43 protein-coding genes (1 of these 43 only partly in view) are annotated in these 41,281 nt (G+C 68.4%); 16 read left to right on the forward strand and 27 right to left on the reverse strand.

The genetic code is table 11. The features are described 5' to 3' along the window. The 3 genes from AC1DJH_RS21530 to AC1DJH_RS21540 form a co-directional block, all read left to right on the forward strand. Positions 1-83: the 3' end of an amino acid ABC transporter substrate-binding protein gene (locus AC1DJH_RS21530; protein ID WP_478187088.1), read on the forward strand. It extends 814 nt beyond the left edge of the window; only the last 83 of its 897 coding nucleotides appear in the window; the start codon falls outside the window, past its left edge; the stop codon is at positions 81-83. Positions 84-86: 3 nt separating this feature from the next. After that, positions 87-1,385 carry an aminotransferase class V-fold PLP-dependent enzyme gene (locus tag AC1DJH_RS21535; RefSeq protein ID WP_478187089.1) on the forward strand — a complete coding sequence of 433 codons (1,299 nt, stop codon included), beginning with the start codon at positions 87-89 and terminating at the stop codon, positions 1,383-1,385. Positions 1,386-1,512: 127 nt separating this feature from the next. Further along, positions 1,513-2,367 carry a hypothetical protein gene (locus tag AC1DJH_RS21540; protein WP_478187090.1) on the forward strand — a complete coding sequence of 285 codons (855 nt, stop codon included), beginning with the start codon at positions 1,513-1,515 and terminating at the stop codon, positions 2,365-2,367. 22 nt (positions 2,368-2,389) lie between these two features. On the opposite strand, the gene AC1DJH_RS21545 is transcribed toward AC1DJH_RS21540, so the two are convergent. Together AC1DJH_RS21545 and AC1DJH_RS21550 are read right to left on the reverse strand one after the other, a co-directional pair. Next, the gene (locus tag AC1DJH_RS21545) at positions 2,390-4,048 is read right to left on the reverse strand and encodes a SulP family inorganic anion transporter (protein ID WP_478187091.1); all 1,659 of its coding nucleotides are present in this window, start codon (positions 4,046-4,048) and stop codon (positions 2,390-2,392) included. Positions 4,049-4,078: 30 nt separating this feature from the next. Beyond that, entirely contained in the window at positions 4,079-5,020 is a 942-nt protein-coding gene (locus tag AC1DJH_RS21550; protein ID WP_478187092.1) for a class I SAM-dependent methyltransferase, read from the reverse strand. 300 nt (positions 5,021-5,320) lie between these two features. On the opposite strand from AC1DJH_RS21550, the gene AC1DJH_RS21555 reads away from it, so the two are divergent. The 3 genes from AC1DJH_RS21555 to AC1DJH_RS21565 all read left to right on the forward strand — a co-directional run bounded on the left by AC1DJH_RS21555 (position 5,321) and on the right by AC1DJH_RS21565 (position 7,214). After that, positions 5,321-6,046, forward strand: coding sequence for a hypothetical protein (locus AC1DJH_RS21555; protein ID WP_478187093.1), 726 nt, complete (start codon positions 5,321-5,323; stop codon positions 6,044-6,046). A 67-nt stretch (positions 6,047-6,113) separates the two neighbouring features. Further along, entirely contained in the window at positions 6,114-6,587 is a 474-nt protein-coding gene (locus AC1DJH_RS21560) for a hypothetical protein (protein WP_435482874.1), read from the forward strand. A gap of 18 nt (positions 6,588-6,605) precedes the next feature. Next, a complete protein-coding gene (locus AC1DJH_RS21565; RefSeq protein ID WP_478187094.1) occupies positions 6,606-7,214 on the forward strand; it encodes a flavin reductase family protein in 609 nt (202 codons plus the stop codon). An 18-nt stretch (positions 7,215-7,232) separates the two neighbouring features. Here AC1DJH_RS21565 and AC1DJH_RS21570 read toward each other — a convergent pair whose 3' ends face one another. From AC1DJH_RS21570 to AC1DJH_RS21665, 20 genes are all read right to left on the reverse strand, one after another. Continuing rightward, on the reverse strand, positions 7,233-8,036 hold the full coding sequence (locus tag AC1DJH_RS21570; RefSeq protein ID WP_478187095.1) for a lysostaphin resistance A-like protein: 804 nt from the start codon (positions 8,034-8,036) through the stop codon (positions 7,233-7,235). Positions 8,037-8,101: 65 nt separating this feature from the next. Further along, entirely contained in the window at positions 8,102-8,977 is an 876-nt protein-coding gene (locus AC1DJH_RS21575) for a ChbG/HpnK family deacetylase (RefSeq protein ID WP_478187096.1), read from the reverse strand. Then, complete coding sequence (locus AC1DJH_RS21580; protein ID WP_478187097.1) at positions 8,970-10,553, reverse strand: ArnT family glycosyltransferase; 1,584 nt, start codon at positions 10,551-10,553, stop codon at positions 8,970-8,972. Before AC1DJH_RS21580 ends, AC1DJH_RS21575 begins: the two co-directional genes overlap by 8 nt. Beyond that, on the reverse strand, positions 10,550-11,617 hold the full coding sequence (locus AC1DJH_RS21585; RefSeq protein ID WP_478187098.1) for a glycosyltransferase family 2 protein: 1,068 nt from the start codon (positions 11,615-11,617) through the stop codon (positions 10,550-10,552). The genes AC1DJH_RS21580 and AC1DJH_RS21585 overlap by 4 nt, the downstream gene beginning before the upstream one ends. Beyond that, positions 11,614-12,210 carry a phosphatase PAP2 family protein gene (locus tag AC1DJH_RS21590; RefSeq protein WP_472116961.1) on the reverse strand — a complete coding sequence of 199 codons (597 nt, stop codon included), beginning with the start codon at positions 12,208-12,210 and terminating at the stop codon, positions 11,614-11,616. Before AC1DJH_RS21590 ends, AC1DJH_RS21585 begins: the two co-directional genes overlap by 4 nt. A gap of 185 nt (positions 12,211-12,395) precedes the next feature. Continuing rightward, complete coding sequence (locus AC1DJH_RS21595; protein WP_478187099.1) at positions 12,396-12,845, reverse strand: hypothetical protein; 450 nt, start codon at positions 12,843-12,845, stop codon at positions 12,396-12,398. 101 nt (positions 12,846-12,946) lie between these two features. Then, positions 12,947-13,507 carry a methyltransferase family protein gene (locus AC1DJH_RS21600; protein WP_472116955.1) on the reverse strand — a complete coding sequence of 187 codons (561 nt, stop codon included), beginning with the start codon at positions 13,505-13,507 and terminating at the stop codon, positions 12,947-12,949. Positions 13,508-13,547: 40 nt separating this feature from the next. Next, on the reverse strand, positions 13,548-15,608 hold the full coding sequence (gene paaZ, locus AC1DJH_RS21605) for a phenylacetic acid degradation bifunctional protein PaaZ (protein ID WP_478187100.1): 2,061 nt from the start codon (positions 15,606-15,608) through the stop codon (positions 13,548-13,550). 153 nt (positions 15,609-15,761) lie between these two features. Next, positions 15,762-16,493: an ABC transporter ATP-binding protein gene (locus AC1DJH_RS21610; protein ID WP_478187101.1), complete on the reverse strand. Its 732-nt coding sequence runs from the start codon at positions 16,491-16,493 to the stop codon at positions 15,762-15,764. After that, entirely contained in the window at positions 16,490-18,403 is a 1,914-nt protein-coding gene (locus tag AC1DJH_RS21615) for a branched-chain amino acid ABC transporter ATP-binding protein/permease (RefSeq protein WP_478187102.1), read from the reverse strand. The genes AC1DJH_RS21610 and AC1DJH_RS21615 overlap by 4 nt, the downstream gene beginning before the upstream one ends. Beyond that, positions 18,400-19,428: a branched-chain amino acid ABC transporter permease gene (locus tag AC1DJH_RS21620; protein WP_478187103.1), complete on the reverse strand. Its 1,029-nt coding sequence runs from the start codon at positions 19,426-19,428 to the stop codon at positions 18,400-18,402. Before AC1DJH_RS21620 ends, AC1DJH_RS21615 begins: the two co-directional genes overlap by 4 nt. 201 nt (positions 19,429-19,629) lie before the next feature. Next, positions 19,630-20,775 carry an ABC transporter substrate-binding protein gene (locus AC1DJH_RS21625; protein WP_472116945.1) on the reverse strand — a complete coding sequence of 382 codons (1,146 nt, stop codon included), beginning with the start codon at positions 20,773-20,775 and terminating at the stop codon, positions 19,630-19,632. Positions 20,776-20,821: 46 nt separating this feature from the next. After that, a complete protein-coding gene (gene paaE, locus AC1DJH_RS21630) occupies positions 20,822-21,916 on the reverse strand; it encodes a 1,2-phenylacetyl-CoA epoxidase subunit PaaE (RefSeq protein WP_478187104.1) in 1,095 nt (364 codons plus the stop codon). A gap of 16 nt (positions 21,917-21,932) precedes the next feature. Beyond that, complete coding sequence (gene paaD / locus AC1DJH_RS21635) at positions 21,933-22,451, reverse strand: 1,2-phenylacetyl-CoA epoxidase subunit PaaD (protein ID WP_478187105.1); 519 nt, start codon at positions 22,449-22,451, stop codon at positions 21,933-21,935. Positions 22,452-22,471: 20 nt separating this feature from the next. Beyond that, entirely contained in the window at positions 22,472-23,263 is a 792-nt protein-coding gene (gene paaC / locus AC1DJH_RS21640; protein WP_435482888.1) for a 1,2-phenylacetyl-CoA epoxidase subunit PaaC, read from the reverse strand. 17 nt (positions 23,264-23,280) lie between these two features. Further along, positions 23,281-23,577, reverse strand: coding sequence for a 1,2-phenylacetyl-CoA epoxidase subunit PaaB (gene paaB / locus AC1DJH_RS21645; RefSeq protein WP_478187106.1), 297 nt, complete (start codon positions 23,575-23,577; stop codon positions 23,281-23,283). Further along, positions 23,574-24,584: a 1,2-phenylacetyl-CoA epoxidase subunit PaaA gene (paaA, locus tag AC1DJH_RS21650; RefSeq protein WP_472116937.1), complete on the reverse strand. Its 1,011-nt coding sequence runs from the start codon at positions 24,582-24,584 to the stop codon at positions 23,574-23,576. Before paaA ends, paaB begins: the two co-directional genes overlap by 4 nt. A 34-nt stretch (positions 24,585-24,618) precedes the next feature. Then, entirely contained in the window at positions 24,619-25,929 is a 1,311-nt protein-coding gene (gene paaK, locus AC1DJH_RS21655) for a phenylacetate--CoA ligase PaaK (protein WP_478187107.1), read from the reverse strand. A 13-nt stretch (positions 25,930-25,942) separates the two neighbouring features. Next, entirely contained in the window at positions 25,943-26,395 is a 453-nt protein-coding gene (paaI, locus tag AC1DJH_RS21660; RefSeq protein ID WP_478187108.1) for a hydroxyphenylacetyl-CoA thioesterase PaaI, read from the reverse strand. Positions 26,396-26,398: 3 nt separating this feature from the next. Continuing rightward, positions 26,399-27,202: an enoyl-CoA hydratase-related protein gene (locus tag AC1DJH_RS21665; RefSeq protein ID WP_478187109.1), complete on the reverse strand. Its 804-nt coding sequence runs from the start codon at positions 27,200-27,202 to the stop codon at positions 26,399-26,401. Between the two features lie 170 nt (positions 27,203-27,372). On the opposite strand from AC1DJH_RS21665, the gene AC1DJH_RS21670 reads away from it, so the two are divergent. Together AC1DJH_RS21670 and AC1DJH_RS21675 are read left to right on the forward strand one after the other, a co-directional pair. Then, a complete protein-coding gene (locus AC1DJH_RS21670; protein ID WP_478187110.1) occupies positions 27,373-27,984 on the forward strand; it encodes a phenylacetic acid degradation protein PaaY in 612 nt (203 codons plus the stop codon). A gap of 65 nt (positions 27,985-28,049) precedes the next feature. Continuing rightward, positions 28,050-28,706: a TetR/AcrR family transcriptional regulator gene (locus tag AC1DJH_RS21675; protein ID WP_478187111.1), complete on the forward strand. Its 657-nt coding sequence runs from the start codon at positions 28,050-28,052 to the stop codon at positions 28,704-28,706. Here the strand turns inward: AC1DJH_RS21675 and AC1DJH_RS21680 are convergent. After that, on the reverse strand, positions 28,688-29,494 hold the full coding sequence (locus tag AC1DJH_RS21680; RefSeq protein WP_478187112.1) for an SDR family NAD(P)-dependent oxidoreductase: 807 nt from the start codon (positions 29,492-29,494) through the stop codon (positions 28,688-28,690). The two genes, AC1DJH_RS21675 and AC1DJH_RS21680, sit on opposite strands and share 19 nt — an antisense overlap. Before the next feature lie 140 nt (positions 29,495-29,634). On the opposite strand from AC1DJH_RS21680, the gene AC1DJH_RS21685 reads away from it, so the two are divergent. Then, positions 29,635-30,210 (forward strand): TetR/AcrR family transcriptional regulator, encoded by a 576-nt coding sequence (locus tag AC1DJH_RS21685; protein ID WP_478187113.1) that lies wholly within the window; start codon positions 29,635-29,637, stop codon positions 30,208-30,210. Between the two features lie 7 nt (positions 30,211-30,217). Here AC1DJH_RS21685 and AC1DJH_RS21690 read toward each other — a convergent pair whose 3' ends face one another. The 4 genes from AC1DJH_RS21690 to AC1DJH_RS21705 form a co-directional block, all read right to left on the reverse strand. After that, the gene (locus tag AC1DJH_RS21690; protein ID WP_435440603.1) at positions 30,218-31,255 is read right to left on the reverse strand and encodes a VWA domain-containing protein; all 1,038 of its coding nucleotides are present in this window, start codon (positions 31,253-31,255) and stop codon (positions 30,218-30,220) included. Then, on the reverse strand, positions 31,252-32,250 hold the full coding sequence (locus AC1DJH_RS21695) for a DUF58 domain-containing protein (RefSeq protein WP_478187114.1): 999 nt from the start codon (positions 32,248-32,250) through the stop codon (positions 31,252-31,254). The genes AC1DJH_RS21690 and AC1DJH_RS21695 overlap by 4 nt, the downstream gene beginning before the upstream one ends. A gap of 110 nt (positions 32,251-32,360) precedes the next feature. Beyond that, the gene (locus AC1DJH_RS21700) at positions 32,361-33,374 is read right to left on the reverse strand and encodes an AAA family ATPase (protein WP_472116913.1); all 1,014 of its coding nucleotides are present in this window, start codon (positions 33,372-33,374) and stop codon (positions 32,361-32,363) included. 40 nt (positions 33,375-33,414) lie between these two features. Then, positions 33,415-34,437, reverse strand: coding sequence for a S1C family serine protease (locus AC1DJH_RS21705; protein WP_478187115.1), 1,023 nt, complete (start codon positions 34,435-34,437; stop codon positions 33,415-33,417). Positions 34,438-34,526: 89 nt separating this feature from the next. Between AC1DJH_RS21705 and AC1DJH_RS21710 the strand changes: the two genes are divergently transcribed. From AC1DJH_RS21710 to AC1DJH_RS21740, 7 genes are all read left to right on the forward strand, one after another. Continuing rightward, positions 34,527-35,387 (forward strand): TatD family hydrolase, encoded by an 861-nt coding sequence (locus tag AC1DJH_RS21710; RefSeq protein WP_478187116.1) that lies wholly within the window; start codon positions 34,527-34,529, stop codon positions 35,385-35,387. Positions 35,388-35,520: 133 nt separating this feature from the next. After that, a complete protein-coding gene (locus tag AC1DJH_RS21715) occupies positions 35,521-35,997 on the forward strand; it encodes a hypothetical protein (protein WP_472116904.1) in 477 nt (158 codons plus the stop codon). A gap of 74 nt (positions 35,998-36,071) precedes the next feature. Then, the gene (locus tag AC1DJH_RS21720) at positions 36,072-36,599 is read left to right on the forward strand and encodes a DNA-deoxyinosine glycosylase (RefSeq protein WP_478187117.1); all 528 of its coding nucleotides are present in this window, start codon (positions 36,072-36,074) and stop codon (positions 36,597-36,599) included. Further along, positions 36,599-37,375, forward strand: a complete 777-nt coding sequence (locus AC1DJH_RS21725) for a class I SAM-dependent methyltransferase (protein ID WP_478187118.1) — start codon at positions 36,599-36,601, stop codon at positions 37,373-37,375. Before AC1DJH_RS21720 ends, AC1DJH_RS21725 begins: the two co-directional genes overlap by 1 nt. 296 nt (positions 37,376-37,671) lie before the next feature. Continuing rightward, entirely contained in the window at positions 37,672-39,468 is a 1,797-nt protein-coding gene (tfpB, locus tag AC1DJH_RS21730) for a type IV pilus assembly ATPase TfpB (protein WP_478187119.1), read from the forward strand. Between the two features lie 148 nt (positions 39,469-39,616). Then, positions 39,617-40,105, forward strand: coding sequence for a tripartite tricarboxylate transporter TctB family protein (locus tag AC1DJH_RS21735; RefSeq protein ID WP_435482903.1), 489 nt, complete (start codon positions 39,617-39,619; stop codon positions 40,103-40,105). 19 nt (positions 40,106-40,124) lie between these two features. Further along, positions 40,125-41,281 (forward strand): tripartite tricarboxylate transporter permease (locus AC1DJH_RS21740; protein WP_478187120.1); only part of this gene is annotated, 1,157 nt, incomplete at its 3' end.

Here is a 41,281-nt window from a genome sequence, read left to right on the forward strand (position 1 = left end):
CGCCGAAGAACGCGAACCTGAACTTCCCCATGTCCGACGCGGTGCGCGAGATCTACAAGAACCCCAACAACAAGGGCGTCTGAACGATGGCTTCCCCGCACGCACAACACCCCCATGGCCTGGCTTTTTCCGATGCGCTGATGCGCGAGGTGCAGCAGCGCTTTCTTGGCGTGGACCATGACCACCACGGCCGCGAGCGCCTGTACTTCGACAACGCCGGCGGATCGTTCCGCCTGAAGGCGGCGGTCGAGCGCTTCGCGCAGGTCGACGCCATTCCCGACAACGCCGAGCGCATCCACGCCACGGCCGTCGAGCTGCAGGACATCCAGGCCCGGGGCAGCGACGACCTGCGCACCATCCTGAATGCGAAGGGCGGCAGCGTGTACGCCTCGCTCACCGCCTCGGGCGCGATGTTCGACATGGTGCGCGCCATTGCCGAGAACGTGCCGGGCACGAACATGGTCACCACCGTGCTCGAGCATCCCTCGGCCTTCGACGCGATGAGTCTCTATGCCCAGCGCCTGGGCCGCGAGCTGCGCGTGGCGCCAAGCAACCCCGTGACCGGCGGCGTCGACGTGGAAGAGATCGTGCGGCTGGTCGACAAGAACACCTGCCTGCTCAACGTGATCTACGCGTCGAACATCTCCGGTGCCAAGCTGGACATGGAGGAGATCGTGCGCCGCGCGCGCGCCATCAAGCCCGACCTGTACATCGTGGTGGACGCCGTGCAGCATGCGCCGCACGGCCTCATCGACCTGCAGAAGACGCCGGTGGACGGCGTCAACATCGCGCCCTACAAGTTCTTCGGCTGCCGGGGCTCGGGCTTGTCATGGATGTCCGAGCGCGCGGCCGTGCTGCCGCACCACAAGCTGGCCGCCAAGAAGCCCGACTACTGGGACCTGGGCAGCTCGGCGCCGTGGCAGTTCGCGGTGCTGACCGAAATCGTCGACTACGTGTGCTGGCTGGGCGGCAAGTTCACCGAGACGAGCGATCGACGCGCGCTGTTCGTGGCCGGCATCACGCACATCGAGCTGCACGAGCGCGCGCTGCTCGCGGTGCTGCTCGACGGCAACGCCAACGCGACCGGCATGCGCGAGATGCGCGGCGTCGAGGTGTTCCTCGACCACGAAGACCTGACCCGGCGCGACCTGATCCTGGGCATCGGCTTCGACCACATCGACTGCACGCAGGCCGTCGTGGAATACGGCAAGCGCGGTGTGACGGTGTACGAGCGCGTGGCCACCAGCCTGTATTCGAAGCGCATGCTCGAATCCTTCGGCCTGGCGGGCACCGTGCGGGTGTCGCCGCTGCATTGCAACTCGGTGGCGGACATGGAGAAGTTCCTGCGCATCACGCAGGAGATCGCGGCTCAGCAGGGGCAGTAGCGCGGTGTTGTCCGCACGGTCATCCAGCGTAGCTCCATGAAGGCGCCCGCGGCCGCAAGACCGCCGAAGCGCCCGTAGCCTTCTTGCGCTGTCGAGCGCGGTGCTGGCGAAGGGCGGTGTGGCATTCTTGGACATGGCCAACCGCGCATACCTGTTCAACACCTCCGTCCCTGTCTGCGATCGCATCCACCTGCATGAGGCATCTGCGCGTGACGGATCGCCTTATGCGGCAGTGGCCGAAGGTGCCAATCAGATCCCGGCGATCTGGTTCTTCTGCTTTCGCAGGGAGGACCTGATTCCCGCAACCCTGACCTTCAGGCATGGGGCCGGCGTCGTGCACCAACAGATTCTTCTGCCATGCGTACCCGTCGAGAACGCGGTGCGCAACCTGGTCGCGGCCCGCGCGTTGCTTGATGCATTCGTCGGAGACCGGTCGCGGGTCGAGGACTATTGGCAAGCCGCCGTCGATGCGTTGCGCGGGCTCTCGCTGCCATATCTCGCCATGGACCCTACGGAAGTTTTTCTGCTCAACGATCCAGAGGAAGAGGCGCTTACTTTCGTGAAAGCCTTTGAAGGTGGCGAAGCAGCATTCGAGGCCGTCAGGTTGCTGTCGTTCTATGAAAGGGACCAGGCACCGTATACGTACAAGGAGTTCATGTCGGGGGTCGTGCTGGACCATGCGGTTCGACGGCGCAACTCCGCAGCGCTCCTCGGGGGCTTCGTCACCGCACCTGAAGCTCCTGTCGATGCTGTGCCGATGCCGATGCCGATGCCGATGCCGATGCCGATGCCGATGCCGATCGTGGCTCGACCCGATTTCACCCGCGCGTCCGTGCCGTCCATCGCGATGACGCATGCGCCTGCATCCGTTTCTTTCGATACGGCCGCCATTGCGGCTTCCGTCCGGCGGGCTTCCAGGCCGCATGGCGCGCACGAGACAAAGGGCGACGCCAAGCCGAAGCCGTGGTGGAAGATCTGGTAAGGGCCGAACCGGGCGTTCTCGCTCACTGCACCGCGTCGTCCACGCTCCACGGCGCATACACGTCCGCATGCAGGTCGGGCGAATTCACCTTGGCCAGCAGGTCGCGCACGTCGTCTTTCACACGCGCCAGCGACAGGCGCGCGCCGCGCACGCGCACGTAGGCCGCGAAGTCGCACAGCGCCTCGATGCTGGTGGCGTCGAGGTCGGGCGACTCCTCCAGGCTCAGCACCATGCGCTGCAGGCCCGGCATCGCATCGACGCGCGCACGGATCGACGCGAACACCGCATCCGCATTGCCGAAGAACAGCGGCACCTCGGGCCGCGCGATCAGCGTGTGCGGCGGCACCACGGCCTCGGGTTGGCGGGCCGTGTCGACGTAGTCGTGGCTCTGGCCCAGCCGGCCGAGCCAGCTCACCGTGGTGCGCGAGAAGCCGCGCAGCAACAGCAACAGGCTCACGCCGATGGCGGCCAGCAGCCCGTCGAGCACGCCCAGCAGCAGCACGGCGGCCACCGCCACGAGTGCCACCAGCCGGTCGCGCCGCCACTGGAAGTAGGGCCGCAGCGCGGCCGGGTTCAGCGTGTGGCTCACCGCATGGATCACGATGGCGGCCAGCAGCGGCTCGGGCGTGTGCGCGATCCACGGCAGCAGCGTGAGTACCGCCACCAGCACCACCAGCCCCGCGACGATGCCCGCCGCGCGGCTCTGCGCCCCGGCCGACTCGTTGGCCGAGGTGGCCGAATAACCCGCGCCCACCGGCATGCCCTGGAACAGCGCCGAGAGCAGGTTGGCGCCGCCCAGCGCCAGCAGGTCGCGGTTGGCCGACACGTTGTCGCCGTGGCGCAGCGCGAAGGTGCGGATCGAGCCGTACGACTCGGCGTACAGGATCAGCGCCATCGCGAAGGCCAGGCCGCCCAGGTTCTGCCACTGCGCTCGGTCGAGCACGGGCACGCGCGGGTGCGAGAAGTCCAGCGAGATGGTTCCCACCGCCGCCACGCCCCAGGCCTGGCACAGCCCGCTCACGTCGAGCGCGATGCCGCCCGCGATCACCAGCAGCGCGGCCGGCACCGCGCGCCAGCGCGCGAGACCCCGCAGCAAGGCGAGCGCGACCAGCGCCATGGCCGCGCCGGCCAGGTTCCAGTGCCGCCACTCGCCCAGCAGCCCGCCGGCGAGCCGGAAGAAGTCGCTGTGCGCCGGCTGCACCGCCAGCACCTTGGGCAATTGCTTCACCACGATGGTCAACGCCAGCCCGAGCGCGAAGCCGCGCAGCACCGGCTTGGCGATGAGGCTGGACACCGCGCCGAGCTTCGCGACACCCGCGACGACGAAGAACAGGCCCGCCAGCAGCACGATGCCCGCGCCCATCGCGAGCCGCGTGACGGCGTCCACGCCCGTGACCGACATCGTGGCCGCGAACAGCACCGCGGCGGACGACGAGGTGGCCGAGACGATCGCGAAGCGGCTGCTGCCGAAGAGGCCGTAGACCAGCAGGCCCGCGAACAGCGCGATCACGCCGGCCTGCGGCGGCAGGCCCGCGATGCTGGCGTACGCCACGGCCTCGGGCAGCAGCAGCCCCGCGATGGACACGCCCGCCACGAGGTCGGCGAAACCGGGGCGGCGGGAGGCGGTGCTCCGCGGCGGGATTGGCGGGATGGGCGTGGCGGGCGGCGTGGCTGCGGTCATGAAGGAGTGGGGTGTTGCCGCCGCAAGCTATCAGGCGCCGGCGGACCGGAAGCTGACGGCATGCGCCATGTGCGCAGCCCCCGCGGACCGCAGGCCGTTGAGCCCCGCGGGGTCGTAGCGCGCAATGCCCTGGTGCCCGTCCAGATCTTCCTTCAGCCGCAGGCCGGTGTCGAGCAGCAATGCCTGCAACGCCGCGGGATCGAAGCCCGACAGGAAGGACTCTCCCGCGGCCGACACATCGCTGCGCAGCTTGCGGAAGGCCTCCGCGCTGGCATGGCCCGGGGCGAGGGCGGCTTCGTCGATGTAGGTGAAGACCAGTTCACTGTGAGCGGACGTGCACGACGCGATGGAGCGCAGCGCTGCCAGGTTCGCCTCGCGCGTGAGGTACACGGTGACCCCCAGCCACGAGAAGAAGGCCGGCCGGGTCGGGTCGAAGCGCGAGCGGGCCAGCGCGGTGCCCAGGTCTTCTGTGGCCAGGTCCGCCTCGATGAAATGCACCGACGGCGACGCGGCCACGCCGCACGCCTGCAGGCGCTGGCGCTTCAGGCGCTGCGTGTCGGGGTGATCGACTTCGTAGATGTCCAGTGCGTGCGCCCATGCGGGCCGGCGGCACACGAAGCTGTCGAAGCCCGCGCCGACGATCACGTACTGCGCCACTCCCTTTGCCACGGCCGCCTGCAGCGCGTCTTCGGTGTAGCGCGAGCGCAGCACCACGTCGGCATACGCCGCGTTCGCGCGCCACACGGCGTCCAGCACGCTGTCGGATGAAGAGGCGGTCTTGGCCTCGGCCTCGGCCTTGCCGGCTGCTGCGTGCCGTGCCATCGCCCGTTCGCGAAAGGCCGCGCGCACGGCCTCCGGCACCAGGCGGTCGCCCCATGGGTCGTCCAGCAGCGGGGCGGGGTCGCAGCGCGAATGCAGTGCGCGCATCAAGGACGTGGCGAGGGCGGTGCGGCTGGCTTTCGAGGGGGTCACTGGGGCGGGCTCCAACGTGGAATGGGTGCGCAGTGTGCTTTGCCGGCGTGCGTGTGTACAGCGCGTCGTTTCAAGCAGGTCCCATGGCATCTCGAAGCTGCAGTGAATGCTTTAGAACGGGTCGCTTGCGATGCGGCGACAAACTTAAATCTTCCAGGCTAAGCCCTTCGTACGAAGTTCGTTTTTCACTCGGAAAATGAGGCCTCGACTGACACGCCAGGCCTCGGGAACGACGCAATGCGCTGGTATGGTGCGCGGGTAGTTTCTTGTTCGCCCGTGTCCTTGCATCGGGCCCGCCACATGCCCATTCGCCACGCCAGAATCTTTCCTCGTTACTCGTTCTATTGCGTCCTCGGCGGTCTCGCCGCCATCTATGTCTTCTGCGCCATGATGCTGGTGCCGATCAAGGTCTACATCCTTCCGTACCTGATCACGCCGGACTTCATCCGCTACAAGGGCGCGATCGTCGTTCTGTTCCTGGCCATTCCCGCGGCGATCTACCTGATCTGCTGGAAGGGCAGCGACTTCTTCGCGTGGTTGCGCACGCCCGAAACGCTGACCGTCGGAGGGCACGGCCTGCAGCTCGGCGAACGCACGCTGGCCTTCGCGGACGTCACGCGCTTTCGCCATCGCCACAACCGCAACCACGTGCTGCTCACCACGCGCGACGGCAAGACGCTGCGCCTGCGGCTCGATCTGTGGGACCAGCCGGACGCGCTGCTCGCCGAAGTGGAAGAGGCCGTCGGCGACACCATGTCGCACGACGTGGAGCGCCGCCTGCATGCAGGCGAGACGGTGAAGTTCGGTGCGCTCGGCCTGCAGGCCGAAGGCCTGGTGCACAAGGGCCAGCTCATTGCGTGGTCGAGCATCGACACCATCCGCACCCAGTCCGACGAGGAAGGCATGGACGTGGACGAACACCTGGTCATCGTCGCCAGCGGCAAGACCCGCAAGATCGATCGCTCGAAGATCGACAACGAACCCGTGCTCATGGCCTGCCTGATGCAACGCCTGCCCGCGCACTGAATCGTCTTCGTCGCCCTTCAGCCCTTTTTTCAACCACTCCAACAGACGCACACAGCGAACACCACAAATGGAAATCTACAGCTCCGCCGCACAGCAAGAAAAGACCCGCCAGGACCGTCCCGTGTTCTATTCCCGCTCGCGCCTCATCGGCGGCACCGTGCTCTGGGGCGTGGTGACCCTGGTGCTGGCCGTGCTGTGCATCCGCGCGCAGGACAAGAACATCGGCATCCTCATCGCGGCCTGCTTCGCGCTGCTTACGGCGTGGCTGACCTTCAAGTGCTTCAACACGCTGCGCAACATCGCGACGCCGGCGTTCGTGGTCGGCCACCAGGGCCTGACCTTCGAGAACGGCATGGTGCTGCCGTGGGGCAACATCGTCGAGAACACATGGGTGAACCAGAGCTACGTCGGCATTCCGATCAGCCGGCAGATCCAGATCAGGACCGACCTGCCCAAGCCCAAAGCACGCGTGCTGCGCCGCGCCACGGCGCTGGAGATTTCGGGCGACGAGTACCTCGCGCTGTGCGATGCCTACCGTTGACGAAGCGCTGACTCCTGCATGAACAACGCGCAGCACCGCCAGAGCGTTCCGCTCGACAAGGCCTACCGCCTGATGAACCACGGCCCCACCGTGCTCGTGAGCGCCGCGCACGGCGGCCAGCGCAACATCATGGCCGCGGCCTGGGCCATGCCGCTGGACTTTGCGCCGCCCAAGGTGGCGGTGGTGCTCGACAAGAGCACCTGGACGCGGGTGCTGCTCGAAGGCGCAGGCACCTTCGCGCTGCATGTGCCCACGCGCGCGCAGCTCGACCTGACCGAGGCGCTGGGCAGCAGCTCGGGCCGCGAGCTCGTCGAGACCTCGGGCCGCGACAAGTTCGCCGCCTACGGCCTGGAGACCTTCGCGGGCAGTGCCACCGGCGCGCCGCTGCTCGAAGGCTGCGCGGCCTGGCTCGAATGCCGGCTGCTGCCGGAGCCGCACATCCAGGATCGCTACGACCTGTTCCTGGGCGAGGTGATCGCCGCGCAGGCCGATGCGCGCGTGTTCGCCAACGGGCGCTGGAACTTCGACGGCCACGACGAACTGCGCACGCTGCACCATGTGGCAGGCGGGCACTTCATCGTCGACGGCGAGGCGGCCGATGCGCGGGCGCTGCCGCCCACGGCCTAGTTCTCAGGGGCGCCCGGCTCAGGCCGAGTTGCTCCGCGCCGCGCGCGGTACCAGCATCGCGCGCAACACCACCACGCCGCACACGGCCGCCGCCAATGCCAGCAACACGGCCCACAGCAGGCGCGAGGGCGATGCGGCCTCCAGCCAGTCGGCCAGCAGCAAGGTGGTGGTGTTGTAGGTGGCGTGCAGCGCAATGCACGGAATGAGCGAGCGCGTGCGTTCGTACAGCCAGGCGAGCACCGTGCCCATCACGAAGCCGACCACGAACTGGTAGATGTTCATGTGCGCCGCGCCGAACAGCAGCGCCGACATGCAGATGGCCTGCCAGCGCGGATAGCGCTGCAGGAAGCCGCGCAGCACGATGCCGCGGAACAGCATTTCCTCCAGCAGCGGCGCCATCACGCACACCGCCAACACGGCCGCCACGCTGCCGTCGGCCATGCGGCTGAAGAACGACTCCTCCCAGCGCGACAGCGGCACGATCGCCATCAGCAACTGCAGCGCGGAGGTGATGGCGAGCAGCAGCGCCGGCACCAGCAGCAGCACCGGCGGCACCACCAGCATCAGCATGGTGCCCGGGGATGAAGGCGAATGATGGAAGAGCTCGCGGTAGGTGAGCTTCTGGAAGTGCATGACCACCGCGAACACGCAGCCGTTGCCCAGCACGGCCGAGAGCACGCCAATCTGCATGAGGTTCAGGCCGAGCCAGCCATTGGCGTCGCGCAGCGCGGCACCCACGACGAACTCGCAGAGGAACAGGGCCACGAACAGCAGGGCGGCTTGCGCGAGCGAAGGGAAGGCCGCGCTTTTCGGGGAGGGCATGAGGGGGTGCGCCGGTGGGCGCCAGGGGGACGGTGGCGCGGATGTTACGCGACTGCCCGGGCGGCTCAGGGGCTCGCCAGTGTCCCGTTGCGCAACAGCTGCGAGAGCGGCGACAGCCAGATGCCGCCCGGTTGGCCGGGCAGCGGCAGCACCAGCTCGCGCAGCACGGCGTACTCGCGCAGCCGCGCCGGTCCGTGCGGGTCGCCGGGCATGATGCCGGCGGCGGGATGGCACATGAGCACGTCGCCGCTGCCGCTGGCCGAGAGCCATTCGGCCAGCCGGCGCGCATAGTCGCCGGCGTCGCCCGAGAAGTCGTACACGCCCAGCAGGTGCCGGCTCGTGGGAATGCCGTGGCGCGCCGCGAGCGCGGCCAGCCGCGCGCCGCCCAGCGCGTGGATGAGCCTGGCCTTCCAGCGGTCGGGCCCCTGCAGCCAGCCCGGTGCGGTGCATCGCAGCCAGGGCGGCGAATCCGCGTAGCGCCGCACGATCTCCTCCACCAGCAGCTCGCGCACCACCGGGAACTGGTGCACGTGGCGGTGCCCGTCGATGAAGGCCGGCGCGCGGCCCATGGCGTCCTCGAAGCGTGTCATCTGGTCGCGGATGTCGGCCTTCAGCCCCGCCGCGAACACCGTGCGCGTGAAGGTCCGCGCGAGCAGGCCGGCCAGGCCGGGCTCGTGCCCGTCGACCTGCGACGGCCGCGTAAGGTCCAGGTGCAGCCCGACATCGAGCCGCGCGGGCGAAATGCGCCGCAGCGCCTTCGCACCGGCCAGCCAGGCACTGCGCCGCACCATGCCGCCGGTGGCGGAGATCTTGCCGCGCTCGGCCAGGTCGACGACGGCCGCGTTCACGCCCATGCTCAGGCCGAAGTCGTCCGCGCACACGCAGAGGCACGCGCAGATGCGGCGCGCCGTGGCGGGGTGCATGCCGGCCTTGTCAGTCATCGCCGCCGGCGCCCGGGGGCGGTGCGCCGGGTGCGGCGTCCAGGCAATGCGGGTCGCTGGTGGCGCTGCCCGCGAAGCGCCACGCGGCCAGGGCATGGTTGACCGCCAGCAGCCGCGCGCGAGCCAGCCAGGGGTTCGCCAGGTGCGCGGTGTTCGCGCCCACGATCCAGGTGGCGCGCGGCACGCAGAGCGTGGAAGCCAGCTGCGTGCGCTCGAGCAGCGTGGCGGCGGCGCGCGCCGGCTCGAAGCGGCCGGCGTCGAAGATCTCCTTGCGCCAGTTGTCGCGGGTGTCGCGGGCCGCCGCCTGCCAGTCGTCCGACACCAGCACCGGCTCGCGCAGGTTCCAGTAGAACGGAATCTCGTAGTCGTAGCTGTCGAGCATCAGCACCCGTTCGCCGGGCGCCACCGACGCGCCGGCCGGCAGGCGCAGGTGCGCGCCCGGTGGCGTCGCATACACCGCTACGGCGACCACGCAGGCCACGCACAGCGCCGCAGACGCCAGCGTGGTGGCGCGCACCTTGGACAACAGCGATTCCGGCGTGCGGCCCGCGAGCACGCGCTGCGCGATCAGGTACGCCAGCGGCGGCAGCGCCGGCAGCACGTAGCCTACGAGCTTGGAGCGCGGCATCGAGAAGAACACCACGATCACCGCGAGCCAGATCCACATGAGCACGTCGATGTCGGCGCGCCTCGGGCGGGTGCCGTCGTCCTTGCCGCGCGGCACCAGCACCCACGCGAACCACGGCAGCGTGAGGGCGGCCAGCACCGGCAGGTAGAACCAGAAGCCGTGTTCGTTGTTGAAGCCCGACGAGGCGAAGCGCCGGAAGTGCTGCGTGACGACGAAGTAGTCGAAGAACCCGGGGTACTTCATCTGCATGGCCACGAACCACGGGCCGGCCACGGCCAGCAGCACGGCCCATCCGGGCAGCCACAGCGCGAGCTTCAGCGCCGCGAGCCTGCGCGTCGCCGCGCACCAGATGGCGATCACCATCGCGGGCAGCACCAGCCCGATGAGCCCCTTGGCCAGCAGCCCGGCCGCGGCGAACAGGTAGGCGCCCGCGAGCAGCGCGCGCCACGGCTCGTCGCGCCCCTTCGCCAGCGACGCGCCTGCCGCCAGCAACACCGTGCACGCGATGCAGCCCGCCACCAGCATGTCGAGGTTGGCGAACTGGGCGCCGAAAAAGAAGAAGGGGGTGGTCACCAGCACCACGGTCGACAGCAGCGCCAGGCGCACGTTCGACCAGCGGCGCAGGAACATGAACAGCCCGGCCGCCGCCGCGCCCGCGCCCAGCACGGACGGCAGCCGCGCCGCCCATTCCACCGGCCCGGCCAGCGCCATCGCGGCCGCGCCGATCCAGTAGAACAGCGGCGGCTTGTGGAAGAAGGGCAGGCCGTCGAGCCGCGGCACCAGCCAGTCGCCCGAGTGCAGCATGGCCAGCGCGATGCCGCCGTAGCGGCCCTCGTCGGGGGCCATCAGGGGACGCACCCATGCCGTGGCCAGCAGCCACGCGAAGAGCGCCGCAATGAGCCACAGGGGCTGGGGCGCGGTCCACCAGCGAGAGCCTGGTTGCCTCATGGGTTCTCGGTCTCCAGGCCGGCGCCGTCCGTTCGGCGCACCACGTACAGCGGCCGGCCCTTGACCTCCTCGTAGATGCGCGCGATGTACTCGCCGACGATGCCGGTGGAGATCATCTGCACGCCGATGAAGAACATCAGGCTCACCACGATGGTGGTCCAGCCGGAGACCGCATTGCCGAACAGCAGGTGGTCGACGGTCACGTAGATGCCGTAGGCAAAGGCCGGTACCGCGAACAGCAGTCCGACCACGCTCACCATGCGCAGCGGCCAGGTGGTGAAGGCGGTGAGGCCGTCCAGCGCCAGGCGCACCAGCCGCCGTGCGTTGAAGCTGCTCACGCCCTCCGCGCGCGGCGCGGGCGTGTACGGCATGGCCACGGCGCGAAAGCCGACCCAGGCGTACAGGCCCTTCATGAAGCGGCTGCGCTCGGGCAGGCTCATGAGCGCGTCGACCACCTTGCGGTCCATCAGGCGGAAGTCGCCCGCGTCCTTGGGCACGGCGAAGCGATCCGACGCGTTGACCAGGCGGTAGAAGAGCTTGCTGCCGAGCTGCTTGAAGCGGCTTTCGTCGCTGCGCTCCTCGCGCACGGCGTACACCACTTCGGCTCCGGCCACCCACTGCGCGATCATCTGGTGGATCAGGTCGGGCGAGTGCTGGAGGTCGCCGTCGAGCAGCACCACGGCGTCGCCGGTGGCCGCCGCCAGGCCCGCGGTGATCGCGGCCTCCTTGCCGAAGTTGCGCGACAGCGAGATGCAGCGAAAGCCCGGGAGCTCGCACCATGCGCGCGCGACGTCGGCGGTGTCGTCGGTGCTGCCGTCGTCCACCACGATGATCTCCCAGCGCAGTTTCGTGGCACAGAGGATGTCTTCGAGCCGCGGCAGCAGGTGGCGCAGGTTGGCGCCCTCGTTGAAGCAGGGGATCACGCAGGAGATGCTGCGCGTGTCGCCGGCCGGCGCACGCGGCACGTCCGTGCGCGAAGCGGGCGTGGGCACCCGCGACAGCGCGGGCGGGGCACCCGCGCCGATACCGGCGCGCGCATGCCGGGCGTTGGCAGAAGAAATCATGGATGCCTCCGGAACGATGCGGCCGCGGTCTTCCTGTCGCGCGCGCGGCCGGCTTGCGACGTCGGAAAAGAAAGGAAGCGGTGTGCCAGCCACTGCGCGCTGCGCAGCGCGCCGGCCACCAGGCCGCCGAGCAGCAGGCCCGCCACAATGTCGAGCGGAAAATGAACGCCCACGTAGATGCGCGCCCACCCGGTGGCCGCCGCCAGCGCCAGCAGCGGCAGGCCCAGCCTGCGCAGGCTGGGACGCAGCATGAAGGCCAGCGCCACCATGAACATCACCGACGCATGCGTGCTGGGCAGCGAGCCACGCCCGGCGTGCGCGATGTACGAGGGCGCCAGGCCCAGCACGAAGGGCCGTGGAACGTCGAGCGACGCGCCGATGGCGTGCGCCAGCAGCGAGGTCAGGCCCGCCGCCGCCGCAACGACGAACAGCCAGGCACGGTCGGTGGGCTGGCGCCACAGCGCCACCGCGACGATGCCGGCGCTCGCCCAGGCGCCCCACAGCGCGAAGCCCGACGCCACGGACAGCACCCACGGCGTGGGCTGGCTGCCGGCGGCCAGCCATTGGAAGAGTGCGATGTTCAGCGCGTTCATGGGGCGACCCCGGACAGGCGAGCGAAGACGACAGGCGCGCGAGGGCGCCCGGTGCGGCGTGCGCACCAGAAGAAACAGGACATGGTCTGGACCTTTTCGATGAGAAAGAGGCCGCGCTGCGCGATGCCGCGTGATGCGACGTGATGCAGCGAGGCGTTGCGGCGCACGCGGCGCCGGATCGCTTCTCAGACCGGGGAAGGTGGGGCGGTGGTGGGCGGCAGGCGCCGCCAGGGCGCCGCGGTGGGCGGCGCGCCGCCGGGCGGCGTTACATGCTCGGGCACCTTGCGCACGATGGGCACGACCAGCCGCGCCATCGCCAGCACCAGCGGCAGCATCGCCAGCACCAGGGCCATCAGGGCGCCGAGTGCGAAGCTGAATGCGTCGGGGTGGTCGATGCTCGCCGGCGCCTGCGCGAACACGGTGGTCTCGCGGTCCGTCGGATGGTCGGCGCGGTCGTCGGCCTCGAACTGGGCGGTGTCGCTCAGGCTGCGCACCCGCAGCATCGGCTCGTCTTCCAGGCCGTCGCAGCGGAAGTGAACCGCGATGAAAGGCTGAAGGAGCACCAGCAGCATGCCGAGCACGCACCACGCCTTGCGGTGGGCTTCGGCAAGACGGCGGACGCATGCGAGGAACATGCGCGGATGCTAGGAGCGCCGTGTGAACGCAACCTGATCGTGCGGGTCAGCGTCCCGCAAGGTTGCCGGCGAGGCGCGGTGCGACGTGCGCGGTGCGCGCGCTACAGCAGGAAGGGAATGAAGCGCCGCGTGCCGCGCATGTACGCGCGGTAGTCGTCGCCGAAGTGCGCAATGCACTCCTGCTCGTCGCGCAGCGCCGTCAGAAACAGCAGCACCGTGGCCGCCAGCACCAGCGCCAGCGTGAGCCAGGTGAACTGCTTCAGAAAGGCGCCCCACGCGAGCAGCAGCAGCGCGGTGTACATCGGATGGCGGATGTAGCGGAAGGCGCCCGTCTTCACGATGGACGAGGTCTTCTCGAAGCCGTAGAGCGCGGGGTCGTCGCTGCGTGCCTCGGTGGGCTTGCCCACGGCCCGCAGCAGCCGCACCGCATGAATGGGCAGCCAGATCGACAGCACGAAGAAGGCTGAGGAGACGATCTGCTTCGGCGAGAACGGATCGTCGTGCCACATGGGCAGGTTCACCACGATCAGCACCAGCATGCATTCCCACGCGAAGAAGCGGTAGAAGCCGTGCGAACCGGGCTGGCTCAGCGGGCCGCGCGACACGTACAGCAGCGCGGCCGTGCCGGCGACGAACAGGAAGAGCTGGAACCAGAAGAGCATGGCGGCCGAATTTACACGGCCTTGCCCGTGCGGTGGCGCTTCAGGCGCCCGGTGCGTCGGGTTTCTTGGACACCAGCGTCAGGATGTCGTAGCTGGCCACCAGCTCGCCGTCCTGGTTGGTCACCTCCACGTCCCAGGCCACCACGCCCTGGCCCTGGCCGCTGGCGTCCTTCTTGTTGCGGTCGATCTTGCGCTTGCAGGTCAGGCGCGCCTGGATGGTGTCGCCGATGCCCACGGGCTTGGTGAAGCGCAGCGTGTCCAGGCCGTAGTTGGCCAGCACCGGGCCCGGCGACGGCGACACGAACAGGCCGGCCGCCGCCGACAGCACGAAGTAGCCGTGCGCGATGCGCTTGCCGAACGGACTCTGCTTTGCGGCCACCTCGTCGAAGTGCATGTAGAAGTAGTCGCCCGAGATGCCGCCGAAGGCGACGATGTCGGCCTCGCCCACGGTGCGGCGGTGCGTGAGCAGCGAATCGCCCACGCGCAGGTCTTCGAAGTAGCGGCGGAAGGGGTGCACCTCGCTCTCGCGCACCGCCGCGCCGCGCACGTGTTCGCCGGTGATGGCGGCCAGCATGGTGGGCGAGCCCTGCAGCGCGGCGCGTTGCAGGTAGTGCTTCACGGCGCGCAGGCCGCCGAGCTCTTCGCCGCCGCCGGCGCGCCCCGGGCCGCCGTGCTTGAGCTGCGGCAGCGGCGAGCCGTGGCCGGTCGATTCGGCGGCGGCTTCGCGCTCCAGCACCAGCAGGCGGCCGTGCCACGCGGCGGCCACCGGAATGGCCCTGGCCGCGATGGCGGGGTCGCGCGTGACCAGGGTGCCCACGAGGCTGCCGCGGCCGCGCGCAGCCAGCGCCAGCGCCTCGTCGATGCCGTCATAGGGCATCAGCGTGCTGACCGGGCCGAAGGCCTCGACGTCGTGCGCGGCGTCGTGTTCGAGCGGCTTGCGGCTCAGCAGCAGCGTGGGCGCGAAGAAGGCGCCATCGGCCACGCCGTCGCCTACGGGGGAGAAGCCGTCACGCTCGCCGTACACCAGCTCGGCGCCCTGCATCAGCGTGGCCACGCGTTCGGCCACGTCGGCCTGCTGGTCGCGCGAGGCGAGGGCGCCCATGCGCACCTCTTCGCGCGACGGGTCGCCGACCACCACCTTGGCCAGCCGCGCGCGCAGGCGCTCGGCCACCGCGTCCAGATGCTGGCGCGGCACGATCGCGCGGCGGATGGCCGTGCACTTCTGGCCGGCCTTGATGGTCATCTCGCGCGCCACCTCTTTCACGAAGAGGTCGAACTCCTCGTCGTCGGGCGTCACGTCGGGCGCGAGGATGGCGCAGTTGAGCGAGTCGGCCTCGGCGTTGAACGGAATCGACTGGCGGACCAGGTTCGCATTCACGCGCAGCTTGGCCGCCGTGTCCGCAGAGCCGGTGAATGTGACCACGTCGGGGCCTTCGAGCCGGTCGAGCAGGTCGCCCGTGCTGCCGATGACCAGCTGCAGGCTGCCCGCGGGCAGGATGCCCGACTGCACGATGAGGCGCATCAAGGCTTCGGTGAGGTAGCTGGTGGCCGTGGCCGGCTTGCCGATGCACGGCATGCCCGCGAGGAAGCTGGGCGCGAACTTCTCGAGCAGGCCCCACACTGGAAAGTTGAAGGCATCGATGTGCACCGCGACGCCGCCGCGCGGCACCAGGATGTGCGTGCCCGCGAAGCCGCCCTTTTTGCCGAGCGGGAAGGCCGGGCCTTCATGCACCAGGTTGCCCGAGGGCAGCTCGTTGGTGCCGATGCCGGCATAGGCGCTCAGCGTGCCGGCGCCGCCTTCGATGTCGATCCAGCTGTCGGCGCGCGTGGCGCCGGTGTGGGCCGAGACGGCGTAGAGCGCTTCCTTGTTCGCGGCCAGGTACTTGGCCAGCGCCTTCAGGCGCTCGGCGCGCTGCTGAAAGTCGAGCGCCATGAGTGCGGGAATGCCGGTGCGGCGCGCGTAGGCCAGGGCTTCGGCGAAGTCGATCGCCTCGGCGTGCGTGCTGGCCACGGGCTGGCCGTTGACGGCGCTGCGCAGCTGCTGCGCGGCCTGCTGGCCGATCCAGCGGCCGGCGATGTAGCTTTGGAGGGTGGTGGTCATGGTGCGTGTCCTTTGACTGTGTGTTGCCTTGCTCCTTCCCCCGTTGGGGGAAGGCGGGGATGGGGGCAAGCGGCGTTGGTGCGGCGCGATGCTTGATCGATCGCCGCGTGCCCCCACCCCGACCCTCCCCCGGAAGGGGAGGGAGAAATACCGTCAATCCTTCTTGCCGATGCCCAGGTACGTATCGATGATCCGCTGGTCGTGCAGCAGGTCGCGCGCCTTGCCTTCGAGCGCCACGGCGCCCATCTCCAGCACATAGGCGCGGTCGGCCACCTGCAGCGCGGCGCGCGCGTTCTGTTCCACCAGCAGCACCGACACGCCGTGGCTCCTGAGTTGCGACACCACGCGCAGCACTTCGCGCACCACCAGCGGCGCCAGGCCCAGCGAGGGTTCGTCGAGCATCAGCAGGCGCGGGCGCGCCATCAGCGCGCGGCCGATCGCCAGCATCTGGCGTTCGCCGCCCGAAAGTGTGGAGGCCATCTGCGGCTTGCGCTCGCGCAGGCGCGGAAAGATCTCGAACACCTCTTCCATGCGCGCGCGCTGGTCGCGCTTGCCCTTGCGCCACTGGTAGAAGCCGCCGAGAAGCAGGTTGTCTTCCACCGACATCTCGCCGAACAGCTCGCGCCGCTCGGGCACCAGCGCCACGCCGCGCGCCACCATGGTCTCCACGCCGGGGCGCGCGATGCGCTCGCCGTCCAGCGCGAGCTGGCCGGTGGACGGCAGCAGGCCCATGGCCGCGCACAGCAGCGTGGTCTTGCCCGCGCCGTTGGGGCCGATGACGGTGACGATCTCGCCCTCGTTCACCTGCAGGCGCACGTTGTGCACCGCTTCCACGGTGCGGTAGGCGACGCAGAAGCCGTCGAGTCGAAGCAAAGGGTGGCTCATCGGGCGTCTTCCAGCAGTTCGTCGTCGGCGCCGCCCAGATAGGCTTCGAGCACGCGCGGGTTGGCCTGCACTTCGGCCGGCGTGCCGGTGGCGATGACGGTGCCGAATTCAAGCACCGTGATGCGGTCGGCGAGGTTCATCACGAACTCCATGTCGTGCTCCACCACGAGGATGCCCAGGCCTTCGGCGCGCAGCTGGCTGAGCAGCACGGAGAGCGCGCGCTTTTCCAGGTGGCGCAGGCCGGCGGCGGGCTCGTCGAGCAGCAGCACCGAGGGCTGGCCGGCCAGTGCGCGTGCAATCTCGACAACGCGTTGCTGGCCCAGCGACAGCGATGCGGCGGGCGTGTCCGCATGCGCGCCGAGGCCGCAGCGTTCGATCTGCCTGCGGGCCTCTGCCATCAGCGCGGCCTCTTCGGCGCGGTCCAGCCGCAGCATGGCCGCGAGCCAGCCGCGCCTGGCGCGCAGGTGGCCGCCCAGCGCCACGTTCTCGACCACGCTGCGCTGGCCGAGCAGGCGCACGTGCTGGAAGGTGCGGCCCAGGCCCAGCGCGGCGAAGGCGCGCGAGGGCCTGGTGGCCATCGACTGGCCCGACAGCCGCACTTCGCCCGAGGTGGGGTCGTCCACGCCCGAGATCATGTTGAAGAAGGTGCTCTTGCCGGCGCCGTTGGGGCCGATCAGCGCATGGATCTCGCCGGCCTTCAGCGTCATCGAGATCGCGTTGTTGGCGACAAGGCCGCCGAAACGCTTGCTCACGTCGCTGGCCTGCAGCAGCATCTCGCCGCTGGCGGGCAGGGTGCGCTGCGCGAGCTGCACGGCGGGCGTCTTGCTCGATGCCGACGATGCGGCAGGCGACTTGCTCGTCGTGTCCTCGCGCACCCAGCGGCGCACCAGGCGCGCCAGCGTGGGCCACAGGCCGTCGGAGAAGCGCTGCAGCACGAAGAGCATCAGCAGGCCGAACACGATCACCTCGAAGTTGCCGCTGGTGCCCAGCAGGGCGGGCAGCACGTCCTGCAGCTTTTCCTTCAGCAGCGTGATGAGCGTCGCGCCCAGCACGGCGCCCCACAGGTGGCCCGCGCCGCCGACCACCGCCATGAACAGCAGCTCGATGCCGATGTTCAGGTTGAAGGGCGTCGGGTTCACGAAGCGCTGCAGGTGCGCATAGAGCCAGCCCGACACCGCCGCCAGCAGCGCGGCCAGCACGAACAGCTTGATGCGGTGGCGTGCCGTGTCCACGCCCATCGACTCGGCCATGAGCCGTCCGCCCTTGAGCGCGCGGATGGCGCGGCCTTCGCGCGAATCGAGCAGGTTGTGCAGCGCCCACAGCGCCAGCAGCAGCACCGCCCAGATCACCACGCCCAGCATGCGCGGCGTGGCCAGCGACACGCCCGCGACGACCAGCGGCGGCACGCCGGTGATGCCGGTCTGCCCGCCCAGGAAATCCATGTTGCCCAGCAGGTAGTACAGGCTCAGGCCCCACGCGATGGTGCACAGCGGCAGGTAGTGGCCCTGCAGCTTGAGCGTGACCGCACCCAGCGCCCAGGCCAGCGCGAAGGTGAACACCAGGCCCAGCAGCAGGCCGGCCCAGGGCAGCAGCGCCGGACTCAGCGCGCCGCCCAGCCAGGCTGCGGCCGTGGGCGAGGTGCAGATCCACGCGGTGGCATAAGCGCCCATGCCCACGAAGGCGGCCTGGCCGAAGGAGGTCATGCCGCCCACGCCGGTCAGCATGACCAGGCCGGCCGCCACCAGCGCATAGAGGCCGATGTTGCTGAGCACCGAGACGGTGAACTCCGGCAGGAAGCCCCAGGCCAGCGCCAGCAGCACCACGCACGCCAGCGTGAGCTGGCGCGGCGTGACCAGCGGCTTGCCTTCGGGCGGTGCGGACGCCGCGAGGTTGTTCGAAGACGCGCTCATTCCTCGTCCTCCACATGATGGCTGCGGAGCGAACGCCACCACAGCACGGGAATGATCAACGTGAAGACCAGCACTTCCTTGAACGGGCTGGCCCAGAAAGAGGCGAAGGCTTCCAGCTGCCCGACCAGCAGCGCGCCGGCCAGCGCCAGCGGATAGCTCGCCAGCCCGCCGACGATGGCGGCGACGAAGCCCTTCAGGCCGATGAGAAAGCCGGTGTCGTAGTACACCGTGGTGATGGGGGCGATCAGCAGGCCCGAGATGGCGCCGATGAGCGCCGCGAGCGCAAAGCTCAGGTCACCCGACAGTTCCGTCGGAATGCCCGAGAGCCGCGCACCCACGCGGTTGATGGCGGTGGCGCGCAGCGCCTTGCCGACCATCGAGCGGCCGAAGAACAGGAACATGGCAATCACCAGCAGCAGCGTGACACCCACCACCACCAGCGACTGCCCGCTGACCGGGATGCCGCCGATGTCGAAACGCGCGTCCGAGAACGCCGTGGTGCGCGAACCTTCGGCACCGAAGAAGAGGAGGCCCAGGCCGACCAGCACGCCATGCAGCGCGACCGACACGATCAGCAGCATCAGCACGTTGGCGTCCGCCAGCGGCCGGTAGGCCAGCCGGTAGAGCAGGGGGCCGAGCGGCATGATGAGGAGCAGCGTGGTGAGCGTCTGGCCTGCCATGGAGGTGGGCTTGAGCAGCAGCACCAGCGCGGCGGCGGCCGCCGGCAGCACCACGCACCATGCGAGCGCGGAGGCCCAGTCGACCACCGCGCCGCGCTTCCAGCGCCAGAACTCGACCAGCAGCACCGCGACGGCCAGCACCAGCAGCAGCCACAGCGTGGCCGGCACGCGGCCGGCCTGCAGCATCGCCATCGAGAGGGCCCCGAAGGCGACGAACTCGCCTTGCGGAATGAAGATCACGCGAGTGACCGAAAACACCAGCACCAGCGCGAGCGCCATCAGTCCGTAGACCGCGCCGTTCACGATGCCGTCCTGCCCGAGCAACAGGGCAATCTGCAAATCCATATAAAACCTTCGGGCTCGGCCCTTGTATCGAGTCAGTGGAAGCTGCAGGCGCAGTCAACCGGTGTTGCTGCCTGGCTCCTTCCCCTTCCGGGGGAAGGTTGGGATGGGGGCACGCGCGGCCTCCAAGGCTGCGCGGCATCGAACGCAGTCAGCCCCCACCCCAGCCCTCCCCCAGCGGGGGAGGGAGCAAGGCGGGAAAACTCAGGGCTGGTATTTCCAGGCGTTGTTTTCGATCTTCACCATCACGCGGGCGCGTTGGTCCAGGCCCAGGTGGTCCTTCTCGGTGGTGTTGAACACGCCGTGCGCGCCCGCCACTTCCTTGGTCTGCTCCAGCGCGTCGCGCAGCGCGGCGCGGAACTCCGGCGTGCCGGGCTGCGCCTTCTTCAGTGCGATGGGAACGGCCGAACTCATCAGCAGGCCCGCGTCCCAGGCGTGCGCGCCGAAGGTCGACACGGTGCCCTTGCCGTAGGCGGCTTCGTAGGCGGTGACGTAGGCCAGCGCAGACTTCTTCACCGGGTTGGTGGCGGGCAGCTGCTCGGCCACGAGCACCGGGCCCGCGGGCAGGAAGGTGCCTTCCACGTCCTTGCCGCCCACGCGCAGGAAGTCGGCATTCGCCACGCCGTGCGTCTGGTACATCTTGCCGGTGTAGCCGCGCTCCTTGAGCGTCTTCTGCGGCAGCGCGGCCGGCGTGCCCGAGCCCGCGACCAGCACGGCGTCCGCCTTGCTGGACATGATCTTCAGCGCCTGGCCGGTCACCGAGGTGTCGGTGCGCGAGTAGCGTTCGTTGGCGACCACGGTGATCTTCTTCAGCGCGGCGGCCTTGGCGAATTCTTCCGACCAGCCTTCGCCGTACGCGTCGGAGAAGCCGATGAATGCGACCGTCTTCACGCCGTTGGCGGCCATGTGCTCTGCAATGGCCAGCGACATCATGATGTCGTTCTGCGGCGTCTTGAACACCCACTTCTTCTTGGCGTCCATCGGCTCGATGATGCGGGCCGACGCGGCGATGGAGATCATCGGCGTCTTGGCCTCGCTCGCCACGTCGATCATGGCCAGCGAGTTGGGCGTGGTGGTGGAGCCCAGGATGATGTCTACCTTGTTCTCGGCGATGAGCTTGCGCGTGTTGGCCACGGCGGCGGTGGTGTCCGACGCGTCGTCCAGCACGATGTAGTTGATCTTCTGGCCCGCGATGGTCTTGGGCATCAGCGAGATGGTGTTCTTCTCGGGAATGCCGAGCGAGGCGGCCGGGCCGGTGGCCGAGACCGTCACGCCGACATTGACGTCGGCCCAGGCCGCGGCGGCGGTGGCGCACAGTGCGGCGATCAGCAGGGGCTTGAAGAATTTCATGGGTGGTTTGTCTCCGGGTTGAATAAACGTTGAGGCCTGAAGTATCTCAGCGCTCGTCGAACGAAAGCGTGACGCGTTCGGTCAGTGGGTGGGCCTGGCAGGTCAGCACGAAACCCGCGGCCACTTCATTCTTGTCGAGCGCGAAGTTTCTTTCCATGCGGACTTCCCCGTCCACGCATTTGGCGCGGCAGGTTCCGCACACGCCGGACGTGCAGGAAAACGGCACTTCGAGCCCGGCAGCCGACGCCGCGTCGAGGATGCTGGGCTGGCCTTCGGTGAAGGTGATTTCGCGCTGCAGTCCGTCGCGCACGATGGTGATGCGCGCCTGCTTCGCGTCGCCGGGCAGCGCTTCGTGCACCACGGCACCCACCTGCTCGGCCGACGTCGTCGAGGTCAGCGCAACGCCGAAGCGTTCGATGTGGATGCGTTCCTCGGGCACGCCGGCCGCGAGCAGTGCGGCCTCGGCCTCGTCGTTCATCTGGAACGGGCCGCACACGTACACGTGGTCGATGCGCGCGGCGGGCACCACGCTCTTGAGGAACTCGCCGATCTTCTCGCGGTTCATCACGCCGAAGCCCAGCGGCGAATCGGTGTGCTCGTCGGAGAACACGTGCTGCAGCACGAGGCGGGTCATGTAGCGGTTCTTCAGGTCCTCGATCTCTTCCTTGAACATCGTGGACTGGAGCTGGCGGTTGCCGTAGATCAGCGTGAAGCGGCTGTGCGGCTCGCGCGCCAGCACCGTCTTCATGATCGACAGGATGGGCGTGATGCCGCTGCCGCCGGCAATGCCGACGTGGTGGCGCGCGGCCTGCGGCTCGATCGGCACGAAGAAGCGGCCTTGCGGCGCCATCACCTGCACCTCGTCGCCGGGCTGCAGGTGGGCGTTGATCCAGTTGGAGAACACGCCACCGCGCACCTTGCGCACGCCGACGCGCAGCTCGCCGTCGTCCAGGCCGGCGCAGATCGAATAGGAGCGGCGCAGGTCCTGGCCGTCGATGTCCTTGCGCAGCGTGAGGTACTGGCCCTGGGTGAAGCCGAAGACCTGCTGCAGGTCGCCGGGCACGTCGAAGGAGACGATGACGGCCTCGGCCGTGTCGGGCTCCACGGCCTTCACGCGCAGGGGATGGAAAAGGGTGCTCATCGTGGACATCGTGGGCTCAGATCGGCTTGAAGTGGTCGAAGGGTTCGCGGCAGGCCATGCAGCGGTACAGCGCCTTGCACGCCGTCGAGCCGAAGGCCGAGAGCCGCTCGGTACGCTCGCTCGCGCAGCGCGGGCAGGCGATGCGCTCGCCGGAGATGCGGCCGAAGAGCTTGATCGGCATGGCGGTGCCGGCCGCGGCTTCGGGTGTGAGGTGGGCCGGCGGCGCGATGCCGTAGGCCTTGAGCTTGGCGCGGCCTTCCTCGCTGATCCAGTCGGTGCTCCACGCGGGTGCGCGGCGCAGCGTGGCGCGGGCGTGGCCGAGGCCGGCCTGTTCGATGGCGGCCAGCACGTCGTGCTCGATGGCCTCGGTCGCGGGGCAGCCGGAGTAGGTGGGCGTGAGCACGATCTCCAGGCCGTCGTCGTGGTCGATCACCTCGCGCACGATGCCAAGGTCGCAGACCGACACGGCCGGCACCTCGGGGTCGAGCACGGTGTGCAGCACGGCCCACGCGGCATCGACGCGCGAGGCGGTCATGGCGGTCGCGGCGTGGGTGTTCACCACACGCCCCCGGGGTAGCTGCGTTGCAGGTGCTGCATCTCGGCCAGGATGAAACCCATGTGCTCGCTGTGTACGCCCTGCTTGCCGGTGCTGCGGAAGGCGGCTTCCTTGGGGCTGGCGAGGCCGGCGGCGTCCAGCACCTGCTGCATCTCCGCAAGCCACGGTTCGCGCAATTCGCTCCAGGCCGGGCCCAGGCCGCTGGCGCTGGCTTCGGCTTCCACCGCGTCGCTCTCGAACAGCTCGGGCATGTAGAGCCACAGCTGCTTGAGCGCCTTCTCGGTGCGGCGGCGCGATTCCTCGGTGCCGTCGCCCAGGCGGATCACCCAGTCGCCCGAGTGCTGCTGGTGGTAGCGCGCTTCCTTCACGGCCTTGCCGGCGATGGCCGCCACTTCGGCGTCGCTCGACGTGGCCAGGCGCTGCCACAGCAGCTTGAGCAGGGTCGACACCATCGTGTTGCGCACGACGGCGAAGGCGAAGTCGCCGCGCGGCAGTTCGGCGATGGTCAGGTTGAAGTAGTCGCGCTCGTCGCGCAGGTAGGCCAGCTGGTCTTCGTCGTGCACACGGCCCTCGTCGCCGCCCGCGCCTTCGAGCTTGCCGGCGTGCGTCAGCAGCGCGCGGGCTTGCCCGACGAGGTCCAGCGCGATGTTGGCCATCGCGATGTCTTCCTCCAGCGCGGGTGCATGGCCGCACCATTCGCCCAGGCGCTGCGCGAGCACGAGGCAGGTGTCGCCGATGCGCAGCAGGTACTGCACGGCGGGCGTTCGGTTCAGTTCGATCGATGCTTGCATGGCAGTTCAGTCCTTGCTCACATGTGGTCCACGGACTTGGGCAGCGCGTAGAAGGTCGGATGGCGGTACACCTTGTCCTCCGCGGGGTCGAAGAACATGTCCTTGTCCCCCGGGTCGCTCGCCACGACCTGCTCGGAGCGCACCACCCAGATGCTGCTGCCTTCCTGGCGGCGCGTGTACACGTCGCGCGCCATCTGGATGGCCATCTTCGAATCTGCCGCGTGCAGGCTGCCGCAGTGCTTGTGGTCCAGGCCGGCCTTGCTGCGCACGAACACTTCCCACAGGGGCCATTCTTGTTTTGCTTCAGTGCTCATGCTGCTTCCTTCATCGGTTGTTTGTTGGCGTGCGCCATGGCGGCTTCGCGCACCCAGGCGCCGTCTTCCCAGGCATCGACGCGGGCTTGCAGGCGCTCGCGGTTGCAGGGGCCGTCGCCGCCGATCACGCGCCAGAACTCGCTCCAGTCGATGGTGCCGAAGTCGTGCGCCTGGCGCTCCTCGTTCCACTTCAGGTCGGGGTCGGGCAGCGTCACGCCGAGGATGGCGGCCTGCTCCACGGCGGCGTCGATGAACTTCTGGCGCAGCTCGTCGTTGCTGAAGCGCTTGATGCCCCAGCGCATCGACTGCGCGCTGTTGGGCGACTGGTCGTCCGGCGGGCCGAACATCATGATCGAGGGCCACCACCAGCGGTTGACTGCGTCCTGCACCATCGCCTTCTGCGCGTCGGTGCCGTGGGTCATCATCGTCAGCAGGGCTTCGTAGCCCTGGCGCTGATGGAAACTTTCCTCGCGGCAGATGCGGATCATGGCGCGCGCGTACGGCGCGTACGAGCAGCGGCAGATCGGCACCTGGTTCATGATGGCCGCGCCGTCCACCAGCCAGCCGATGGTGCCCATGTCGGCCCAGGTGAGCGTGGGGTAGTTGAAGATCGAGCTGTACTTGGCCTTGCCGGTGTGCAGCGCATCGAACATCTGGTCGCGCGAGGTGCCCAGCGTTTCCGCCGCGGCGTACAGGTAGAGGCCGTGGCCGCCTTCGTCCTGCACCTTGGCCAGCAGGATGGCCTTGCGCTTCAGCGTGGGCGCGCGGCTGATCCAGTTGCCCTCTGGCAGCATGCCGACGATTTCGGAGTGCGCGTGCTGGCTGATCTGGCGCACCAGCGTCTTGCGGTAGTGCTCGGGCATCCAGTCCTTCGCCTCGATGAAGTCGCCGGCGTCGATGTGCGCATCGAAGCGCGCCTCGAGCTGCATTTCGTCGGCCGAACGCACGGCCTTCTTCTTGTCGTCGCCGGCGTCCTTGCCCATGGTGTCCATCGCTTGGGTGTACATGCGGGTGTCCTTTCGGTGGGATGTGAGGGGCGGCTCAGCGCGCGCGCGTGTCGATCACGCGGCGTGCCTTGCCGGTCTGGGTGCGTTCCATCTCGTTGGGCGCGTGAACCACCACGCGCGTGGAGATGCCGATGAGCGTCTTCACGCGGTGCTGCACCCATTCGCCGATGGCGGCGCGGTCTGCCGACGCGGCGTCGGCGGCATTGAGCTCGCAGTGCACCTCGACTTGGTCGAGCTTGTCGGCGCGGCTCACGTGCACCTGGTACAGGCCCGACAGCGCCTGGTGCGCGAGCACGATCTCTTCCACCTGCGTGGGGAACACGTTCACGCCGCGGATGATCATCATGTCGTCGCTGCGCCCGACGATCTTGCCCATGCGGCGGAAGGCGCGCGAGGTGGGCGGCAGCAGGCGCGTGAGGTCGCGCGTGCGGTAGCGCACGATGGGCATGGCTTCCTTGCTCAGCGAGGTGAACACGAGCTCGCCTTCTTCGCCGTCGGCCTTCAGCTCGCCGGTCTCGGGGTCGATGATCTCGGGGTAGAAGTGGTCTTCCCAGATGACGGGGCCGTCCTTGCTCTCCACGCATTCGCTGGCCACGCCCGGACCCATCACTTCCGACAGCCCGTAGATGTCGACCGCGTCCAGGCCGGCCTTGGCCTCGATGTCGCGGCGCATGGCCTCGGTCCACGGCTCTGCGCCGAAGATGCCGACCTGCAGAGAGCTGTCTTTCGCGCTCAGGCCCTGGCGCTCGAACTGCTCGATGATCACCTGCATGTAGCTGGGCGTGACCATGATGATGTTCGGCTTGAAGTCTTGAATGAGCTGCACCTGTTTCTCGGTCTGCCCGCCCGACATCGGGATGACGGTGCAGCCCGCGCGCTCGGCGCCGTAGTGCGCGCCCAGGCCGCCGGTGAACAGGCCGTAGCCGTACGACACATGGATCATGTCGCCGGGCCGCCCGCCCGCCGCGCGGATGGAGCGTGCGACCAGGTCGGCCCAGGTGTCGATGTCCTTCAGCGTGTAGCCCACCACGGTCGGCTTGCCGGTGGTGCCCGACGACGCATGGATGCGTGCCACCTTCTCGCGCGGCACGGCGAACATGCCGAAGGGGTAGTTGTCGCGCAGGTCGCTCTTCATGGTGAACGGAAACTTCGACAGGTCGGCGAGCGACTTCAGGTCGTTCGGGTGCACGCCCTTGGCGTCGAAGGCCTGGCGGTAGTGCGCAACGTTGTCGTAGGCGTTCTGCAGCGTAGCGCGCAGCCGGGTGAGCTGCAGCGCGGTGATCTCGTCGCGGCTGGCGGTTTCGATGGGGTCGAGGTCGCCGGGGGCGGGGTGTTTCACGGTCATGGGTTTGCTCTCCTCAGGCTGCGACAGCGGGGCGGCCCTTGGCCGTGTAGGAGCGCCCGCGGAACATCGCGATGCGCTCGCCGCGCTGGTTGGTGATTTCGGTGTCGTACACGCCGGTGCGCCCGGCCTTGGACACCTCGTGGCAGCGCGCGGTGAGCAGGTCGCCCTCGCGCGCCGGGGCGATGAAGTCGATCGAGAAGCCCGAGGCCACGGTCAGCTCGTTGTACGAGTTGCATGCAAAGGCGAAGGTCGAGTCGGCCAGCGTGGCCATGAAGCCGCCGTGGCAGGTGGCGTGGCCGTTGAGCATGTCGGGGCGAACCTTCATTTCGAGCGTGGCCTGGCCGGGGCCGACCTCGACGACGCGCATGCCCAGGCCCTGGGTGGCGTTGTCGTTGGCGAACATGCCGTCGCGGACGTACTCGGCGGTCTGCTGCGGGGTGCGGGTGGCGGGCGTGGTGTCGGACATGGCTCAGCGGTCCTTGAACACCGGGGCGCGCTTGGCGCGGAAGGCCTCGACGCCTTCGCGGTAGTCGTCGGCATTGCCCAAGTCGCGCTGCAGCCGGGCTTCTTCGGCGAGCGCGGTGTCCAGGTCCATGTCCTGCGCGGCGGCCATGGCCTGGCGCGTGGCGACGAGGGCACGCGTGGGCATGCCGGACAGCTTCAGCGCGAGTGCTGCCGTGGTGTCGCCGAGTGCCGCGTCGTCCACGCACTGCCAGATCAGGCCGATGCGGGCGGCTTCTTCCGCTGGCAGCTTGTCGCCCAGCATCGCGATGCCCAGCGCGCGCGCCGAGCCCACGAGGCGCGGCAGCAGCCAAGTGCCGCCGGTGTCCGGCAGCAGGCCGATCTTGGTGAAGGCCTGGATGAAGCTGGCCGAGCGGCCGGCCACCACCAGGTCGCAGCACAGCGCCAGGTTGGCGCCCGCGCCTGCGGCCACGCCGTTCACCGCCGCGACCACCGGCACCGGCATCGAGCGCAGGCGCGCGACCAGCGGGGCGTAGTACGTGGAGATGACGTGGCCCAGGTCCTTGGGTGCGGCGCCGGGGGTGGGGTCGGGGGCGACCGAGGGGTCGGCGAGGTCTTGTCCGGCGCAGAACGCGCGACCGGCGCCCGTGAGCACCACGCAGCGCACGCCGTCGTCGCGGGCGGCCGACTCGAGGGCCGCCAGCAGTTCGGCGTGCAGTTCGGTCGTGAAGCTGTTGAGCGCCGCGGGGCGGTTCAGGCTCAGCGTGCGCACCGCGCCGGCGTTGCTGATGAGTACCAAAGGCTCAGTCATGCGTGTCTCTTTCATCCTTCGTGGGAGGCCGATCAACATGCAAACACTATTGACCGACCGTTCGGTTGATTTTAGGATCGACCTCGATGACAGCACAAGCGGCGGCGGTTTAGGGCAAACCCTAGGCCTCGAACCACCAACGCGCGCACCCCACGAAACAAGGAGACCGGATGCCCAGCTATTCCATCGACGGCGTGATTCCCGTCGTCGACCCGAGCGCCTACGTGCACCCCACGGCTGTGCTGATCGGCGACGTGATCGTCGGCCCGCGCTGCTATGTGGGCCCCTGCGCCAGCCTGCGCGGCGACTTCGGGCGCATCGTGCTGGAGGAGGGCTCCAACGTGCAGGACCATTGCTGCATCCACGGCTTTCCGGAGAACGACACCGTGGTGGAGGTCAACGGCCACATCGGGCACGGCGCCATCCTGCACAGCTGCATCGTGCGGCGCGACGCGCTGGTGGGCATGAACGCGGTGGTGATGGACGAGGCCGAGATCGGCGAGAAGGCCATCGTGGCGGCCTGCGCCTTCGTGCCGGCCGGCATGAAGGTGCCGCCGCGCTCGCTGGTCGCGGGCATTCCGGCGAAGGTGAAGCGCGAACTGAGCGACGAGGAAATCGCCTGGAAGCTGGAAGGCACGCAGACCTACCAGGCGCTCACGGTGCGCAGCCTCGCGAGCCTGCATGAGGTCGCGCCGCTGGCGCAGGTGGAGGCCGGCCGCCCGCGCCTGCCGCAGGCCGAGGTGCGCTCGCTCATTGCCACCAGGCGAGGCGAGGGCGGCTGACCCGCGCCGGGCTTCGTGCAAGATCGCGCGTTGCCCTCAACCTTCCAACCCAGGAACCCGACCCGATGCCGCGTGGAAGATCCGCCACCTACGACGACCAGCGCGAACTGATCCTGGCGCAGGCCGCCCAGCTGTTCGCGCGCAGCGGCTATCCGGCCACCTCGATGAACCAGGTGGCCGAGGCCTGCGGGCTCTCGAAGGCGACGCTCTATCACTACTACAAGGACAAGAGCAGCCTGCTGATCAGCATCGCCGAGACGCATGTCTCCAAGCTGGCGGCGCTGGTGGCCGAGGAAGAAGCCTCGACGCAGACCGACGAGGAGCGCCTGCGCCGCTTCATCTACCGCATCGTCGAGGAATATGCCGGCGCGCAGGACGCGCACCGCGTGCTGACCGACGACGTGCGCTTTCTGGAAGAAGCCGACCGCGAGCGCGTGCTCGACCAGGAGCGCAAGGTGGTCGCGGGATTTGCGCGCGCGGTGGCGGCGCTGCGCCCGGGCACGCCGAGCGACGACCTGGCCAAGCCGCTGACCATGCTGCTGTTCGGCATGATCAACTGGATGTTCACCTGGATGAAGCCGAACGGAAAGCTCGACCACGCGGCCATTGCGCCGATCGTGGCCGACCTGTTCCTGGGCGGCATCGGCGCGGTGAAGTCGCCGGACTACGCGGCCATCGAGGCCGCCCCGACCGATCCTGCCGATCAGGCCGTCGCCAGGTAGCGCGCCGCCGGCTTGCTGGTCTGCGATGCGGCGAACAGCTTGGCGCCCGCATCGACAAAAGTCGCGAGGAGGGCGGCATCGTTCACCGACGGCAGGGTGATCGGCTCGCCCAGGTCGAGGCCGGCCAGGGCGGCGTCGACGCAATCTTCGGCGGCCATGATGGTGCCTTCGGCCAGCGCCGACATCGGCACACCCGAGAGCTCCCAGATGTCGGTGGCCGTTGCTGCCGGCAGCACCAGCTGCACCTTCACGCCGGTGCCCGCCACCTCGTCCTGCAGCCCGCGCGTGAACGCGACCACGAAGGCCTTGGTGCCGCTGTAGATGCTGCTGATGGGCAGTGTGTGAAAGCCGAGCACCGAGCCGATGTTCACCAGCGTGCCGCGGTTGCGTGCCTTGAAGGCGGCCAGCGCGGCGTGGCTCAGGTGCGCCAGGGCGTTGATGTTCACGTCCAGCATGCTCTGCAGTTGCGCGGTGGTGGTCTGCGCGACGGGCGCCAGCGTCGAGAGGCCGGCGTTGTTGACCAGCAGCGTGACCGAGGCGTCTGTGGCCAGGACGTGGGTCACACGCGCAAGGTCGTCGTCGTCGGCGGCCAGGTCGGCGGCGAGCGTCTGCACTTTCACGCCGTACCTGGCGCGCAGGGCGGCCGCGACTTCTTCCAGCAGGTCGGCGCGGCGCGCCACCAGCACCAGGTCGTGGCCGCGGCGGGCCAGGCGGTCCGCGTAGATCTTGCCCAGGCCGGCCGAGGCGCCGGTGACGACGGCAGTGCCGAGGGTTGCTTGTTCGCTCATTTCGATTCCATTCAAAGGTAGGGTCAGGGGGATGTGGCTTTAAGCATGATGACCATCATGTTTGGCGGGTCGAAGCATGATGGCTATCATGCTTGGCGTCAAGCCAGCCACCGAAGTACCCAGGAACGGAAAGAGGTCACATGCGATACCCCGCAGCGGAAACCGCCGAAAAGCACCAGAAGATCCTTGCCGAGGCCTCGCGCCTGTTCAAGAAACGCGGCTTCGACGGCGTGAGCGTGAGCGAAATCATGAAAGCCACGGGCCTCACGCACGGGCCCTTCTACAACCACTTCGATTCGAAAGAAGCGCTCATGGCCGAGTGCATCGCCCACTCCGGGAGCGCCGCGCTGGCCGATCTCGATGCGGCCGGCGAAACGCCCGAAGGCATGCGCGCCTATGTGCGGGACTACCTGAGCCCCGACCACCGCGATGGTCGTGCCGATGGCTGCCTGGTGGCGGCGTTCGCGGCGCAGTCGGGAACCGAGAGCAGCGGGGGCATCAGCGTGCCGCTGACGACCTATCTCCAGTCGGTCATCGACCGCTTCACCAGGAACTTTCCGTGGCGCGCGAAGAAGAACGCACGGGGCGACGCGATCCGCATGCTGGCGTCGATGTACGGCGGCGTGGTGCTGGCCCGCGCCGTGGACGACGAGGCCCTGTCGGAAGAAATCCTGCGCGAGGTGCTCGCCGGCCTGCAAGCCGCGCCCAAGGCCTAGAAGGCGCCTAGAGGATGCGGTTGAACCACAGCAGCGACAGCCCCGCCGACAGCAGCGTGAGCACCGCCGCGCCGAGCGCGAACAGCGCCGAGATTTCCGTTTCCTTCTTCTCCACGGTGAGCTTGGAGCTCAGCGTGTTGTAGACCTTCTTCAGGTCGCTGGCGGTGCCTGCGTAGAAGTACTCGGCATTCGTCTTGTTGGCGATGGCCTTGAGCGTGTCCTCGTCGAGCCGCACGCGCATCGACCAGCCTTCGAAGCCGATGGTCTCGCCATCGACGGTGCCCACGCCCACCGTGTAGATGCGCACGCCGCGGTCGGCCGCGGCCTTGGCGGCGTCGAGCGGATCGACGCCGGTGGTGCGCTGGCCGTCGGTCAGCATGATGATCGCGGCCGAGGTGAACGAGCCGGGCGCCACGGGCGTGAAGTCCTTGAGCTTTTTCTCCGACTGGTCGATGGCCGCGCCGCGCTGGCGGCTCGGTGCGTTGAACTGCTCCACGTCGAGGCCCGCGTCCGGGAACAGCGTGGCCAGCGACACCACGATGGCGTTCCCCGTGGCGGTGGCGCGCTGCAGCTGGAAGCTGTCGATGGCTGTCACCAGGTCTTCGTGGTTGGTGGTGGGCAACTGCGCCACCTGCGCGCTGCCCGCGAAGGCGACGATGCCCACCTTCACGCTGCGCGGCAGGTCCTTGATGAAGCTCTTGGCCGCCTCCTGCGCCGCCACCAGCCGGTTGGGCAGCACGTCGGCCGCGCGCATGCTGCCGGACACGTCCATCGCCAGGATGATGGTCTGCTGGTTCGACGGCAGCACCACCACCGCCATGGGCCGTGACGCGGCGATCAGCATCGCGGCCATGGCCAGCAGGAACAGCAGCGGCGGCAGGTGGCGCCGCAGGCTCTGCCCGGGGCCCATGGCCTCGCGCACGATCGACAGGCTGGCGTAGCGCACCGCCATCTTCTTCTTGCGGCGAATCAGCCAGAGGTACAGCAGCACCAGCAGCGGCAACGCCGCCAGCAGCCAGAGGAATTGAGGCCAGAGAAAGTTCATGCTGCCACCGCCTTCGCGCCTGCGGAGCCGATGCGCGTGCGGCGCTTGCGCAGATCGGCAAAACGAATGATGGCCTCGACCAGGTCGTCGCTGGTCGACAGCTCGAGCGCATCGACGCCGGCCTTGGCCAGCGCGGCACGCAGGGTGCTTTCGCGCTCGGCTGCCAGGCGAGCGAAGCGCTTGCGAAAGCCGCTGTCGTGGGTGTCGACCCAGAGCTGCTCGCCGGTCTCGGCGTCGCTCAGCGGCACGAGGCCGAGGTCGGGCAACTCGAGTTCGAGCGGGTCGAACAGGCGCACGGCGATCACCTCGTGGCGCTGCACCAGCTGCCCCAGCGGCTTTTCCCAGCCGGGCTCGCTCAGGAAGTCGGACACCACGAACACGGTGGAGCGCCGCGGCATGAGGTTGGCGGCGGACTTGAGCAGGTCGTCCAGCCGCGTCATGCCTTTTTGCGCGGGCACCGCGTGGGCCTGGTCGGCGCGCCGTTCCATGGAATGCAGCAGGTGCAGCACGTGGCGGCGTCCGCTGCGCGGCGGAATCACCGCTTCGAGGTCGTTGCCGTACACCAGCGCACCGACCCGGTTGCCGTGCCGCGTGAGCAGCCGCGCCAGCACGCCGACGAAGCCGGCGGAAATCTCGCGCTTGGCCTTCAGGCCCGAGCCGAAGTCGACCGAGCGGCTCAGGTCGAGCACGAACCAGGCGGCCATCTCGCGGTCTTCGGTGAACACGCGCACGTAAGGCGTCTGCAGCCGCGCCGTGACGTTCCAGTCGATGTGGCGCACGTCGTCGTGGTGCTGGTATTCGCGCAGGTCGGCCAGGTCGAGGCCGGCGCCACGCATCAGCGTGCGGTAGTCGCCCTGCAGCAGGCCGTCGAGCCGGCGGATCACGGTCCACTCGAGCCGGCGCAGCGCGCGCTCGGCGCCGCCGGCCACCACCGCTTCGGCAGCCAGCCGTTCGTCGTTCGCGGCCGCAGGGGCCTTACGCCACCAGCTTTTCATGCGATTCAGGGCACACCGCGGAACCGGCTTTGCCGGACCGCAGGTGTTGCCCCCTGCAAGGGGGAAGGCGTAGCGACACGAAGTGCGCGAAGACTGGGGGTGTGCTCATTTCAGGCCACCAGCTTTTCATGTTCCAGGGGTTTGGGAGGAGCAGGGACGGCACGCATGATCTTCTCGATCAGGCTGTCGGGCGTCAGGCCTTCGGACAGGCCTTCGTAGGAAAGCGTCACGCGGTGGCGCAGCACGTCGGGCACCAGCGCGGTCATGTCCTCGGGCAGCGCATAGCTGCGCCCGCGCAGCATGGCCAGGGCACGCGCGCCTTCGGTCAGGCTGATGCTGGCGCGCGGGCTGGCCCCGAACGTGATGAAGCGGCGCAGGTCCTTCAGGCCGTGCTTCTCGGGCGTGCGGGTGGCCGACACCAGCTTCACGGCGTACTGGATCAGCGAAGGGTCCACGTACACGCGCCGCGTCTCGGCCTGCAGCGCCGCGAGCTGTTCGGTGGTGGCGACCGCCGTGGCCTCGACCGGCGGGCCGATCACGCGCTGCACGATCACGAACTCTTCTTCGTCGGTCGGGTAGTCGACCAGCACCTTCATCATGAAGCGGTCGACCTGCGCCTCGGGCAGCGGGTAGGTGCCTTCGGTCTCGATGGGGTTCTGCGTGGCCATGACCAGGAAGGGGCGCGGCACCTTGTGCGTTTCACCGGCAATGGTGACCTGGCGCTCCTGCATCACCTCGAGCAGCGCGCTCTGCACCTTGGCCGGCGCGCGGTTGATTTCGTCGGCCAGCAGCAGGTTGGCGAACACCGGGCCCAGCGAGGTGCTGAACTCGCCCGTCTTCTGGTTGTAGATGCGCGTGCCGACCAGGTCGGCGGGCACCAGGTCGGGCGTGAACTGGATGCGCTTGAAGTGGCCGCGCACGGTGTCGGCCAGCGTCTTGATGGTGAGGGTCTTCGCCAGCCCCGGCACGCCTTCGACCAGCAGGTGCCCGCCCGCGAGCATGGCGACCATCACGCGTTCCAGGAAGCGGTCCTGGCCCACGACCACACGCTTGACCTCGTAGAGGATCTGCTCCATCAGTTCGGCGGTTCCGGCGGCGGTGGCGTTGGAAGTCTCTGTGCTCATGCGAAAGGCTTTCGTGGAGTTTCGTAGACGGAACGAAGAATCAGAACGGCGGCGACCCGGCGGCGGAGGCCGCGTTCTCTATGGGCACCGCGAAGCCGATGCCGATGAAGGTGCGCTGCTGCGTCGGGTTGAGGATGGCGGTGACGATGCCCAGCACCTCGCCGTCCATGTTGATGAGCGGGCCGCCCGAATTGCCGGGGTTGGCGGCCGCGTCGAACTGGATCAGGTTGCCCAGCTCCTGCTTGCCCTCGGGCGAGCGGAACGAGCGCTTCAAGCCCGACACCACGCCGGCCGACACCGACGGCCCGATGCCGAACGGAAAGCCCACGGCCGCCACCTGGTCGCCGGGGCGCAGGTCGGCGGTCGAGCGCATGGTGGCGGGAATGAGGTCGTCGGGCACCTTCTGCGCCTGCAGCACCGCCAGGTCGTTCTCGGGCTGCACGCCGGTGATGGTGGCAACGGCCTCCAGGCCGTCGAAGAAGGTGACCTTGATCTTGTCGGCGCCCGCGACCACGTGCAGGTTGGTGAGGATCACACCCTTGTCGACGATCACCACGCCCGTGCCCACGCCGCGCTCGACCTCGCCGGTCGGCCCACCGTCGTTGGGCGCTTCGGGCGCCTTGCCCTTGGCCAGGTTGCGGCCGCGCTTCTGGGTCTTGGCTTCGGGGGTGTTCTTTTCTTCGCCGTAGCTCACCACGCGCACCACGGAAGGCCGGATGATGTCCGCCGCCTTGGACGCGGGCGAGGGCAGGGTGTTGGTCTGCAGCGTGCGCAGCACGGCCGCGTCGATGTCTTTCTGGGTGAGGGCCTTGGCGCCAGGGCGGGGAGCCCAGATGGCACCGCCGACCAGTGCGGCCGACAGCACGACCAGCAGTGCGAAGCTGCGGCGTCCGGGTTGCCAGCCTGTCTTCTTCGCCGTCGCGGCCTGAACGACGGGGGCGGCACTGGCCGAACCCGCTGCGCCGGTGTCGACAGGCGATGCTGACGCCTGCGCGCTATCGGCCGCCTCTGCGGCCGGTGGCGGCGTGCGTGGCGAACGGCTGTAGAAAGCAGGCCTGCGCATCGGAGCACCTCCGGCAAAAAATATCGCGTGAAGGAGTTCACGGTAGCACGCTTTCCGCGGCCGTGCATCCCTTCGGGCATCATCGCCCGATGGCTACCTTCGTCGATACCCATTGCCATCTGGACGCGCCCGAGTTCGGTGCGCAAATGCCTGAAATCCGCGCCCGCGCTGCCGAAAGGGGCGTGGCGATGTGCGTCATTCCTGCCGTGGCCGTCTTCAATTTCACGACCGTGCGCGCGCTGGCCCACGCCCAGGGCGACGCCTATGCGCTGGGCATTCATCCGCTGTGCACCGCAGAGGCCAAGGACGAAGACCTCGCCACGCTCGACGCCGAACTCACCGCGCACCGCGGCGACCCGCGCCTGGTGGCGGTCGGCGAAATCGGGCTCGACTACTTCGTGGAAGGCCTGGACGGCCCGAAGCAGGAGCGCTTCTTTCACACTCAGTTGCAACTGGCACGCAAGCACGGGTTACCCGTGCTCATCCATGTACGCCGCTCGGTCGACAAGGTGCTCAAGCACCTGCGGCAGACATCGGGCGGCCAGCCGTGGCAGGGCATCGCCCATGCCTTCAACGGCAGCGAGCAGCAGGCCCGGGCCTGCATCGCGCTGGGCCTGAAACTGGGCTTCGGCGGCGCGGTGACCTTCGAGCGCGCGCTGCAGCTGCGCCGGCTGGCCACCACCTTGCCCCTCGAATCGATCGTGATGGAGACCGACGCGCCCGATATCCAGCCGCACTGGCTCTACCGCACCCAAGCCCAGCGCGACGCTGGCGAACCGCAGGGCCGCAACGACCCCGGAGAGCTGCCGCGCATCGCCGGCGTGGTGGCCGGCCTGCGTGGAATCGGCACCGAGGAACTGGCCGAAGCCACGACCCGGAATGCGCTCGACACGCTGCCACGTCTGAAAAATCTCACACCGCTGTCGGAACGCCCGCCGCACCGCGCGTAGGCCAACGTCCCGACCTGCGCACGTGTGTGCAGATGCTGCGGATTTGCTGTCATCCTTGAGGTTCAGAAGTTCGTTGCTTAGACCAGTGGCAAGTCAGTCACTTCAAAAACTTCATCCAAACAGGAGCCTTTACATGACCACGTCTTTCATTCGCACCATGCCCGTCGTCCTCGCGCTGGCGCTCGCCTCCATCGGCGTGTCTGCCGTGGCGCAGACCACCGCTCCCGCCACCGCGGCAACCCCGGCCACGGCCGAGCCAACCACCGGCGAAAAGGTGAAGGAAGCCGGCAGCAATGCCGTCGATGCCACCAAGCGCACGACCAAGAAGGCCGTGAACGCCACCGAAAACGGCGCCGAAAAGGCCTGGGACGCGACCAAGCGCACCACCAAGAAGGCCGCCAATGCCACCGAAAACGGCAGCAAGAAGGCCTGGAACGCCACCAAGCGCACCACCAAGAAGGCCACCACCGCCACCAAGAATGTGGCCGAGAAGACCGGCGACGCAGTCGAAAACACCGGCCACAAGGCTGCCAACGGCATGCGCAGCACCGGCGCCGCCATCGGCGAGAAGATCCCCGGCACGGCCGAGAACGAAGCTGCCAAGAAGTAAGGCGTTTCGCCCGTCTCGAAGGAACCCGCCTCGGCGGGTTTTTTCATGGCCGCGACAGTGGCACGATGCCGTCCATGAACCCATCCGCCGCATCCCCGGCACCGGCCGCCGTGCTCACGGGCCTGGCACCCATCGTCTCGTCGAACACTGCCGTCCTCGTGCTGGGCAGCTTCCCCGGTGTGAAGTCGCTCGAGCGGCAGCAGTACTATGCACACCCCCAAAACCAGTTCTGGAAGATCCTGCAAGCCGTGTGGCCCGACATTCCCCTGCCTTCGGCCGCCGACGGCTATCGCCAGCGCTGCCAGTGGCTGCTCGATCGCGGCCTGGGCGTGTGGGACGTGTACGGCGCCTGCGAGCGCGAGGGCAGCCTCGACTCGGCCATCCGCTCGCCCGTGGTGAACGACATCGCCGGGCTGCACCTGCCCCGGCTGGCCGCCATTGCGCACAACGGCGGCGAAAGCTTCAAGCACGCGCGCCACACGCGCACCCTGGGCGTGCCGGTTCATCCGCTGCCATCCACCAGCCCCGCCAACGCGTCGTGGAGCTTCGAGCGCAAGCTCGCGGCCTGGCGCGAGGTCTTCGCCGCCCATAACCTCGTCTGATGGCTTCGAGCAAAACTCCCGCCCAACCCCTCGTCCTTCCCGAAGTCAATTTCTCCGACTGGGGCGACATCCGCTACCTGCACCTGGGCACCGAATGGGTCCAGGGCTCGATGAAGATCGACGCGCCCTTCGAGATCGAACTCGAGTACGTGCAGCGCATGATGGCCTGGCTGCTGTTCGCCGACGGCAAGACCGTGGCCAGCCGCCACGCCATGCAGCTCGGCCTGGGCGCGGCCACGCTCACCAAGTTCAGCCGAAAGATCCTGCGCATGCGCACCACCGCCGTCGAACTCAACCCGCAGGTGGTGTCGGCCTGCCGCGGCTGGTTCAAGCTGCCGGCCGACGACCCGAAGCTGCGCGTGGTGATCGCCGACGCGGCCGCCGAGATCCGCAAGCCCGAGTGGCACCAGTCGGTCGATGCACTGCAGGTCGACCTGTACGACCACGAGGCCGCCGCGCCCGTGCTCGACAGCGAAGACTTCTATGCCGACTGCCGCGCGCTGCTCACCGAGGACGGCTGCATGACGGTCAACCTGTTCGGCCGCTCGTCGAGCTACGAGCGCAGCCTGGAGAAGATTGCCGCCGCCTTCGGCGCCAATGCGGTGTGGGCTTTCAAGCCCACGCGAGAGGGCAACACCGTGGTGCTGGCGCAGCGCACCGCCACCCGCCCCAAGCGAGACCTGCTGGTCGAGCGCGCGCAGACCATCCAGACGCGCTGGAACCTGCCCGCGCCCAAATGGCTGCGCGTGTTCAAGCCATTGCAGCTTTCGTTGTAAACCTCTCCAGGCCCATGCGCCAGCGGGCCGGTGAGTATCCCTGCAGAGGGCACAACCGCCGTGCCACCTGTCGCACAGGTGCTGAGGCTTGTCGTCTGTGAGAAGGCACAACTTGCCGCGTGTGGCGGGCGCGTCACGGCCGATCCGGTTGCAGAGGCAAAGCGTGTCGAATGGCACCCGGCGGGCTTGCCGAGTGCGTGCAAACCATCCAGACTCACTGGGCCTCGCCCGACTGCGCGCGAATCCCGCTGTCGCTGCAGTGGCCGAGCCCAGCTTTTCTTAATTCTTTCCGGTTCATGAGCGCTGTTCCTGCTGCTTCCGTTTCCACATCCGCCACGCCGCGCCATGAAGGCCCGCTCGACCTGCGCCGCATGATCGAATGGCTGGCCACCGACGGCGTCATTTCGCCGATGGAGGCCAAGCGCACCATCGCGCGCTGCGCGCAGGCCGAAAGCCGCCAGGCCCCGCTGGTGCGTCTTGCCAATGTGGCCATGACGCGCGAGAGCGACAACAAGCCGCTCGACATCGAAATGCTCACGCAATGGCTCGCCGGCCGCGCGGGGCTGGCCTACCTGCGCATCGACCCGTTGAAGGTCGACGTGGGCAAGGTGGCCGAGACCATGAGCGCGGGCTATGCAGAGCGCCACAAGGTGCTGCCGGTGCAGGTGCTGGCCCACGAGGTGGTGGTGGCGACGGCCGAGCCCTTCCTCACCGACTGGATATCCGAGGTGGAGCGACAGGCGAAGCGGGCGGTGCGCCGCGTGGTGGCCAACCCGGCCGACATCCAGCGTTACACGGCCGAGTTCTTCGCGCTCGCGAAGTCGGTTCGCGCGGCGCAGAAGGCCGGCGGCAACACCGGCGGCGCGAGCTTCGAGCAACTGGTGGAACTGGGCAAGAGCAACAAGCTGCTCGACGCCAACGACCAGAGCGTGGTGCAGGTCGTCGACTGGCTGTGGCAGTACGCCTTCGACCAGCGCGCGAGCGACATTCACCTGGAGCCGCGCCGTGAGCAGGGCGTGGTCCGCTTTCGCATCGACGGCATCCTGCATCCGGCCTACCAGATGCCCATGGGCGTGATGAACGCGATGGTGGCGCGCATCAAGCTGCTGGGCCGCATGGACGTGGTCGAAAAGCGCCGCCCGCTGGACGGCCGCATCAAGACCCGCAACATGCGCGGCGACGAAGTCGAAATGCGCCTGTCGACCCTGCCCACCGCCTTCGGCGAGAAGATGGTGATGCGCATCTTCGACCCCGACACGGCGGTGAAGGACCTCGACGCGCTGGGCTTCGCGCAGCACGATGCGCAGCGCTGGGAACAGCTGGTCACGCGGCCCAACGGGATCATCCTGGTGACGGGGCCCACCGGATCGGGCAAGACCACCACGCTGTATTCCACGCTGAAGCGCGTGGCGACCGAAGAGGTCAACGTGAGCACGGTGGAAGACCCGATCGAAATGATCGAGCCCGCGTTCAACCAGACGCAGGTGCAGCCGCAGCTGGACTTCGGTTTCACCGAGGGCCTGCGCGCGCTGATGCGGCAGGACCCGGACATCATCATGGTCGGCGAAATCCGCGACCTCGCCACCGCCGAGATGGCGGTGCAGGCCGCGCTCACCGGCCACCTGGTGTTCAGCACGCTGCACACCAACGACGCGCCGAGCGCCATCACGCGGATGATGGAGCTGGGCGTGCCTTCGTACCTCATCAACGCCGTGATGCTCGGCGTGCTGGCCCAGCGGCTGGTGCGCACGCTGTGCCCGCACTGCAAGCAGCCCGACGACACCATCACCCGCGAGAAGCTGGAGACCATCGTCAAGCCCTGGCAGATCACGGGCTCTGTGCGCGCCTACAAGCCGGTGGGCTGCGTCGATTGCCGCATGACCGGCTACATGGGGCGCATGGGGCTGTACGAGCTGCTGAGCATCAGCGAGGCGTTCAAGGCCCAGGTGACCAAGGAGCCCAACCTGTCGGGCCTGCGCAGGCAGGCCGTGATCGACGGCATGCGCCCGCTGCGGCTGGCCGGTGCGCTGCGCGTGGCCGAGGGCGTGACCACCATCGAGGAAGTGCTGAGCGCCACGCCGCCCCTCGAATAGAGTCCTCTTGTTTCCATATCGGCCGCCCTTCACGGGGCCACTGTGTTCTTTCGGGTTATCCCTAGGCCTTTGGTTAGTGGAATCCACATCAGCCTGACCGGTAGCTGACTCGACAATCCCGCATCGAAATTGTTCGAGGAGACTGTTCGTGAAGATCAAGAGTCAGAAAGACTTTTTTTCGGGTCTGATGTTCACCGTGGTCGGTGTGGCGTTCGCATGGGGCGCCACCACCTACACGGTGGGCTCGGGTGCCCGAATGGGCCCGGGTTATTTCCCGTTGATGCTCGGCATCCTGATGGCCGTCATCGGCCTGGGGATCATGTTCACCGGCCTGACCGTTGAAACCACCGACGGCGAAAAGATCGGCAAATGGGCCTGGAAGCAGGTCGTGTTCATCCTGGGTGCCAACCTGGCGTTCGGCGTTCTGCTCGGCGGCCTGCCGAGCCTGGGCGTGCCGGCCATGGGAATGATCATCGCCATCTACGCGCTGGTGATCATCGCCAGCCTTGCAGGCAACGAGTTCGACCTGAAGAAGGTGCTGGTCCTGGCCACCGTTCTGGCGGTGGGCAGCTACGTTGCATTCATCTGGGCGCTCAAGCTCCAGATCCAGGTCTGGCCGACCTTCATCACCGGCTGAGAAACAAGCGACTCACATCATGGAATTGTTTGAACACCTCTCGATGGGTTTTGGCGTTGCCTTTACCTTCACCAACCTGCTGTACTGCCTGGTCGGCTGCATTCTGGGCACGCTGATCGGCGTGCTCCCGGGCATCGGTCCGGTCGCCACCATCGCGATGCTGCTGCCCGCCACGTACGCGCTGCCGCCCGTGTCGGCGCTGATCATGCTGGCCGGCATCTATTACGGCGCCCAGTACGGCGGCTCCACCACCGCCATCCTGGTCAACCTGCCGGGCGAGTCATCGTCGGTGGTGACCGTGATCGACGGCTACCAGATGGCGCGCAAGGGCCGTGCCGGTCCTGCACTTGCTGCGGCCGGGCTGGGCTCGTTCTTCGCGGGTTGCGTGGGCACGCTGATCCTGGCTGCGTTCGCCCCGCCGCTGACCGAGCTGGCCTTCAAGTTCGGCCCTGCCGAGTACTTCTCGCTGATGATCCTGGGCCTGATCGGCGCCGTGGTGCTGGCTTCGGGCTCGCTGCTCAAGGCCATCGCGATGATCGTGCTGGGCCTGCTGATGGGCCTGGTCGGTACCGACGTGAACTCGGGTGTCGCGCGCTACAGCTTCGACATTCCGGAACTCACCGACGGCATCGGCTTCGTGGCCATCGCCATGGGCGTGTTCGGCTACGGCGAAATCATTGCCAACCTCTCGCGCCCCGACGACGAGCGCGAAGTGTTCACGGCCAAGGTTTCGGGCCTGTTCCCGACCAAGGAAGACTTCAAGCGCATGATCCCCGCGGTGCTGCGCGGCACGGCCCTCGGTTCGGCCTTGGGCATCCTGCCGGGCGGCGGTGCGCTGCTGGCGGCTTTCGCGGCCTACACGATCGAGAAGAAGACCAAGCTGAAGCCGGGCGAAGTGCCCTTCGGCAAGGGCAACATCCGCGGCGTGGCGGCACCTGAATCGGCGAACAACGCCGGTGCGCAGACCTCCTTCATCCCGCTGCTGACGCTGGGCATTCCGCCCAATGCGGTGATGGCGCTGATGGTGGGYGCCATGACGATCCACAACATCCAGCCCGGCCCGCAGGTGATGACCAGCAACCCCGAGCTGTTCTGGGGCCTGATCGCCTCGATGTGGATCGGCAACGCGATGCTGATCATCCTGAACCTGCCGCTCATCGGCATGTGGATCAAGCT

It is taken from the genome of Variovorax sp. 10N412, from assembly GCF_056394985.1.

What these genes read in the sequence shown, in the direction of transcription:
- AC1DJH_RS21535 (WP_478187089.1), top strand. Translation starts at nt 87, where the DNA reads ATGGCTTCCCCGCACGCACAACACCCCCATGGCCTGGCTTTTTCCGAT.
- AC1DJH_RS21545 (WP_478187091.1), bottom strand. Translation starts at nt 4,048, where the DNA reads ATGACCGCAGCCACGCCGCCCGCCACGCCCATCCCGCCAATCCCGCCG.
- AC1DJH_RS21555 (WP_478187093.1), top strand. Translation starts at nt 5,321, where the DNA reads ATGCCCATTCGCCACGCCAGAATCTTTCCTCGTTACTCGTTCTATTGC.
- AC1DJH_RS21560 (WP_435482874.1), top strand. Translation starts at nt 6,114, where the DNA reads ATGGAAATCTACAGCTCCGCCGCACAGCAAGAAAAGACCCGCCAGGAC.
- AC1DJH_RS21565 (WP_478187094.1), top strand. Translation starts at nt 6,606, where the DNA reads ATGAACAACGCGCAGCACCGCCAGAGCGTTCCGCTCGACAAGGCCTAC.
- AC1DJH_RS21570 (WP_478187095.1), bottom strand. Translation starts at nt 8,036, where the DNA reads ATGCCCTCCCCGAAAAGCGCGGCCTTCCCTTCGCTCGCGCAAGCCGCC.
- AC1DJH_RS21575 (WP_478187096.1), bottom strand. Translation starts at nt 8,977, where the DNA reads ATGACTGACAAGGCCGGCATGCACCCCGCCACGGCGCGCCGCATCTGC.
- AC1DJH_RS21580 (WP_478187097.1), bottom strand. Translation starts at nt 10,553, where the DNA reads ATGAGGCAACCAGGCTCTCGCTGGTGGACCGCGCCCCAGCCCCTGTGG.
- AC1DJH_RS21585 (WP_478187098.1), bottom strand. Translation starts at nt 11,617, where the DNA reads ATGATTTCTTCTGCCAACGCCCGGCATGCGCGCGCCGGTATCGGCGCG.
- AC1DJH_RS21590 (WP_472116961.1), bottom strand. Translation starts at nt 12,210, where the DNA reads ATGAACGCGCTGAACATCGCACTCTTCCAATGGCTGGCCGCCGGCAGC.
- AC1DJH_RS21595 (WP_478187099.1), bottom strand. Translation starts at nt 12,845, where the DNA reads ATGTTCCTCGCATGCGTCCGCCGTCTTGCCGAAGCCCACCGCAAGGCG.
- AC1DJH_RS21600 (WP_472116955.1), bottom strand. Translation starts at nt 13,507, where the DNA reads ATGCTCTTCTGGTTCCAGCTCTTCCTGTTCGTCGCCGGCACGGCCGCG.
- paaZ (WP_478187100.1), bottom strand. Translation starts at nt 15,608, where the DNA reads ATGACCACCACCCTCCAAAGCTACATCGCCGGCCGCTGGATCGGCCAG.
- AC1DJH_RS21610 (WP_478187101.1), bottom strand. Translation starts at nt 16,493, where the DNA reads ATGAGCCACCCTTTGCTTCGACTCGACGGCTTCTGCGTCGCCTACCGC.
- AC1DJH_RS21615 (WP_478187102.1), bottom strand. Translation starts at nt 18,403, where the DNA reads ATGAGCGCGTCTTCGAACAACCTCGCGGCGTCCGCACCGCCCGAAGGC.
- AC1DJH_RS21620 (WP_478187103.1), bottom strand. Translation starts at nt 19,428, where the DNA reads ATGGATTTGCAGATTGCCCTGTTGCTCGGGCAGGACGGCATCGTGAAC.
- AC1DJH_RS21625 (WP_472116945.1), bottom strand. Translation starts at nt 20,775, where the DNA reads ATGAAATTCTTCAAGCCCCTGCTGATCGCCGCACTGTGCGCCACCGCC.
- paaE (WP_478187104.1), bottom strand. Translation starts at nt 21,916, where the DNA reads ATGAGCACCCTTTTCCATCCCCTGCGCGTGAAGGCCGTGGAGCCCGAC.
- paaD (WP_478187105.1), bottom strand. Translation starts at nt 22,451, where the DNA reads ATGACCGCCTCGCGCGTCGATGCCGCGTGGGCCGTGCTGCACACCGTG.
- paaC (WP_435482888.1), bottom strand. Translation starts at nt 23,263, where the DNA reads ATGCAAGCATCGATCGAACTGAACCGAACGCCCGCCGTGCAGTACCTG.
- paaB (WP_478187106.1), bottom strand. Translation starts at nt 23,577, where the DNA reads ATGAGCACTGAAGCAAAACAAGAATGGCCCCTGTGGGAAGTGTTCGTG.
- paaA (WP_472116937.1), bottom strand. Translation starts at nt 24,584, where the DNA reads ATGTACACCCAAGCGATGGACACCATGGGCAAGGACGCCGGCGACGAC.
- paaK (WP_478187107.1), bottom strand. Translation starts at nt 25,929, where the DNA reads ATGACCGTGAAACACCCCGCCCCCGGCGACCTCGACCCCATCGAAACC.
- paaI (WP_478187108.1), bottom strand. Translation starts at nt 26,395, where the DNA reads ATGTCCGACACCACGCCCGCCACCCGCACCCCGCAGCAGACCGCCGAG.
- AC1DJH_RS21665 (WP_478187109.1), bottom strand. Translation starts at nt 27,202, where the DNA reads ATGACTGAGCCTTTGGTACTCATCAGCAACGCCGGCGCGGTGCGCACG.
- AC1DJH_RS21670 (WP_478187110.1), top strand. Translation starts at nt 27,373, where the DNA reads ATGCCCAGCTATTCCATCGACGGCGTGATTCCCGTCGTCGACCCGAGC.
- AC1DJH_RS21675 (WP_478187111.1), top strand. Translation starts at nt 28,050, where the DNA reads ATGCCGCGTGGAAGATCCGCCACCTACGACGACCAGCGCGAACTGATC.
- AC1DJH_RS21680 (WP_478187112.1), bottom strand. Translation starts at nt 29,494, where the DNA reads ATGAGCGAACAAGCAACCCTCGGCACTGCCGTCGTCACCGGCGCCTCG.
- AC1DJH_RS21685 (WP_478187113.1), top strand. Translation starts at nt 29,635, where the DNA reads ATGCGATACCCCGCAGCGGAAACCGCCGAAAAGCACCAGAAGATCCTT.
- AC1DJH_RS21690 (WP_435440603.1), bottom strand. Translation starts at nt 31,255, where the DNA reads ATGAACTTTCTCTGGCCTCAATTCCTCTGGCTGCTGGCGGCGTTGCCG.
- AC1DJH_RS21695 (WP_478187114.1), bottom strand. Translation starts at nt 32,250, where the DNA reads ATGAAAAGCTGGTGGCGTAAGGCCCCTGCGGCCGCGAACGACGAACGG.
- AC1DJH_RS21700 (WP_472116913.1), bottom strand. Translation starts at nt 33,374, where the DNA reads ATGAGCACAGAGACTTCCAACGCCACCGCCGCCGGAACCGCCGAACTG.
- AC1DJH_RS21705 (WP_478187115.1), bottom strand. Translation starts at nt 34,437, where the DNA reads ATGCGCAGGCCTGCTTTCTACAGCCGTTCGCCACGCACGCCGCCACCG.
- AC1DJH_RS21710 (WP_478187116.1), top strand. Translation starts at nt 34,527, where the DNA reads ATGGCTACCTTCGTCGATACCCATTGCCATCTGGACGCGCCCGAGTTC.
- AC1DJH_RS21715 (WP_472116904.1), top strand. Translation starts at nt 35,521, where the DNA reads ATGACCACGTCTTTCATTCGCACCATGCCCGTCGTCCTCGCGCTGGCG.
- AC1DJH_RS21720 (WP_478187117.1), top strand. Translation starts at nt 36,072, where the DNA reads ATGAACCCATCCGCCGCATCCCCGGCACCGGCCGCCGTGCTCACGGGC.
- AC1DJH_RS21725 (WP_478187118.1), top strand. Translation starts at nt 36,599, where the DNA reads ATGGCTTCGAGCAAAACTCCCGCCCAACCCCTCGTCCTTCCCGAAGTC.
- tfpB (WP_478187119.1), top strand. Translation starts at nt 37,672, where the DNA reads ATGAGCGCTGTTCCTGCTGCTTCCGTTTCCACATCCGCCACGCCGCGC.